Origin of the sequence: Serratia sp. OS31 (assembly GCF_014164835.1) — a bacterium.
GTDB classification, from domain to species: Bacteria; Pseudomonadota; Gammaproteobacteria; order Enterobacterales; family Enterobacteriaceae; genus Serratia; species Serratia liquefaciens_A.
In genome coordinates this window covers 1-55709 of sequence record NZ_JACJFQ010000030.1, presented here as the reverse complement: position 1 = coordinate 55709, position 55709 = coordinate 1, and the positions used below count along the sequence as shown (strand labels likewise).

Sequence of the window (55709 nt, the reverse complement as noted above, 5' to 3'; positions counted from 1 at the left end):
TGCTGTTTCTGGTGGGGTCACCCTGGTGGGGCAGGCAGTCTGAAATTCGCGGCTGCAAGTTCGTGGTAACCATGGCGTTAGCAGGGTATTTGTTCAGTTTTGCTTTACTGGCGCTGGCGGTTTGGGGGCTGGCGGCTGGCTGGCTTTCATCGACGCTGGGGTTGGGCGGCCTGATTGTGGCACGCGTTATCTACGGGCTGACGGTGTCCGGTATGGTGCCTGCCAGCCAGACCTGGGCGCTACAGCGTGCAGGCTATGAACAGCGTATGTCAGCGCTGGCGACCATCAGTTCCGGGCTGAGCTGCGGGCGACTGTTGGGACCGCTGTGCGCCGCGCTGGCGTTGTCGATTCATCCGATGGCGCCGCTGTGGTTGATGGCGCTTGCGCCATTGATCGCCCTATTGGTGGTGTGCCGCCAGCATAACGATCCGCCGCTGCAGCCGGTTGCCCATCAGCAAAACCGACTTCGCCTCAATATGGTGCCTTACCTGCTGTGCGCTCTGCTGCTGGCCGCATCGGTCAGCTTGATGCAATTGGGATTGGCACCGCATTTGACCGGTTTATTCAGTCATTCCGCCACCACCGTCAGTCATCACGTGGCGGTGTTGCTGAGCGTGGCGGCGGCCTGTACGCTGTTGGCTCAGTTTCTGGTGGTGCGCCCGCAGCGCTTTAGCGCGCCGCAGCTGCTGCTGATTGCCGCCGTGCTGATGATGGTGGGACTGGGCCTGATGTGTGCTCAGCCTTTGGCGCTGTTCTATGTCGGTTGCGCACTGGCCTCTTTTGGCGCGGCCATGGCGACGCCGGGCTATCAACTGATGTTGAACGATAAATTGTCAACCGGCAAAGGGTCGGGGGCCATTGCTACCAGCCATACGCTGGGTTACGGTCTGAGCGCATTGATGGTGCCGGTGGTGGCCAAATTTTATGGTGAGTCGCAGCTGATCGCCGCGGCTCTGATGATGGCGGTTCTGCTGGGGGGCATCAGCAGCTGGCTGTGGCGCCAGCACCGCATCAGCGTAAATTCTGCAGGAGAGTAAAAGAATGTCCGGTGCATCAAGCTACAGAATTTTTGATATCACACTGAAAGTCAAAGAAAATGTGTCTCCCTCCTTGCTGCGCTGCGTTTTCGAGGGACCGGACGTCCATCGCATGAAGCTGGAAGCGCCGGATCAGCGCATCAAACTGTTGTTCCCGGCCCAAGAGGGGCAGATCCTGCGTCTGGAAAACAGCGACGACTGGTATCGCGACTATATGGCGATACCGAAAGAGCAACGCCCGGTGATGCGCACCTATACGCTGCGGGCGCTGCGTGCTGAACAGAATCAAATGGACGTCGAGTTTGTGCTGCATGGCGTGAACGGCCCGGCCTCGGCGTGGGCGACCCATGCCAAACCGGGGGATGTTATTCAAACCGTTGCCCCCAATGCCGATTTTGACGGTGACAGCGGTGGTTACGAGTGGGTGCCCCCGAGCGAGCTGCAGCAGGCCCTGTTGATCGCCGACGAGACAGCGGTACCGGCGGCGGTAGGCATTCTGGAACAGCTGGCGCAGCGGGCCAATCCACCGCAGGTACAGGCTTTCTTCGAGGTTCCTGTGGCAGGCGACTGCCTGAACATGGATCGCTTCCCGTTTGCCGAGGTGTATTGGTTGCCGCGCGACGTCGGGCATCAGCAGATGCACGGCACGATGCTGGTGGAGTCGGTGCGCCAACGGGTGAATATTCCTGAATCGGCGCGGACGCAAGCGCAATCGCTGGCGGAAAACAGTTTGGGCGGCGATCTGCTGTGGGAACGAGCCGAAGGGGCGAAAAGCTTCTACGCCTGGGTTGCGGCAGAGTCTTCCGCGGTGAAGGCGTTGCGCCGTTACCTGATTGGCGAACGCGATCTCGATCGCTCCACCGTGAACTTTATGGCGTACTGGTGTTGAGGGGCCCCGTCAATAACTGACTTCACTTTGATGGCGTACCGCCAGCTGTACAGCGGTGCTGCCATCAAAGTGATACAGGGCAATATAGCCGCTGTTGCCGAAATCGATCGGCCATTCCCTAAACTCAATTTCCATATCTTCAACGGGCCGACCGGCCTGAGGATGATGGGCCAGGATATTGACGCTGCTACGAATGGATGCGATGGCCTTTTGCGCAGCCTGGCGATCTTTGGCCGCCAGAAATCGGTACAAGCGCTGAATATCGAGCAGTGCGGCAGGCGTCCATATCAGTTGTGGCACTCCGGTATCTCCGTATCATCACCTTTTTCCAGGTTAGCGAGCCAATGATCAGCCTCGTCTTGGGTCAGATGTTTACCATTGGTCTGATACGTTTCCCAGGCTTGTAGTGCGTCTTTGCGCAGCGCTTCGCGCTTTTCTTCTCGCTCGACGTATTCACGGATCGCCTCACGCATAATCCAGTGCGCACTTCGCTGACGCGTGGTCGCGATTTGTTGCACCCGTTGCTTGAGCTCATCATCAATTTTTATCGATGTAGCCGTAGTCATAAGTAGCCTCAGTTAGCTAAAGGTAATACCTCTGACGACTATAAGGCCCAATATGCCAGGCTGTCCATTTTTTGTGCGTCCGGTTTGCCTTAAGCCATCAAACTCACATGCGCGGCGACGATACGCCAGCCGCAGGGGAGTTTGACCCAGGTTTGCATCTGGCGGCCAACGCTTTCGCTGCCGGGGCGGCGGAATTCGGTACTGGCGACGGCCATATCGTCACCGTAGGTGGTGATAACGGTGTTCTCCAATAGGCGATCCAACCCTTTGGAAGGACGTTGTTGGCGGAAATCACGGATCTGATCGATGCCGTACAAATTCTCCGTCGCGCCGTAACGGACGGTGCGACCATCATGCCAAAACAACTCATCCAGCACTTCAATATCATTGCCGATCAGCGCCTGTTCGTAACGGTAAAAGGCGGCGTTCACCTCAGCCAGCACCGCCGGACGATCGATATACTCACTTTTCATCATTTAGTCCTGTTTTCCCGGTAAAACACATCTCGCCACGCCTCGTTGTTCCAGAGCGTAAGCGGCTCGCAGTGCCAGATCCTCCCGCCAGGGCGGGGCAATCAGTTGCAGGCCTATCGGCAGGCCAGAGGCGGTTCTCAGCGGCACCGTCACTACCGGCAGGCCGAGGAAAGAGACAGGCTGCGTCAGCATGCCCATACTGGCGCGGATCGGCAGATCAGTGCCGTTGATATGCATGGTTTCCTGGCCGATCGGCGTGGCGCTACAGGGCGTTGCCGGGGCGATGAGGATGTCCCAGCGTTCGAACAACGGCAGCACCTGTTGCTGAAAATGGGTACGAAAGCGCTGCGCCTGTACATACCAGGCGGAGGGCAGCATGGCGCCGGCCAGCAGGCGTTCACGCGACAGCGGTTCAAAGCGGTTCGGCTGGCTGCGCAACAGCGGCAGATATTGATTGCCCCCCTCGGCGGCGCTGATGATAAACGCCGCCGAGCGGGCCAGTTCGGCCTGCGGAAATTCAACTTCAGCCACGGCCTCCAATGCCTGCGCGACCTGCCTTACGGCGGTTTTAGCGTCATCGTTGCACCACTGCTGAAAATACCCGCCCAGCACCGCGCAACGCAGGCCTTGTTGGCCACGGGGCAACAGCGATTCGGTTTGCGTGACCGGTTTATCCGCCTGAAAACGGTCTTCGATATCCGTGCCCTGCATCACGTCATACACCGCCGCCAGATCGCGTACCCTACGGGCAAAGGGGCCGAGATGATCCAGACTGGCGACGAATGGCTGACTACCGCTGCGTGACAGACGGCCAAAGGTTGGCTTCAGCCCAAAGACTCCGCACAGCGACGCGGGTACGCGTATGGACCCATTGGTGTCGCTGCCGAGGGAAAATGTCACCAGCCCGGCAGCGACCGCCGCCGCTGAACCGCCTGAGGATCCACCGGCAATACGCGTAGTATCGTGCGGGTTACGCGTCGCGCCGTAGTGGCTGTTTTCGGTGGTAAAACCGTACGCATAGGCGTCCATATTCAGCATGCCGGACAGCAAGGCGCCTTGGCCGGCCAGTCTGCCAATCGCCCAGGCGTCCCGTTTGGCCGGCGGGTTATCGCTGAACAGGCTGGCTCCTGCCAGCGTAATTTCACCGGTGACGTCGAACAGGTTTTTTACCGCGTAAGGGATCGCCGCCAGGCTCGGCAATGGAAGACCTTTGGCGCGCGCGCGATCGAGGTGATCGGCTTCGCTCAACATGCGTTCGCGCGTGATGTGGGTATAGGCGTTCAGCGCCGGCTCCAGTGCGTCAATATTCTCTAACGTTTGTTGGGCAATCTCACGTGCAGAAATCGCACCTTGCTTCAGGGCCGCGCGGATCTCGGCGATCGATAGAGCACTTAACGAATTCATGCGCGATACACTCCTGCGATCTCCAGGCGTGGATCGAGCGGAAAGGCCATCAAGGGTTCCGCCAGTGCAGCGATGCGATTGAACTGGATCAGCAGTTCCTGACGGCGCGCGTCATCCATTTCCAGCGCCAGTATCGCTTCCATTTGGCGGATATAGGCCGCCCAGTCGACGGCAGGTTGGTTTTTCATTTTACTTCTCCCCAATAAGAGTGGCGGCTAGAAGCCGGCGGCACTGCCGTTGCTGCGGGGATCGAAAGCCCCTTCAAGCATGCCGTTAGTATGGCGAACAATGGCACCGGCATGGCCGACCGCTTCGCTAAAGTCCGGTAACAACTCCACGTCGTGGCCCCGTTGGCGCAGGTAGTCGACGGTTTCCGCGTTAAAGCGACCTTCCAGCTTCAGTGAGTCAGAGCTTTCACCCCAGGTGCGGCCCAGCAGCCAGCGCGGCGCACTGATCGCTTGCTGCAGCGGCAGGCCCTGCACCACATGGCGAACAAACACCGCCGCCTGGGTTTGCGGCTGGCCGTCGCCGCCCATGGAGCCATACACCAACGTGCGCCCGTCATACAGGCGAGCCGCTGCGGGGTTCAGGGTGTGGAAAGGCTGTTTGCCCGGTGCCAGTGCCAGCAGATGGGCGGCATCGAGGCTGAAGGACGCACCGCGGTTTTGCCACAGGATGCCACTTTGCGGCAATACCACGCCGCTGCCGAATTCGTGGTAAATGCTTTGGATAAAGGACACCGCCAGACCGCTGCTGTCCATCACGCCCATCCAGACGGTATCACCAGGCCCCTTGCCTTTGCCCCAGGCGGCGGCATGCTCATGATCGATACGCTGTGCCAGCGCATCCAGGCGTTCGGTCGTCAGGAGTGCCTGCGGATCCTGCGTCATTTGGCGTGGATCGGTGATGAATTGGTCACGCAGACCGAAAGCCAGCTTGGTGGCCTCGACGATGCCATGCACCACTGCGCCTTCGCTTTTGCTGGCCAGGGGCAGGCGATCGGTCAAACCGAGGATCGCCAGCGACACCAGGCCCTGAGTGGGTGGGGTGAGATTGAAGACCTCGCCTTTCTGGTGCTCAAGTCGCAACGGCGTGCGCCGCCGTGGCCGATAATCCGCCAGATCTTGTGCGGTGAGCGGCATGCCCAGCCGGGCCATGTCGGTCGCGATGCTTTGTGCCAGTGGGCCGCGATAGAAGCTGTCCAATCCGTCTTCGGCCAGGGCAATCAGGGTATCCGCTAACTGTGGCTGGCAGAAACGCTGTCCGGCAAGGGGGATTTCCCCCTGCGGCAAATAAGTGCGGGCAAAATGTTCCACATCCGCCAGTTCATGATATTTGCTGCGTGTGGCGGCCTCCTGCGAGGCGGTGACCGGAATGCCGTCCGCCGCATAGCGAATGGCATCGGCCAGCAGGCGCGGTAGCGGCAGCTGTTCGCCGCCCAGCTCGCCGGAATAGTCTAGCGCTTCGCGCCAGCCGCCTACGGTGCCGGCAACGGTCAGCGCCGCTCTGGGGCCGCGATGTGGGATGTGGCTTTCGCCCGCATAAAAATCCAGCGTGGCCAGGGAACCGGCGGCACCGCTGGCGTCGATCGCCACCGGATCGCCCTGTGGCGGCACAATCAGCCAGAAGCCGTCACCGCCCAGGCCATTCATGTGCGGATAAACCACGGCGATAGTCGCGGCGGCGGCGACCATGGCTTCGATGGCGTTCCCCCCTTCACGCAAAACCGCCAGCGCGCTTTCGCTGGCGAGGTGGTGAGGCGTGACGGCCATGCCCAATGGCGCGGTATTGCTGTTAATCATTTCTTGGCCCTTGTTTGAGGTCAGCTTCTGTCTCAAAGACAAGCAAGAGGCGTTCCATGTTTTCTTCAATGGTAATAAACGCTTGCCTGCGGGTAGATTGGCCGTGCTATGTTCCGCTGAAACAAAGGTTACAAGCAGGAGCAGCAATGAAGCAGATCGATGAACGCCTGCGCGGGGAATATTCGCAGCTTACGCCGCAGGAACAGCGGGTAGCCGACTTCATTTTCGATCACTTTGACGACCTGATCAGCTACAACAGCGCCGAGTTGGCGCGCCTGAGCGGCGTATCCAAAGCCACCGTCAGCCGCCTGTTCAAACGCCTGGGCTACCCAAGCTACCGTGCAATGCGTGACGAACTGCGTACCCTGCGCCAAAGCGGTATGCCGCTGACCGATAATCGTGACGCGGTGCAGGGCAACACCCTGCTGGCGCGGCATTACAAGCAGGAAATGGCCAACCTTACCCAGTGGGTGAACCATATTGACGCCGTTCAGTTCAATGCGGTGATCGCCGCCCTGGTGCAGGCTCGGCGCGTGGTACTGATGGGGTTTCGCAACAGTTATCCGATCGCTATGCACCTGCGCCAGCAATTGATGCAGGTACGTGAGCAGGTATTATTGATGCCGCAGCCCGGGCAAACGCTGGCGGAAGAGCTGGTCGATTTGGACCACGGAGACGTGGCCGTAGTTGTGGCTTTTCGCCGTCGGCCGCGCCAGCTGCGGGCCTTGTTGACGCAGTTGCAGATCCAGCAGGTACCGACGCTGCTGGTGTGCGAGCCGCAGGCGCAGTCGCTGATCCCACTGGCGAACTGGCACCTGGCGGCGCCGCTGGATAGCGTTTCGGCCTTTGACAGTTATTCTGCGGCCATGAGCCTGGCCAATCTGCTCAGCAATGCGCTGCTGCATGAGACGCTGGCGCAAGGGCGTCAAAGGATCCATCAGATCGCCGATCTGTATGGCGACCTGGATGAGCTGGAGCAGCGTTGATTTCCGCGCCATTTTGGTGCTTTCGCACTTTGATGGTGCGCATTTTTCTCCGTGATATCCCTTCTCCCTGCCACAGACATGGCAGGGGAGTTTCCTCTCTGGCCCCCTAAGTTAAAGACAGCAAAGGCTAACCTTGCTGCCGCTACCGATTGGCACATTAGTTGCAGAGTGATAATCAAAGAATCTTTTGTTTCATCATTTCACCATCGGGGATAGTCTATGAACTTCAAGAAAATCGGGGTAGCGGCGTTAGGGGCGGTGCTGTTGATGGCGCAGGCCACGTCAGTGATGGCGGATCAACTGCAAGAAATCCAGCAGCGCGGCGTGTTGAGGGTGGCAGTTCCTCAAGACTTCCCGCCGTTTGGCTCGGTAGGTACCGATCTGCAGCCGCAGGGTTACGACATCGATATGGCGCAGTATCTGGCTGACAAGATGAAACTTAAGTTGCAGCTGGTGCCGGTCACCAGCGCCAATCGTGTTCCCTATCTGCAGACCAACAAAGTGGATCTGGTGATTTCCAGCCTGGGCAAAAATCCAGAGCGCGAAAAGGCTATCGCTTTCAGCCGCGCCTATGCGCCGTTCTTCCTGGGGGTGTTTGGCCCTAAAGACACCGCGTTGAGCGATGCCGCTCAATTGGAAGGCAAGACCGTTGGCGTGACGCGCGGGGCGGTGGAGGACATGGTGTTGAGCGACACTGCCCCGAAGGGCGCGCAGATCAAACGCTACGAAGACAACAACACCACGCTGTCGGCCTACCTGTCCGGTCAGGTGCAATACATTGCTACCGGCAATCTGGTGGTGAGCGCTCTGGCGCGACAGAACCCGACCAAAGCGCCGGTGGCCAAGTTCATGTTGAAGGATTCGCCGTGCTTCGTCGGCCTGCGCCTGGGCGAGCCGGCGCTGAAAGCCAAAGTGGATGAATTGATTGAACAAGCGCTGAAAGACAACACCCTGAATGGGCTGTCGGAAAAATGGCTGAAAGCGCCGTTGCCCGCCCATCTTGGCGCGTAACGGGAGCGCCTGATGACCTATCAGCTAAATTTTCCTGCGCTGTGGCCCTACCTGCCTGAGCTGTTGGCCGGTTTGCTGACCACCATTGAGTTGACGGCACTGGCCACCCTGATGGGCGTTGCGCTGGGGATTTTCGGGGCGGCGATCCGCAGCGGCAAAGCCAACCTGTTTAGCCGTACCTGGGGGATTTATGTCGAAGTGGTGCGTAACACGCCGTTTGTGGTGCAGCTGTTTTTCATCGTCTTTGGTCTGCCGAGCCTGGGGTGGAAGCTGACCGCCGGGCAGGCGGCTCTGCTGGCGATGGTGATTAATCTGGGTGCCTACAGCACCGAAATTATACGCGCCGGCATTCAGGTGACGCCGAAAGGGCAGTGGGAAGCCGGGCGGGTACTGGGTTTTAGCCGCAGTCAGACATTTTTGCGCATTGTATTGCCACCTTCACTGCAGCGCATTTACCCGGCGTTGGTCAGTCAGTGCATTATCGTCATGCTGGGCTCATCGGTGGTGTCGCAGGTGTCGTTCGAAGAATTGACCTTTGCCGCCAACCTGATCCAGTCGCGCACCTTCCTCAGTTTTGAGGTGTATTTAGTGACGGCGCTGTTTTACCTGCTGTTATCGATATTGATGCGCCAGCTGTTACTGGCCGCCGGCCGCCGCTTTTTAGGGAGCCAGAACTGATGCTGACTTTTACCGATTGGGACATTGTACGCAACCTGCTGCTGGCAGCGCGCTGGACGCTGTTGCTGTCGCTGACGGCGTTCTTTGGCGGCACACTGGTGACGCTGCCGCTGTTATTGCTGCGCCTGAGCAAGCGCCGGTGGGCGCTGCGTTTTGTCCGCTGTTATTCAGAGCTGTTTCAAGGCACGCCACTGCTGATGCAGCTGTTTCTGGCCTTCTTTGGGCTGGCGCTGTTCGGCATTGATGTCAGCCCCTGGGCCGCTGCGGCACTGGCGCTGACGCTGTTTACCAGCGCTTTTCTGGTGGATATCTGGTCTGGCAGCATCGCTGCCTTGCCCAAAGGCCAATGGGAAGCGTCGCGCTGTCTTGGGCTGAGCTTTGGCCAGACCCTGGTACGGGTGGTGGTGCCGCAGGCGGTTCGCATTGCCATTGCGCCGACCGTCGGTTTTTCAGTTCAGGTGATCAAGGGCACCGCGTTGGCGTCGATCATTGGTTTTGTCGAGCTGACCAAGGCAGGCACCATGCTAAACAACGTCACTTATCAACCCTTTAAAGTGTTCGGCCTGGTCGCGCTGGGCTATTTCCTGATGTGTTACCCGCTGTCGCGTTACAGCCATTATCTGGAGAGGAAGTTCCATGCCGCTCATCACAATTAATCAGGTTCAGAAATATTACGGTCAGAACCACGTGCTGAAGGGCGTGGATCTGGATATCGATATGGGCCAGGTGATTTCGATTATCGGCCGTAGCGGGTCGGGCAAGAGCACCCTGTTGCGCTGCATCAACGGGCTCGAGGGGTACCAGGAAGGCAGCATCAAACTGGGTGGCATGACCATCACCGACCGTGATTCGCAGGCGCGTGAGATCAGTCGCTCCATTGGCATGGTGTTCCAGAACTTCAATCTATTTCCCCATATGACCGCGTTGGAAAACGTGATGTTGGCACCGCGTCGGGTATTGAAGAAAAGCCCGGCGGAATGCCGAGAACTGGCGGAAGAGATGTTGAACAAGGTTGGGCTGGGTGAGCGGATGCATTATTCCCCGGCTAACCTTTCCGGAGGGCAGCAGCAGCGGGTGGCGATTGCCCGGGCGCTGGCGATGAACCCTAAGGTGTTGCTGTGCGACGAGATCACCTCGGCGCTGGATCCTGAGCTGGTGGGCGAGGTGCTGAAAGTCCTGGAGCAGTTGGCCAAAGAGGGTATGACGCTGATTCTGGTGACCCATGAAATGAACTTTGCCCGTGAGGTCGGTGACCGGGTGGTGTTTATGCATCAGGGCAAAGTGTGGGAGCAAGGCGACAGCCGCACGCTGTTCGCCAATCCGCAAACGCAGGAATTGAAACAGTTTATTGCTTCAGTTCGCGGCCTGTCCGAGGCGTGATATGCCATGAGGCGCGTGCTGATTTCTGAGTTTACTGAGTTATTAAGCTGGTAAGGAATTAACATGTTAGATATTACCCAGTTCGATCAGATTAACCCACCTGCCCGTCTGCTGATGGGGCCAGGGCCGATCAACGCCGATCCGCGCGTGCTGCGTGCCATGTCTAGCCAGTTGATTGGGCAGTATGATCCGGCGATGACCGGCTACATGAATCAGGTTATGGAGCTGTATCGCGCGCTGTTTCGTACCGAAAACCGCTGGACGATGCTGATCGACGGCACCTCCCGTTCGGGCATCGAAGCGATGCTGGTCTCCTCCATCCGCCCCGGCGACAAAGTGCTGGTGCCGGTGTTTGGCCGTTTTGGCCATTTGCTGTGTGAAATTGCCCGCCGCTGTCGTGCCGAAGTGCACACCATCGAGGCACCGTGGGGGGAAGTGTTCAGTGCCGATCAGATTGAAGATGCGATCAAGAAGGTACGTCCGCGTCTGCTGTTGACGGTGCAGGGAGACACTTCAACCACCATGCTGCAGCCGCTGGATCAACTGGGGGATATCTGCCGCCGCCACGGCGTATTGTTCTATACCGATGCGACCGCGTCCTTTGCCGGTAACCCGCTGGAAACCGATGCCTGGGGGCTGGACGCGGTATCCGCAGGCCTGCAGAAATGTCTGGGTGGTCCGTCCGGCAGTTCGCCGGTTACCCTAAGCCCGCAGTTCGAAGAGATCGTCCGCCGTCGTAAGTGCGTGGAGCAGGGGATCCGTACTGCCGATCATGCCGACGGCGACGATGAGATGATCTACTCCAACTATTTTGATCTCGGCATGATCATGGATTACTGGGGCCCCGAGCGTCTGAATCACCACACCGAAGCCACCAGCATGTTGTTCGCCGCGCGCGAATGTGCACGGGTGATCCTGGAAGAGGGGCTGGATAACACCATCGCTCGCCACAAGCTGCATGGTGCGGCGATGCTGGCCGGCATTCAGGGCATGGGGCTTGAGGTGTTCGGCGATCTCGAAAACCGCATGAACAACGTGCTGGGGGTGGTGATCCCGCCGCAGGTGCATGGCGAACAGGTGCGTCAGATGATGCTCAACGATTTCGCCATTGAGATCGGCACTTCGTTCGGTCCGTTGCAGGGCAAGATTTGGCGCATCGGCACCATGGGTTACAACGCGCGTAAAGACTGTGTGCTGCAAACCCTGACCGCGCTGGAAGCAGTGCTGAACCGTCTGGGCTTCGCCAGCAAGCAGGGGGAAGCGCTGCAGGCAGCCTGGAACACCTACGACGACGGGAGCCGGTGATGGCGGTGCGGTTAACCGCCCAGGAGGCGGAACAGGCGGCCGCACGGGTGATGGCTCGTTGCGATGCGCTGGCGGCGATCAGCGCCACGCCGGGCCAACTTACGCGGGTTTATCTGTCGCCGGAGCATCGGTGCGCCAACGAGTTGGTGGGCGATTGGATGCGCAGTGTCGGTATGCGGGTCTGGCAGGACGCCGTTGGCAATGTTTGTGGCCGCTATGAAGGTCAAACGCCAGATGCACCCGCGCTGCTGCTCGGTTCGCATTTGGATACGGTGCGTAATGCGGGCCGTTATGATGGCATGCTCGGCGTCTTGACCGCGCTGGAGGTGGTGGCGCATTTGCATCAGCAGCGGCGGCGCCTGCCGGTGGCGGTCGAAGTGATTGGCTTTGCCGATGAAGAAGGGACGCGCTTTAGCGTCGCCCTGCTGGGCAGCCGAGGCATTACCGGCCAGTGGCCGGCCGACTGGTTGGATCGCACCGATGCCGAGGGTATCAGCGTGGCGCAGGCGTTGCGCGAGTTTGGCCTGGATCCGGCGGCGGTGGTTGAGGCGCGGCGAGCGCCAGGTGATATCTGCGCTTATCTGGAATTGCACATTGAACAGGGGCCCTGCCTGGAAGCCGCCGGTCTGGCTCTGGGCGTGGTGACGGCGATTAACGGCGCGCGTCGACTCCATTGCACCTTTAGCGGCGAGGCGGGCCATGCAGGCACGGTGCCGATGGGGCAACGCAAAGACGCCTTGGCGGCCGCGGCGGAGTGGATGGTGGCGGTTGAAGCGATAACCCGCACCCGCGATGAACATTTGGTGGCGACTGTCGGCTGTATCGAAAGCCTTCCGGGGGCGGTCAACGTCATTCCCGGTGAGGTGAAACTGTCGCTGGACGTTCGCGGTCCGCAAGATGGCCCGCTGGCAGCGTTGCTTGCACAACTGTTGGAGCGGGCGCAGGAAATTTGTGCTCGTCGCGGATTAGGGTTTGCCAGCGAGGAGTTTTATCGCATAAATGCAACGGAATGTGATGCAAATTTGCAGCAACGTTGGCAGCAGAGCGTGGAGGCGGTGCAGGGTCGCAGCATGGTTTTGCCCAGCGGTGCCGGGCATGACGCGATTGCCGTGGCGGTGTGCTGGCCGGTGGGTATGCTGTTTGTCCGTTGCGATCGCGGAATCAGCCATCATCCGGCCGAAGCCGTAAGCCAGGCCGATGTGGCGCTGGCTATTCAGGCCTACTGCCAGACGGTGGCCAGTTGGGAGAACATAGATGAATCTGCAGCAGTTTAATCAGTTGCCCGTGGCGGAAGCCGAGCGTTTGCTGCTGCCCTGCGTGAACATTGCAACCTGGATAGCCTCCGTGATTGCGGCCCGGCCGTTCAGCAGCAGCGATGCCGCGTTGGCGGTGGCCTGGCAGGCGGCGCAGCGTTGGCGACCTGAAGAGGTCAGCCAGGCATTGGCGCAGCACCCGCGCATTGGCGAACGTGCCGCAGGTCAGGGGCAAGAGGCGCAGTTCTCCAAGCGTGAACAGTCGGCGGTCAATGCCCGGGATCCGGAATTGGCTCAGGCGCTGCTGGTGGGTAACCGGCGTTATGAACAGCAGTTTGGTCAGGTGTTTTTGATCCGTGCCGCCGGTCGAGATGGGCGAGCCATTCTGAGTGAGCTGGAACGACGCTTGAACAACGACGTGGAGCAGGAGCGGCAGGAAACCGCCGAACAGCTGCGCGAAATCGTGATGCTGCGTTTTAAGGAGTTACTGAGCGATGAGTAATATTAGCACCCATATTTTGGATACATCTCTGGGTAAACCGGCGGCAAAGGTGCGAGTCTGGCTGGAGCGGGAACAGCAGGGGCAATGGCGGGCGATAGCCGAAGGCACCACCGATGCCGATGGCCGCGCCCGTGAGCTAACGCCGGATGAGCTGCCCGCGGGGCATTACCGCCTGCATGCCGACGTGGGCGGTTACTTTACCGCAGACAATCGTGAAACGTTATACGCCACGGCGATCATCGATTTTGTCATCAAGGATGCGGCGCAGCATTACCATTTACCGCTGCTCATCAGCCCGTATTCCTATTCAACCTATCGGGGCAGCTAAACGCCCTTAGCGGTTAACCCGCATTGACGAGGTATCTATGGCTCTGTCTCAGGATAAGGGCGCGGCTTCGTGCTGCCCGGAAGATGAACAACTGCCGCTGGTAAAAACCTTCGCCTACGGCCTGCAGCATATTCTGACCATGTATGGCGGCATCATAGCGCCGCCATTGATCATAGGTTCTGCCGCAGAGTTAGACGCCGCGCAAATTGGCCTGCTGGTGACGGCAGCGCTGTTTGTCAGCGGTTTGGCGACGTTATTGCAAACGCTTGGTGCGCCGGGTTTCGGCTCTCGTTTGCCGTTGGTGCAGGGCGTTTCCTTTGCGGGAGTCGCGACCATGGTGACCATAGTCACTGGCGACGGCGGGTTGCCTGCGGTGTTTGGTGCGGTGATCGCGGCGTCGTTGATTGGGTTACTGATCGCGCCGTTTTTCTCGCAGATCATTCGCTATTTCCCGCCGGTGGTGACCGGCACCGTGGTGACGGTGATTGGGCTGTCGCTGATGCCGGTGGCGGTACGCTGGGCGATGGGGGGCAACGCCAAGGCCGCAGATTGGGGATCAACCGGAAATATTGGCCTGGCGGCTTTCACACTTGCGGTTATTTTGTTGCTGAACAAGGTGGGTTCCCCGGCGTTAAAACGGTTATCGGTGCTGCTGGCGATGGCGGTCGGCTGTGTGGCGGCCGCGTGGGTGGGTAAGCTGAGCTTCGCTGCCGTAGACCACGGGCCTTGGCTGGCATTCCCCGCGCCTTTTGCCTACGGTTGGCCAACCTTCGAACTGAGCGCAGTGCTATCCATGCTGTTGATCGTACTGGTATTACTCACGGAAACCACCGCCGGGCTGATGGCCGTCGGCGAAATTGTCGGTTCGCCGGTGAATGCGCGCCGTATCGCCAACGGGTTGCGTGCCGATATGTTGTCCAGCGCCTTGTCACCGGTATTCAACTCGTTTCCGCAAAGCTCGTTTGCCCAGAATATCGGGCTGGTGGCGATCACCGGCGTGAAGAGCCGCTTTGTGGTCAGCGCCGGCGGGGCGATTCTGGTGCTGCTGGGGCTGTTGCCGGTCCTGGGGCGACTGGTGGCCTGCATTCCGCTGCCGGTCTTGGGCGGCGCGGGTGTGGTGCTGTTCGGCTCGGTGGCCGCCAGCGGCATCCGCACTCTGGCTAAGGTTGAGTATAAGGACAACATGAATCTGGTGGTGGTAGCAACGGCGATTGCCTTCGGCATGATCCCTATCGTGATGCCGACCTTTTACGATCAGTTTCCGAACTGGGTGCGTACTTTGCTGCATTCAGGCATCAGTGCCTCGTGCCTGGTGGCGCTGTTGCTGAACCTGTTGTTTAACCGCATTGGGGGGACAGAAGAAAAAGCGGCGGAAGAAGAGCTTTCCTGAAGCAACGGGCGCGGTGTACCGGTACCGCGCCCGAAATGCTTAATCGTGGCGCAGGAAACTGTCGGCATCCCGCCAGGCCGGGAAGGCACTGCGATAGCTTTGCAGGGTTTCCAGCGACAGTTCCGCGTCAAGCCTTGCGGCAATGCCGGGTTCCGCCTGCGCCAGCGTTTCGCCCTGCGGGCTGAGGATCAGGCTGTCACCGCTGTAGTTCAGACCGTTGCCGTCTTCGCCGACGCGGTTGCAGCCGGCCACATAGACCTGATTCTCAATGGCCCGTGCCGCCAGCAGCGTTTGCCAGTGTTTGCTGCGCGGTGCCGGCCAATTGGCGACGTACAGCGCCAGATCGTAATCCTGCTGGTAGCGAGACCAGACAGGAAAACGCAGGTCGTAACAGATTTGCGGCAGGATGCGCCAGCCGCGCCATTCGAAGATTTCACGCCGTTTGCCTGCCTGATAGTACAGGTGTTCACCCGCCATGCGGAACAGGTGGCGCTTATCGTAGGCATGCACCCGGCCGTTGGGCTCCACCAGCAGGAAACGGTTAACCGCGCCCTCGGCGGTTTTCAGCGCCACACTGCCGCCAACCAGCGCGTTGTTTTTGTTCGCCCAACCGTGCAGCCAGTCAATCACCTGCTGTTCCGGCAGCGCACTCTCCCCGGCATCCATGGCAAAACCGGTAGTAAACATCTCCGGCAATACGATCAGATCGCGGCCGCTTAAGGGGGCCAGCAAGGCGTCAAAATGTTGCAGATTGGCTTGGCCATCTCGCCACACCAGGGGTTGCTGCAACAGGGTAATTTTTAAAGTCGACATAACCGCTCCGCAGCTGCATCCAGCGTGGCATCCTGTTTAGCGAAGCACAGCCGGATCAATTTATGAGGGAAAGGATCGGCACAGAAGACCGACAGCGGGATCGCCGCCACGCCTACGTGCTCGGTTAACCAATGACAGAATGCCACGTCGTCCAGATCCGAGACCGCGCTGTAATCCGCCAGTAAGAAGTATGTCCCTTCGCAGGGTAAAATTTCCAGTCGGCTACTGGACAGCGCCTGCACGAAACGGTCGCGCTTGGCGCGGTAAAACGCTGAGAGCTGCTGCCAGTGTTCCGGCTCGCTGCGCAGCATATCGGCCAGCGCCAACTGTGCCGGGGTGTTAACCGAGAAGGTCAGGTACTGATGTACCTTGCGCACTTCCGCACTCAGCGCTGCCGGCGCGACGCAATAACCCACTTTCCAGCCGGTCATGTGGAAGGTTTTACCGAAAGATGACACCGCAATGGCGCGTTGGCGCAGCTGCGGGTGGGCCAGCACGCTGGCATGCCCCCCTTTGGCGAAACAAATGTGCTCGTAGACTTCATCGCTGAGCACATAGATTTCACGATCGCTGATAGCATGCCACAGCTGCTGCATATCTTCGGCCTGCCAGGCGGTGGCGGAAGGGTTGTGCGGCGTATTGAGGATCACCAGGCGGGTGCGGGGCGACAATAATTCTTCGAACTGTCGCCAATCGACGCTAAAGGCCGGTGGCTGCAACGCAATGCGTTTCAGCGTACCGCCGGACAAGGTGACCGCCGGCGCATAGCTGTCATAGCTGGGATCGAAGCAAATCACTTCATCACCGGGACGCACCAGCGCGCTGATGGCGGCGAACAGCGCTTCGGTAGCCCCCGCCGTGACGGTAACCTCGGTGGTCGCATCCGGCAGCCAGCCATACAGCGCCGCCGTTTTCTCGGCGATGGCTTCGCGCAGGGGCGCGACGCCGGTCATCGGTGCATATTGGTTTGCGCCCTGGCTGACATGCCAGGTCAGACGCTCTTTCAGGTAGTCCGGGCCATCGAAATCGGGGAAGCCTTGCGACAGGTTGATCGCCTGATGCTGCGCTGCCAGCGCGCTCATCTGAGAGAAAATGGTGGTGCCCAGAGCGGGCAGTTTGCTTTCGGGAATCAATGCTGAAGTGCTCATAGCAGGCTAATACTCCTGGCGCTTATGTTGCCGTCAATATAACACGATGTTAGTATTTGGCAATCAAGACGCTTAGATGGCTAAATGAAGAAAAAATCTAATCATTAATCAAATCATTCTAAGCTTCACCTGCTGAACGACCTTACTGACCGGGAAACGATAATGACCGAAAATCCGCAACTTACAGCGCTGTTGTCTGCCTGTCACTGGGTTGGCGAAAAGGGCTGGTGCCCGGCGACCGGCGGCAACATGTCGCTGCGTCTTGATGACCGGCACTGTCTGGTGACCGAGTCCGGCAAGGATAAAGGCAGCCTGAGCGAATCGGATTTCCTGCTGGTGGAAACGGCTACCAACCATGTGCCGAGCGGCCGCACGCCCTCGGCGGAAACCGGCCTGCATACCCTGATTTACCGGCTGTATCCGCAGATTGGCGCGGTGTTGCATACGCATTCGGTGAATGCGACAGTGTTGTCACGCGTTGAATCCAGTGAGCGTTTGGTGTTGCAGGGTTATGAGATGCAAAAATCTCTCGCCGGGCAGAGCTCTCATCTGGATACCGTAACGATCCCCATTTTCGACAACGATCAGGACATCCCGCGCTTGGCCGCGCGCGTCGCGGCCTATGCCGAAGTGACGCCATTGCAGTACGGTTTTCTGGTGCGGGGTCACGGCCTGTATTGCTGGGGCCGCCAGGTTGCGGAGGCTCGCCGTCACCTTGAAGGGCTGGAATTCCTGTTCCAGTGCGAACTGCAACGCCGTTTACTGGAGGCAAAATGATCCGCGCCATCATCACTGACATTGAAGGTACCACCAGCGATATCCGCTTTGTTCATCAGGTGCTGTTTCCCTATGCGCGTGAACGTTTGGCCCCGTTTATCCGTCAGCACCAGGCAGAGGCTGAGGTGGCTGCGCCGCTGGCTGCCCTGCGACATGAGATTGACCAACCGCAGGCGGATATTGAGCAGCTTATTGCCGCGCTCTACCGTTTTATGGACGAAGATCGCAAATCCACCGCGCTGAAGGCACTGCAAGGCATCATCTGGCGCAGCGGCTACCACAACGGTGATTTCCGCGGGCATTTATACCCTGAAGTGGCCGGGCAACTGAGCGCCTGGCAGCAGCAGGGACTGAAGCTATACGTTTACTCTTCCGGCTCGGTGGAAGCGCAGAAACTGCTGTTCGGCAACAGTGATGCCGGCGATCTGCAGCCATTGTTCAGCGGGTATTTCGATACCCACGTCGGGGCCAAGCGTGAAACCGCCTCGTACCGCAATATTGCCAATGAAATCGGTATCGCCGCCGACGAGCTGCTGTTCCTTTCCGATATTCACCAAGAGCTGGACGCCGCGCGAGCCGCCGGTTGGCACACCTGTCAGCTGATCCGCGACGAGGCCGATGCGCAGAGCCGGCACCCGCAGGTTAACCGTTTTGATCATATCGATTTAGGGGAGTTTGCCTCATGAGTGGATTGACGATTTTCAGCGATAAAGAGCCGCAGCAGCCGCTATGGCAAAGCCGCGATGCCGAAGCTATTCAGCAGCAACTGGCACAAATCGGCGTGCGTTTTGAACGCTGGCGGGCCGATCGTGAACTGGGCGACAACCCGGAGCCGGCGGCGGTGATTGCCGCCTACCAGCATGAAATTGACCGTCTGGTGGCGGAAAAAGGCTACCAGAGTTGGGATGTGATCAGCATGCGTCCGGACAACGCCCAGCGCGAAGTGCTGCGCGAGAAGTTTCTTTCCGAACACACCCATGGTGAAGATGAAGTGCGGTTCTTTGTCGAAGGCGCGGGGCTGTTTTGTCTGCATCTGAACGGCAAGATCTACCAGATCCTGTGCGAGAAGAACGATCTGATTTCCGTGCCGGCAGACACTCGCCATTGGTTTGACATGGGATCGGCGCCGAATTTCACGGCGATCCGCGTGTTCGATAACCCGGAAGGCTGGGTGGCACATTTCACCGGCGATAACATCGCCGATGCTTATCCGCGTCTCAACTGATAGTGCGCGGGCGTTAGCCTAACGCCCGCTGGAAAATCCCATCATTGACCTGCTGTGGCGAAATCACGCCGCTGTCAAATACCCAACCGCTGATAAGCTTCGCCGGCGTGACGTCAAACGCCGGGTTGTAAACCGGCGCACCGGTTGGTGCCCATTGGCATGAGCCAAAACTGCCCGACACGCCGGTCACCTCAGTTGCGGCGCGCTGCTCGATAGGGATGGCTGCGCCGTTCGGACAGTGGGGATCGTGCGTTGTATGCGGGGCGGCGACGTAGAATGGGATGTTGTGGTAGTGCGCCAGGACCGCCAGGCTGTAGGTGCCAACTTTATTGGCGACGTCACCGTTGGCGGCGATGCGATCGGCACCCACCCAGACGGCGTCGATCTGGCCCTGCGCCATCAGGCTGGCGGCCATAGCGTCGCAAATCAACCGATAAGGAATACCCAACTCGCCCAGCTCCCAGGCGGTCAAACGGCCACCCTGCAGCAGCGGTCGTGTTTCATCCACCCACACCTGTTGCACTTTTCCCTGCTGATGGGCGCGCAACAGCACGCCGATGGCGGTACCGATGCCGGCGGTGGCTAACCCACCGGTGTTGCAATGGGTCAACAGACGACTGCCGGGTTTGACCAGTTCGGCCCCGTGGTCGGCAATGCGATCGCACAATTTGCGGTCTTCTTCCACTAACCGCAAGGCTTCTTCCACCATTGCCGGCACCCAGTGCGGTTGCGCCAGCGCGAGCTTCATGCGGTCCAGATTGTTCATCAGATTGACCGCCGTCGGCCTTGAAGCACGCAGAGTGATCAGCGCTTGCTCAAGCTGTTCACGCGGTAGCCCACGTTCTGCCAACAGGGCCAACAGCAGGCTGGCGGACAGGCCGATCAGCGGTGCACCCCGCACCCGCAAGCTGTGAATATGATCAACCAGCTCCTCTACGCTGTCGCAGGTTCGCCACTGTTTTTCCTGCGGCAAAGCCTGCTGATCGAGGATCCAAAGTCGGTTGTCACTCAGGGTCAAACTGGTGGTGTTAAGCGCTTGCATCGGCGGTTAATTCCTTGTTGCGTAGTTATTGCATCTGGAAAGCTATTCTGCCAACATGACTTCCAGATGTATAGACGTCCAAATGCTTTTACGTCTAAAAAATAATAATCGTTGTGTCAGAGAGACAGGAAAAAGGGGTTGGGAATGTCGCAATATCGTACGTTTACTGCTGCCGATGCCGTTGAGTATGCTCGCCAATACGGGCAGTTAGCCGATCCGCAGGCGCTGGTGAGCGCTGACGAGATTGGTGACGGCAATCTGAACCTGGTGTTCAAGATCCGCGATCGCGAGGGCGTGAGCAGGGTGATCGTTAAACAGGCGCTGCCGTACGTACGCTGCGTGGGCGAATCCTGGCCGCTGACCCTGGATCGGGCGCGAATTGAAGCGGAAACCCTGTTGATCCACGGCGGTTTTTGCCCAAGGCATACGGTAAAAGTATTGCATCACGATCCCGAGCTGGCGGTGATGGTGCAGGAAGATCTTTCCGACCACCATATCTGGCGCAGTGAATTGCTCAAGGGCCACTATTACCCTCTGGCGGCCGGGCAACTGGCAGAGTATTTGGCACAGACCCTGTTTCATACCTCCGATTTTTATCAGACGGCACAGGCGAAAAAAGCCGAAGTCAGCCGCTTCACCAACCCAGAACTGTGTCAGATCACCGAAGATCTTTTCTTTACCGATCCCTATATCGATCATGAGCGTAATCAGTTTGATCCTGCGCTGTTGCCCCAGGTGCTAGAGCTGCGTGACGATTCAGCGTTGAAGCTGGCGGTGGCAGGACTGAAACACCGCTTTTTGAGCAAGGCGGAAGCGTTGCTGCACGGCGACATCCACAGCGGCTCAATCTTTGTTGCGGAAGGCAAGTTGAAGGCGATAGACGCCGAGTTTGGTTTCTATGGCCCGATCGGGTTTGACGTCGGCAGCGCCTTGGGCAATCTGTTGCTGAACTACTGCGGCCTGCCGGGGCTGTTAGGGCCGCGTGACGCCGCCGCCGGGCGAGAACAACGCCTGCAGGATGTGCGCGAACTCTGGCTGATTTTTGCCGATCGCTTCCTGGCGCTGTGTCACCAATACACTCGTGAGCTGGCGCTGGCGGTGCCGGGTTACGCCGAGCAGTTCCTGCAGCAGGTGTGGGCGGATGCAGTAGGTTACTGTGGCAGCGAACTGATTCGCCGCACTATTGGTCTGGCACACGTTGCCGATCTGGACAGTATTAACGATGCCGATATGCGAGCAGAATGCCAGCGCCACGCATTGAGTCTGGGCCGCGCGCTGATCGTTAATGCGTCGCAGATCGAACATATCGATGCGCTGCTGGCGCGGATCCGCCAAAATGGCTAGCAACCTGACGGATACGGTGAGGAAGGGTGCTCATGGATCTGTCGTAACAACCAACAGGCGGGAGCAATGCCCCCGCCGTTGGGTTGCCTTACCGTTCGGGTTCGTAAGCCAAAATGGCTGCAACCTCCGTGTCCCCCAGTTTGATGCGCAATTCACACAGTGAACCGCGAGTGATCCACATCAACGCGACAAGCGTTATGCAGATAATCATCAGCCTAAGAACGACCCGTTCCTGCTGCATTTTTGACCTCCTTATCCTTGCCTTCCGGCGGGTAAGAGGCTAACCTGACGTTGTTGAGACGTTCAGAGTGGCCTCGGGTTGATGTATCGACTCGGGGCCTTTCTCTTTCTATCCTCGACTAAATTGAAGCTCCGGACAGAAAGATCCAGAGCACCCACCGGCAGTCTATCTGATTATTCCCAGGGTTAAATTAGCCGTTCTGTTAACGTTGCGAACGGCTGCGCATTTCTCAGTGGAAATAAAAAAGGGGCGATGATTATCGCCCCTGGGTATATGTGTTTATTGCCGTTACGCGGCTTCGGTATGCTTCTGGCGCTTATCCTGCTTTAGCGGCTTTTCCGGCTTGCTGGCCGCCAGCGCATCCGGCTCGAAATCATCCACGTTGATGGAACGCAGACGGCTCTCTTCGGCTTTCACCAGGATCTTCGCTTCATCGGCGCTGATTTTGCCTTCTTCCAGCGCCCGCTGTGCCAAACGATCCAGTCGGGTGAATGGCAGGTTTTTACCACTCTCCTTGCACAGACGCAGATGAATGGGCTCAGCGGCAATCACGTCCGCCAATGCGGCTTCCAACAGGCCTACCGGGTTATGCTCGCTCGGCGTCAGATACTGACCGCGCCCCAGACGGCTGCGGGTGGCAGACGGCTGTTGGAGGATCTTGGCCAATTGGTGATCCAGACGGTCAGAAGGTGCAGTATGCACGCGGCCGAACGGGAAGATCAAGAAGCGCATCGCACCGGCGATAAAGCGGTTCGGGAAGTTGCGCAGCAGATCGTCCAACGCTTGTTCCGCCTGGTGCAGACTGTCCTGCACGCCCCAGTGAACCAGCGGTAAATCTTCTTTCTGGCGGCCTTCGTCTTCAAAACGCTTCAGCGTAGCGGAAGCCAGGTACATTTGGCTGAGAATATCCCCCAGACGCGCTGAGATACGCTCGCGGCGCTTCAGGCTGCCGCCCAGCACCCCCATGGAAACGTCCGACAGCAGCGCCAGGTTAGCGCTCAGGCGGTTCAACTGCTGATAATAACGGCGAGTCGCGTCTTTGGTTGGTGTGCCACTGGTACGGCCGTTGGTCAGGCCCAGCCAGAAGCTGCGCACCTTGTTGCTGCCCACGTGGCCCAGATGGCCGAACAGCGATTTATCGAAGGCGTTCAGGTCGTTATTTTGCGCTGCCGCCATTTCATCCAGTACATAAGGATGGCAACGGATAGCGCCCTGACCGAAGATCATCATGGTGCGGGTCAGGATATTCGCGCCTTCCACCGTGATGGCGATAGGCGCACCCTGATAGGCACGGGCCAGGAAGTTGGATTTGCCCAGCATGATGCCTTTACCGCCGGCAATATCCATTGCATCGATGATTGCCTGCTGGCCTCTGTGGGTACAGTGGTATTTCACGATGGCCGACAGCACCGCCGGTTTCTCGCCCAGCATCAGGCCGCTGGTGATAAGCGTAGCCGCGGCATCCATCACATAGGTGTTACCGGCGATACGTGCCAGTGGCTCTTCGATGCCTTCCATCTTGCCGATCGAGATTTTGAACTGACGGCGGATATGGGCGTAAGCGCCAATGCCCAACGCCATGGATTTCACGCTACCGGTGGAGTTTGAAGGCAGGGTGATGCCGCGGCCTACCGATAGGCATTCAACCAGCATACGCCAGCCCTGACCGGCCATTTTTGGTCCGCCAATGATGTAATCGATAGGCACGAACACGTCGTTGCCGCGGGTAGGGCCGTTTTGGAACGGCACGTTCAGCGGGAAGTGACGGTTACCGATTTCAACGCCTGGAGTGCTGGTTGGGATCAGCGCACAGGTGATGCCCGGCGATTCGTTATTGCCCAGCAGGTGGTTCGGGTCATAAAGTTTGAACGCCAGGCCCAGCACGGTCGCCACCGGTGCCAGCGTGATGTAGCGCTTGTTCCAGGTCAGGCGCATGCCCAACACCTGTTCGCCTTGCCACTCACCCATGCAGACGGTACCGACGTCCGGAATAGCGCCGGCATCGGAACCCGCTTCCGGGCTGGTCAGGGCGAAGCAAGGGATCTCGTCGCCGCGCGCCAGGCCCGGCAGATAATGATTTTTCTGCTCGTCAGTCCCGTAATGCTGCAGCAGTTCGCCCGGGCCGAGGGAGTTCGGTACGCCGACGGTGATCGCCAGGATACCGGAAACGCCAGCCAGTTTTTGCAGCACGCGCGCCTGAGCATAAGGAGAAAAGTCCAGGCCGCCGTACTCTTTCTTGATGATCATCGCGAAGAAGCGGTGTTCTTTCAGGTATGCCCACAGTTCCGGCGGCAAATCGGCCAGTTCGTGGGTGATCTGGAAGTCGTTGGCCATGCGGCAAGCTTCTTCCACCGGGCCGTCAATAAACGCCTGCTCTTCGGCGGTCAGCTGCGGTTTCGGGTAATTATGCAGCTTGTTCCAGTCCGGCGTCCCGCGGAACAGATCGCCTTCCCACCAGGTGGTACCGGCTTCGATCGCTTCCTTTTCGGTGGTGGACATCGGGGGCATCACCTTGCGGAACGCACGCAGCGCCGGTGCAGACAGCATCGAACGGCGCAGTGACGTGATGTTCAGCGGCAGCAGAATAATCGCCAGCGGCAGCAGCATCCAGAAGGTCCAAAGACCGATGGCGCCCATGGCCGCGGTGTATGCCAGAAGGATAAGGCTACTGAGGGTGAGGTTCACTCGGTGATAGAACACCACACCAATGAGTGCCAGTAAAACAACAATACTAAGAACCATCATAAGAAGCTCCAAAGTGGCAAGAGGTCTGACCTGTTGTGTGTATGTAATAGGTTTTAGTACAAGCCCATATTTTTATCAATGCATTTACAGTTTAATTACAACTTAAGTCACAATCTGACCGCACCAATCATCAAAAACTTCAGCGGCACCTCAACGAAGGCGCTGTTTGACTCAGAGTGCTTCTCGGTTTTTCCCCGATCCGGTACACTGCGGGGCGGAAGATTGACGATAACAAGAGGTTCCTCATGTACCACGACCTTATTCGCAGTGAACTGAACGAAGCGGCCGATACCCTGGCGAAATTTATCAATGACGATGCCAATATCGACGCCATTCAACGCGCGGCAGTGCTGCTGGCCGACTCCTTCAAAGCTGGCGGGAAAGTCATTTCCTGCGGTAACGGTGGTTCCCACTGTGACGCCATGCACTTTGCCGAAGAGCTGACCGGCCGCTACCGTGAAAACCGTCCGGGTTATCCGGCGATTGCCATTTCCGATGTCAGCCACCTGTCTTGCGTCAGCAACGACTTCGGCTACGAGTATGTGTTTTCGCGCTATGTGGAAGCGGTAGGCCGCGAAGGCGACGTACTGCTGGGCATTTCCACCTCAGGTAACTCCGGCAATATCATTAAAGCTATTGAAGCGGCACGTGCCAAAGGGATGAAAGTGATCACCCTGACCGGTAAAGACGGCGGCAAAATGGCCGGCTCCGCAGACGTGGAAATTCGCGTACCGCACTTCGGTTACGCCGACCGTATTCAGGAAATTCATATCAAAGCGATCCACATCTTGATTCAGCTGATCGAAAAAGAGATGGTTAAGGCTTAACGGCTTTAGGGGGCGTACAGCCCCCGCTAATATTGCATTGGGGGGCGGGTGCCGCGCTCCAATAGACGGCGTCAGGGTGGTTAAGGAGTGGCAAGCGATGTGTGAACTGCTCGGGATGAGCGCAAACGTACCGACCGATATTTGCTTTAGCTTTACCGGGCTGGTTCAGCGCGGTGGCCGTACCGGGCCACATAAAGATGGTTGGGGCATTACCTTCTATGAAGGGAACGGTTGCCGCACGTTTAAAGATCCCCAGCCGAGTTTCGACTCGCCGATCGCCCGTCTGGTGCAAGAATATCCAATTAAGTCCTGCGCGGTGGTGTCGCATATCCGCCAGGCCAATCGCGGTGAAGTGGCGCTGGAAAATACCCACCCCTTTACCCGTGAGCTGTGGGGCCGTAACTGGACCTACGCGCACAATGGCCAATTGAAAGGCTATCGCCAGTTGGAAACCGGCAACTTCCGCCCGGTCGGCCAGACCGACAGCGAATATGCTTTCTGCTGGTTGCTGCACCAGCTTTCCCTGAAGTACCCACGGACTCCGAGCCGTTGGCCGCCAGTATTCCGCTATATCGCGCTGTTGGCAGATCAACTGCGCCAGAAAGGGGTCTTCAACATGCTGCTGTCGGACGGGCGCTTTGTGATGGCGTACTGTTCCACCAATTTGTATTGGATCACGCGTCGCGCGCCATTTGGCAAAGCTACGCTGCTCGATCAGGACGTGGAAATTGATTTCCAGCAGCAGACCACACCCAATGATGTGGTCACGGTGATTGCCACCCAACCGCTGACGGCGAATGAAACCTGGCACAAGATTGCACCAGGTGAATTCGCGTTATTTCACTTCGGTGAGCGGCTTGGACTGGGCGAAGGGATTGGTGCTGACGGCGGGAGCCGAGGTTGACGCATACTGCGTCATCTGGCTGCTGCTCATCAACGGTTGGCCCAGCACGTACTGACCGTTGGATACCCCTACCATTGGAGGTTGATGGTTTTTGACGAAATAGTCATAACCCGGCTTCAACTGGCGCCAAAAGGCGATGTAGTTAGACGAGCTGTGCCGCTTGAGGTTCTGCTCGGTCATGCGGAAAGGATAGATACTGATATCAATCCGGCTCTGACCATAAGCGAACGCAGCTTCGACATAACGGTAAATCTCATCCATATAGGTGTTGGTCATTGCGTAACACCCAATTGATTTACATTCACCGTGGATCATCAGATAAGCGCCAGAATACCCCTGGGATTTATCGTAATCATTAGGGAAGCCGATATTTATTGCCCGATAATACTTACTGTCGGGTTTTAGATGGCGCGAGTCGACGCTATAAAAGCCTTCCGGACTTTTAAAGTCACCTTCACGGCGTTTTGGGCCGAGGCCGCCGGAGAAATTGCAGATGGGGAAAGAGTTCACCAGGCGGAATTCGTTGCCCATTTTGGCATACAACTCCAGCGTGCGTTCCTCTTTGAATATCTGAATATAAACCGGTGAACCCACTAATTGCTGCTTAACGACCGGTGCCTCGGGAACCTGCTCGCTGGCGCTGCAGGCCGTGATCATCGGCATAGAAAAAAGCATCGCAAACAACAACGCGATTTTGCTCATTATTATTCCTGCTTATATTTATCTGCTGGCTCAATGTAGACATGGCCAACATGCCACTGATTATTGTTTTACGGTGTTAAAACACCGTCAGATTACCAGCGTGTTCTTTTTTAGCAATATGCGATGTGTATAAAAAAACTACAAACTTCGATAAAAGTGAATCGACAGGCAGATTTTAACGATTGGTGGTGTAAAACAGCGGAAATTTAATTGCGTTTGCTTGACTCAGGTCACTGCCCAGCGCAGAAAAATGTTGTGAAAAATGTTAATATCCCGGCTCGAATTAATCTGCTGTTACGTCCGCAGAATGGGGTGTTGAGCTTACCTCTCGGTGGCATTGAATCTCCCCTGCGGCAACAAAGTATTAACAGCGTTTTTAGCGCGCAAAAAATGGATCCAGGAGTTAATCAACGGAATGTTCGCGACCCCATTTTGCCCGTGCGAAAGATTTCATGTTGAGCGTGATGCCGTTGCGCTTAACCCAGAGGCTGCTGATGCAGTCTCATCATCCAGGCATCGTCAGCACCAGCCTCTGGGGCCGGTAAGACGTGTGAAACTAACCAACATCGTATAAATCTTATGATTAAAATCAGAAAAGGGTTAGATCTGCCCATTGCCGGAACCCCGGTTCAGGCAATTCATGACGGCCCAATCATTCAGCATGTCGCCCTGCTTGGGGAAGAATACGTCGGAATGCGCCCGTCCATGCTGGTGCAGGAAGGCGATAGCGTTAAAAAAGGCCAGGCGCTGTTCGAAGATAAAAAGACCCCTGGGGTATTCTTCACTGCGCCAGCCAGCGGCCGCATCGTAGCCATCAACCGTGGTGAACGGCGCGTCTTGCAGTCGGTGGTGATCGCCATCGAAAATGGCGGTGACGAACAGCTGGAGTTTGCCCATTACCCGATGGCGGAACTGGCCATGTTGCCGCGCGAGCAGGTCGAAAGCGAACTGATCGCCAGCGGCCTGTGGACCGCGCTGCGCACCCGCCCCTTCAGCAAAACCCCGGCACCGGGGACAACGCCGCGTGCGATCTTCGTTACCGCCATGGACAGCCAACCGCTGGCTGCCGATCCGTTGGTGATCATTACCGAACAACTGGCGGCATTCAACGCCGGGTTGTCGGTATTGGCACGTTTGACCGACGGTAAAGTCCACGTCTGTCACGCTCCAGGTGCGAACCTGGGCAAGCAGCCGGATGCGCAGGTAACCTATAACGAGTTCGTCGGCCCGCATCCTGCCGGGTTGGTGGGCACCCATATCCACTTCCTCGAACCGGTCAGTTTGAAAAAAACCGTCTGGCATATCGGTTATCAGGACGTGATCGCTATAGGGACGTTGTTCACTACCGGCAAGCTCGATACCGATCGGGTGGTGGCGCTGGCCGGCCCACAGGTGGAACAGCCGCAGCTGCTGCGTACCCGCCTGGGCGCCAGCCTCGATGAACTGACCGCCGGCCGTCTTAAAGCCGGTGAAAACCGGGTGATTTCCGGCTCGGTGCTGAGCGGTACCCACGTCGCCGGCCCGAACGCCTATCTTGGTCGTTTCCACTCGCAGGTTTCCGTGCTGGAAGAAGGGCGCGATAAACAGCTGTTCGGTTGGATCGCGCCGTCGCCGGATAAATTCTCCATCACCCGCACCACGCTGGGCCATTTCCTGAAAAACAAGCTGTTCGCCTTCTCGACCACCACCCACGGTGGCGAACGCGCCATGGTACCGATTGGCAACTATGAGCGGGTGATGCCGCTGGACATCCTGCCGACGCTGCTGCTGCGTGACCTGCTGGCGGGCGACAGCGACAGTGCACAGGCGCTGGGCTGTCTGGAACTGGATGAAGAAGATCTGGCGCTTTGCACCTTCGTTTGCCCCGGCAAGTATGAATACGCTCCGGTGCTGCGCGACGTGCTGACCAAGATTGAGCAGGAAGGATAACCGATGGGCCTGAAGAACTTTTTTGACAAGATCGAGCATCACTTCACTCCTGGCGGCAAGCTGGAAAAGTGGTACCCGCTGTTTGAAGCCACGACGACGGTGTTTTACACCCCGGGTCTGGTGACTCGCGGCGCTTCGCACGTGCGCGACGCCATCGATCTGAAACGCATGATGATCCTGGTATGGCTGGCCGTTTTCCCGGCGATGTTCTGGGGCATGTACAACGTTGGCCAGCAGGCCATTCCGGCGCTGCACCATCTTTACAGCGGCGATCAGCTGCAACAGGTATTGGCGGGCGACTGGCACTACCGGCTGGCGCAATGGTTGGGGGCTTCTCTGACGGCGGATGCAGGCTGGGTCAGCAAAATGGTGCTGGGTGCCTGCTATTTCCTGCCGATATACGCCGTGGTGTTTCTGGTTGGCGGATTTTGGGAAGTGCTGTTCGCTATCATTCGCAAGCACGAGATTAACGAAGGCTTCTTCGTCACCTCGATCCTGTTTGCGCTGATTGTGCCGCCCACGCTGCCGCTGTGGCAGGCCGCGCTGGGGATCAGCTTCGGCGTGGTGGTAGCGAAAGAAATTTTCGGCGGCACCGGGCGCAACTTCCTTAACCCGGCATTGGCGGGGCGCGCTTTCCTGTTCTTCGCATACCCGGCGCAGATTTCCGGTGACCTGGTGTGGACCTCTGCCGACGGTTTCTCCGGCGCGACGCCGCTGGCGCAATGGAGCGCGGGTGGGGCGCATAGCCTGAGCAACGTCGCTACCGGTCAGTCAATCAGCTGGATGGACGCGTTCCTCGGCAACATTCCCGGTTCCGTCGGTGAAGTTTCCACGCTGATGATCCTGCTTGGCGGGGCGATAATCCTGTTCGGCCGTGTGGCATCCTGGCGCATCGTCGCCGGCGTGATGCTGGGCATGATGGCCACTGCCTTCCTGTTTAATTCCATCGGTTCTACCACCAACCCGCTGTTCGCCATGCCGTGGTACTGGCACCTGGTGTTAGGTGGCTTCGCCTTCGGCATGATCTTTATGGCCACCGATCCGGTTTCCGCCTCGTTCACCAATAAGGGGAAATGGTGGTACGGCATCCTGATTGGCGTGATGTGCGTGCTGATCCGGGTGGTCAACCCGGCCTATCCGGAAGGCATGATGCTGGCGATCCTGTTCGCCAACCTGTTCGCGCCGCTGTTCGATTACCTGGTGGTGCAGGCCAACATCAAGCGGAGAAAAGCCCGTGGCGAATGAATCTAAAAACGACAGCATCGGTAAAACGCTGCTGGTGGTACTGCTGTTGTGTCTGGTGTGTTCTGTGGTAGTGGCGGGTTCCGCCGTCGGCCTGAAGTCCAAACAGCAGGAACAAAAGCTGCTCGACAAGCAGCGCAATATCCTCGATGTGGCCGGCCTGTTGCAACCGAAAATGGAGGGCGAGCAGGTCAAAACGCTGTTCACCCAACGCATCGAACCCCGGTTACTGGATTTAAACAGCGGTGAGTTTGTTACCGGCAAGGCGGCGGCGTTTGACCTGGCTGCGGCATTGCGTGACGACAGCAAAAGCGCGGCGTTGCCGGCGGCTGACGATCCGGCGGGTATCAAACGCCGCAGTAACCAGGCGGAAATCTATCTGGTACGTGACAACAGTGGCGCGGTGAACAAAATCGTGTTGCCGGTTTACGGTACGGGCCTGTGGTCAATGATGTACGCTTTTGTTGCGCTGGATAATGACGGTAACACGGTGAAAGGCATTACGTACTACCAGCAAGGGGAAACTCCGGGTCTGGGAGGGGAAGTAGAGAATGCCAGCTGGCGTCAGCAGTGGATCGGTAAAAAGCTGTTTGACGATAACGGGCAACCGGCGATCCGCGTAGTGAAAGGCGGAGCGCGTCAGGGAGATGAACACGGGGTGGACGGCTTGTCCGGTGCCACGCTGACCTCCAACGGCGTGCAGCATACTTTTGACTTCTGGTTGGGCGAGCACGGCTTTGGCCCGTTCCTGAAAAAAGTTCGTGAAGGAGCGCTGAAAAATGGCTGATTCCAAAGAGATTAAACGGGTCCTTTTAGGGCCTCTGTTCGACAACAACCCGATCGCCCTGCAGGTGTTGGGCGTCTGCTCCGCGCTGGCGGTGACCACCAAGCTGGAAACGGCGGTGGTGATGACCATCGCGGTGACGCTGGTCACGGCGTTCTCCAGCTTCTTTATTTCGTTGATCCGTCACCATATTCCGAACAGCGTGCGCATCATCGTCCAGATGGCGATTATCGCCTCGCTGGTGATCGTGGTCGATCAGCTGTTGCGTGCCTATGCGTTCGAGATTTCCAAGCAGCTGTCGGTGTTCGTTGGCCTGATCATCACCAACTGTATCGTGATGGGGCGCGCCGAAGCTTATGCCATGAAGTCACCGCCCATCGAGAGTTTCATGGACGGTATCGGCAATGGGCTGGGGTACGGGGTGATCCTGGTGCTGGTTGGCTTCCTGCGTGAGCTGTTCGGTTCTGGCAAGCTGTTTGGCATTCCGGTGCTGGAAACGGTACAGAACGGCGGTTGGTATCAGCCAAACGGCTTGTTCCTGCTGGCGCCGAGCGCGTTCTTTATCATCGGCCTGCTGATTTGGGCGCTCCGCACCCTGAAACCAGCGCAGATCGAAAAGGAGTAATGGCCGATGGAACATTATATCAGCCTGTTTGTACGCGCAGTGTTCGTAGAGAACATGGCGTTGGCGTTCTTCCTGGGGATGTGTACCTTCCTGGCGGTCTCGAAGAAGGTCTCGACCGCCTTTGGTTTGGGGATTGCGGTTACCCTGGTGCTCGGCATTTCGGTGCCGGTGAACAACCTGGTCTACAACCTGATCCTGCGTGATGGCGCACTGGTGGAAGGCGTTGATCTGAGCTTCCTCAACTTCATCACCTTTATCGGCGTGATTGCTGCGCTGGTGCAGATTCTGGAGATGATCCTCGATCGCTTCTTCCCGTCGCTGTACAACGCACTCGGCATTTTCCTGCCGTTGATCACCGTGAACTGCGCCATCTTCGGCGGCGTGTCCTTCATGGTGCAACGTGACTACAACTTCGCCGAATCGGTGGTGTACGGCTTCGGTTCCGGCACCGGTTGGATGTTGGCGATAGTCGCGATGGCGGGGATCCGCGAAAAACTCAAGTATGCCAATGTCCCCGCAGGGTTGCGCGGCCTGGGCATTACCTTTATCACCACCGGGCTGATGGCGTTGGGCTTTATGTCCTTCTCCGGTGTTCAGTTGTAAAGGCGGGAAGAATTTATGGAAATTATTTTAGGCGTCGCGATGTTTACCGCCATCGTTATGGTGCTGGTACTGCTGATCCTGTTCGCTAAATCTAAGCTGGTGAACACCGGTGACATAGCGGTGGAAGTGAACGGCGATTTGGACAAAAGCTTCACCGCTCCGGCGGGCGACAAGCTGCTGAATATGCTCTCCAGCCAGGGGATCTTCGTGTCGTCCGCCTGTGGCGGCGGCGGTTCCTGCGGGCAATGTCGGGTGGTGATCAAAGAGGGCGGCGGCGATATCCTGCCGACTGAACTGTCGCACATCAACAAGCGTGAAGCGAAAGAGGGTTGCCGCCTGGCCTGTCAGGTGAACGTGAAGCAAAACCTGAAAATCGAGCTGCCGGAAGAAATCTTTGGCGTGAAGAAGTGGGAGTGCGAAGTTATCTCCAACGATAACAAAGCCACCTTTATCAAAGAGCTGAAGCTGAAAATTCCTGACGGTGAGGACGTGCCGTTCCGTGCCGGTGGGTTTATCCAGATCGAAGCGCCGGCGCACGACATCAGCTATGCCGATTTTGACGTGCCGGAGGAGTACCGCGGCGACTGGGACAAATTCAACCTGTTCCGCTATCGCTCAGTGGTGAATGACACCACGGTACGCGCCTATTCCATGGCGAACTATCCGGATGAAAAGGGCATTATCATGCTCAACGTGCGTATCGCTACGCCACCGCCGCGCGATCCTGACGTGCCGCCGGGCATTATGTCTTCCTATATCTGGTCGTTGAAGGCCGGTGACAAGGTGACCATCTCCGGACCGTTCGGCGAGTTCTTCGCCAAGGACACCGACGCTGAAATGATCTTTATCGGCGGTGGTGCCGGCATGGCGCCGATGCGTTCACACATCTTTGACCAGCTTAATCGCCTGAAGTCCAAGCGCAAAATCACCTTCTGGTACGGTGCGCGTTCGCTGCGTGAGATGTTCTACGAGGACGATTTCAACCGGTTGCAGGAAGAGAATGAAAACTTTACCTGGCACGTGGCGCTTTCCGACCCGCAGCCAGAGGATAACTGGACGGGTTACACCGGCTTTATCCATAATGTTCTGCTGGAAAACTATCTGCGGAACCACCCGGCACCGGAAGACTGCGAATTCTACATGTGCGGTCCGCCAATGATGAACGCCGCGGTGATCAAGATGCTGAAAGATCTGGGCGTCGAAGACGAAAACATCATGCTGGATGACTTTGGTGGCTAAATGCGCGTAGGGGCAATGAAGGGCTGGATGACGACGGTGGTGGTGAGCGCCACCCTGTTATTGACCGGTTGCGGGCCGGAGCAGGTGAATCTCGAGGGTAAAACCATGGGGACCTCCTATTCGATCCGCTACGTCACCGGTGACGACACGCCGTCCGCCGCCAAGATACAGGCGGAGATCGACAAGCGGCTGGAGTTGGTGAATGACCAAATGTCCACCTACCGGCCGGGATCGGAACTGAGCCGCTTCAACGCCAGTCGCACAGTGGATAAACCCTTCCCGGTGTCGGCGGCCACGGCCGAGGTGGTGCTGGAGGCGCTGCGTATCAACCGCGTTACCGACGGCGCGCTGGACGTGACCGTCGGGCCGCTGGTTAACCTGTGGGGCTTCGGGCCGGAAGGGCGGCCGGACAAGGTGCCGAGCGCCGCCGTACTGGAACAGCGCCGCGCCTGGACCGGTATCGATAAGCTGTCGGTACAGGGCAACGCGTTGGTCAAACGCATTCCGGAGCTGTATGTCGATCTGTCCTCGATCGCCAAGGGGTACGGGGTGGATGTGATTGCCCAGTACCTGCAGTCGCAGCAGGTGAAAAACTATATGGTCGATATTGGCGGCGAGGTGCGCACTCGCGGCCACAACGGTGAGAAAAAACCATGGCGCATCGCCATTGAGCGGCCGACCGCCGGCATGGAGCAGAAAGCGCAATTGGTGATCCAGCCCGGTGAGATGTCGATAGCCACCTCGGGAGATTACCGTAACTATTTCGAACAGGACGGCGTGCGTTATTCGCATACCATAGATCCGATCACCGGCCGCCCGATCCATCACCATCTGGTGTCGGTCACGGTGTTGAGCCCAACCTGTATGGCTGCAGACGGTTTGTCGACCGGATTAAACGTACTGGGGCCGGAACGCGGCATGGCATTGGCGAACCTGATGGGGATCCCGGTGTTCATGATTGTGAAAACCGCCGCCGGTTTTGAAGAACGCTACTCTGAGGCGTTTAAACCCTATTTGAACAAGCACTCGTGAGGTCGCTATGTTGACGGTATTTGTCGCCACCTTCGTGTTGTTTCTGCTGATTGTCGGCGGCATGTCCCTGGGCTACGTGTTTAAACGTAAAAGCCTGCAGGGCAGCTGCGGCGGCATTACGGCGCTGGGGATGGATAAGGTCTGCGACTGTCCGGAACCTTGCGATGCGCGTAAAAAACGCCTGGAGAAAGAGGCGTTGCGCCAGCAGCAGTTGGAAAAGCACCGGATTATCTGACTACAAGGGGCGCATGCAGCGCCCCTTGTAGTCAGATGACAAACACCCGAAAAGCGTGGTTTTCGGATGTTTGGGGTAAATCAGAAGACATAATTCTTTGTTTTTATTGGAGCCAGAGCAGGACTTTTAACTACAAAGGATTTTGTCAGCCATCTGAGGGGCGCATGCAGCGCCCCTTTTTCTATCGGTTATTTGGCCTGGCGAAAGTTTTTCGCGTCGGCCGGTGAGTTGACCATCACCCCGTCGACCCCAAGCGCCAGCGCCTGCTGGTAGTCTGCCGGGGTGTTGATACCAAACAGAACGATGTGCGCCGGCCCTTGCGAACGGAAGCAGTCGATCGATTCTTTATCCCAGGTCAGAAACGCCTTGGAGCGCCCCTCGCCCAGGGTAAATTTCTCCACCACTTCCACTTCCCGCTTCAGTTCAAGCCCGTACCAGCGTGGCTTCTGGTTATCCGGCTTCAGTTCGCACAGGTGCGACAGGCTGATATTCGCCAGCAGATCGCGGGTTTCATCGCGGGTTTCAAAACGCTTGATAGCCGGCGGTAACGCCTGCAAATATTTGGCATCGGTGGAGTAAACGCGAGTGCGGTTCAGGCTGTCGGTTTTCTCCAGCGTTGCCAGCAAGGTTTTACCGAACTGGGCCGGATCGGCATCCGGTGACTTGATGTCCAGATAGAAATTGACCTTGGGGAAGTCGTTGAGTATTTCATCCAGCCGAGGAATGCCAATGCCTTTCCCCCGGAATGGATGCGTTTCCCCTTTGGCGAATGACCAGCCGGCGTCAACTTTTGCCAGTTGTTCGGCGGTGTAAGCAGAGACCAAACCCTGTTGGTTGGTCAGCGCCTTCAGATCTGAAGGGCGGTACAGCACGATAACGCCGTCTTTGGATTCCTGCAGGGTGATCCAAATGGCGTCGGCATCGTTTTTCAGTGCGGTTTCAATCGCGACGCGGGTATTTTCCGGTGCGTCGGCAGTGCCGCCGCGGTGCGCAATAATGGCAGGGGCTGCGCTCGCGGCAAGGGAGATCAGGGATAATGCTGAAGCGAATAAATAGACCGAGAATGTTTTCATGTAGGGCACCTTCCTGTGCGTAAGGTTTATTGTTATCAGTAATTGAGGCGATTAATTTGCCACAGCGTACTATTCAAAAATTACGCTTTTTTAACAAGTCGAAGATAATTGGGTGAAACCCTGTTTTCTCCGAGCTGATCCGAGTTTTGCCGAGGCTTGAGCTTTCCATTATTGGCTGTATACTTATACAGTGTTATTGGAGGGGCGATGCGTAAAATCATTCATGTCGATATGGACTGCTTCTTCGCGGCGGTAGAAATGCGCGACGATCCCAGCCTGCGCGATATTCCGTTGGCGATTGGCGGTAGCGCCGACCGGCGTGGGGTGATCAGCACCGCCAACTATCCTGCGCGTCGCTATGGCGTACACAGTGCCATGTCGACAGCGATGGCGCTCAAGCTTTGCCCGCACCTTAAGCTGCTGCCCGGTCGAATGGCGGCATACAAGGAAGCCTCGCTGCATATCCGTGAAATTTTTGCCCGCTACACCCCGCTGATAGAACCGCTGTCTCTGGATGAAGCCTATCTGGACGTAACCGACTGCAGCCAGTGCAACGGATCGGCGACGCTGATCGCCGAGCAAATCCGTCAGGCTATAGCCGATGAACTGAACCTCACCGCGTCTGCCGGTATCGCGCCCATCAAATTCCTCGCCAAAATCGCCTCGGAGCTGAATAAGCCGAACGGCCAATACGTCATTACCCCGGCGCAGGTTCCCGCGTTTTTACAGCAACTGCCGCTGAGTAAAATCCCGGGCGTGGGAAAAGTGACCGCCAAACGGCTGGAAGAAGTGGGGTTGATCACCTGCGCCGATGTGCAGCAGTACGATTTGGCAGCGTTGTTAAAGCGCTTTGGCAAGTTTGGCCGCGTCCTTTGGGAACGCTGTCAGGGCATCGATCTGCGTGAGGTTTCGCCTGAGCGGCTGCGCAAGTCGGTGGGGGTAGAACGCACGCTGGCGGAGGACATTCATGCCTGGGAAGAGTGCGAAGCGCTGATCGTCGAAAAACTATACCCGGAACTGGAAATGCGCTTGCGTAAGGTAAAACCGGATCTGCATATCGCCCGCCAAGGCGTGAAGCTGAAGTTTCAGGATTTCCAGCAAACAACGCAGGAACACGTTTGGCCGGTGCTGAACAAAGACGATTTGATCAACGTAGCGCGTCAGGCATGGAGCGAGCGGCGTGAAGGACGAGGGGTGCGGCTGGTAGGTTTGCACGTGACGCTGCTGGATCCGCAGTTGGAGCGCCAGCTGTTGCTGCCGTGGGAATAATAAGGGCGCAATCTACAATTGCGCCCTTATCTGAACTGCTCGGTCATTTCTGGGGTTCAGCGTGCCGAACCCGGCAGATTACGCGCGCTCTGGGATAGCCTTCAGCAGCGCCGTCAGCAGCTTCCAGTACAGACCCACGCTTTCGATATGCACCTGCTCATCCGGCGAATGTGGCCCGGTGATGGTTGGCCCAATCGACACCATATCCATATTCGGATAAGGCTTTTTAAACAGGCCGCATTCCAGCCCGGCGTGGATCACCATAATGTTCGGCGTCTTGTTGAACAGGTCCTGATAGATCTCGCGTACCAAATGCATGACCGGTGAGTCAGCGTCCGGCTGCCAGCCAGGGTAGCCGCCTTTCGGTGCCACTTTGGCGTTGGCCAACTGGCCCAGCGCGGTCAGCATGCCGACCACGTAATCTTTACCGCTGTCGATCAACGAGCGGATCAGACAGATGATTTCCGCTTCGCTGTCGCTGGTGGTCACTACGCCCACGTTCAGTGAGGTTTCCACCACGCCTTTCACCGCGTCGCTCATGCGGATCACACCGTTTGGCGTACCGTTGAGCAGCGCCAGGAAACGTTGCTGGCTGTCTGCGGTCATCGCCTGAGACGTGCTGGTGGTTGGCTCCAGCAGAACGGTAATGTTCTTCTCTTTAGCGGACAGCTCATTTTGCAGGGTGGCCAGGAACGCCTGGCTCAGTGCTTTGAGCTCATCGGCCTTAGCCGCCGGTACGGCAACCACGGCAGAAGCTTCACGCGGGATGGCGTTGCGCAGGGTGCCGCCGTTCAGGTCCAGCACGCGCAGGTTCAACGCCGCGGCATTATCAAACAGGAAGCGCGCCAGCAGCTTGTTGGCGTTGCCCAGACCGACGTGAATATCCGCGCCGGAGTGGCCGCCTTTCAGGCCCTTGAGCGTCAGTTTCAGAGTCTGGTAACCGGCCGGTACGGCTTCACGCTGCAGCGGCAGGGTGGTGATAAAATCAATCCCGCCGGCGCAACCCATGTAGATCTCGCCTTCTTCTTCGGAGTCGGTGTTGATCAGGATATCCGCCTGCAGCCAGTTAGCCTGCAGCCCGAACGCACCGTCCATGCCGGCTTCTTCGGTCATGGTCAGCAGCACTTCCAGCGGCCCGTGCTCGACGCTGTCGTCTGCCAGTACCGCCAGCGCGGAGGCCATGCCGATGCCGTTGTCGGCGCCCAGCGTGGTGCCGCGCGCTTTGATCCACTCGCCGTCGATATACGGCTGGATTGGATCCTTGGTGAAGTCGTGCACGGTGTCGTTATTCTTCTGCGGCACCATGTCCAGGTGCGCCTGCAGGGCAACCGGCTTGCGGTTTTCCATGCCTTTGGTGGCCGGCTTGCGCAGCAGGATGTTGCCTACCTGGTCACGCTCAGCGTGCAGGTTTTTCTCTTTGGCCCATTCGAGGATGTGTTGCGCCAGCGCTTCTTCATGATAAGAAGGGTGCGGAATAGAGCAGATTTTGGCAAAAATATCCCACAGCGGCTGTGGCGAAAGTTGAGACAATTCAGACACAATAAGTCTCCTGTAACGGCATTCTCGGCATAGCGGGAATGCCGCTCGGTTAGGGTTAGGGGCATCTGTGCGGCTTTGGCACGATCTCCAGAGAATATCACTTTCTACCGGGCGGTGCCCGTCCCGAATTGTGCTGTTTAAGCGCTTGATCACACTAGTTTGCTGCGCCGCAGTTCATTTTTTCAGCATCAATCACCAGAGGAAATACTTATGATTTCCACGGTACAACTGGTATTCGGCGCGTCCAGTCTCTATAATCTCGCGCAACCTTTTTTCCCCTGATTACTGAATAAGCCACACCCTGGCTGGCTGGGACACCATTCTATGAGCGAAAAATACGTTGTTACCTGGGACATGCTGCAAATGCAAGCGCGCAAACTGGCTCACCGCCTGCTGCCCGTAGACCAATGGACAGGCATTATTGCCGTAAGCCGCGGCGGCCTGGTGCCGGCAGCCTTACTGGCGCGTGAACTGGGTATTCGCCATGTGGATACCGTATGCATTTCCAGCTATGACCATGACAACCAACGCGAAATGAAAGTGCTCAAGCGCGCTGAAGGCGACGGTGAAGGCTTTATCGTCATCGACGATCTGGTGGATACCGGCGGTACTGCGAAAGCCATCCGCGAGATGTACCCGAAAGCGCATTTCGTCACCATCTTCGCCAAGCCGGCAGGTCGCCCACTGGTGGACGATTATGTGGTTGATATTCCACAGGATACCTGGATCGAGCAGCCATGGGACATGGCGGTGACCTTCGTGCCACCGATCGGCGGTCGTTAAGTTCGACAGGCTGTTCCATTAAAACGCCCGGTTTCGCCGGGCGTTTGCGTTATTTTGGTTTATCGCCCCAGAGTTAGGTACACTACCTCCAGTTGATTAGGCTGTTTGCGGCCTATAGCCAGATTTACGGAGGCTGTTGTTACCATGGCACAAGCCAACCTTTCTGAAATTCTGTTCAAACCCTCATTTAAACATCCTGAGACCTCGACGCTGGTGATGCGCGCGCGCAACAAAGTCAGCGCCGATCTGCATTCCACGCTGGAAGGCAACACCGTCAGCAACTGGTATCGCATGCTTAACCCGCTGTTGTGGGCCTGGCGCGGCGTTGATCCGATCGAAATCAACGAAGTGCTGGCGCGCATCGCGGTCGCCGATGTGGAGCACACCAACGACAAATGGCTGGATACCGTGGTCGGTTACCGTAACGGCAACTGGATTTACGAATGGGTACACCAGGGCATGCGCTGGCAACAGAGCGCGTTGGAACAGCAGGATCCTTTGATCGGCGGCCAGCATTGGCTCAACGCCGCCAATTTTTACAGCATCGCCGGCTACCCGCACCTGAAAGGGGACGAACTGGCCGAGCAGGCCGAGGCGCTCTCCTGCCGGGCTTACGAAGAAGCCGCGCTGTTGCTGCCTTATCAGTTGAAAGAGCTGGAGTTCCGCATTGAAGGCGGCAGCAGCATCAATGGCTTCCTGCACCTGCCGGAAAAAGGCGAGGCCCCGTTCCCGACGGTGTTGATGTGCGGCAGCCTGGATACGCTGCAAACTGACTATCACCGTCTGTTCCGCGATTATCTGGCACCGCACGGCATCGCCATGCTGACCATCGATATGCCTTCCATCGGCTCCTCATACAAGTGGAAGCTGACGCAAGATTCCAGCTTCCTGCATCAGCAGGTGCTGATCCAGCTGGCCTCGGTGCCATGGGTCGATCATCAGCGCGTTACCGCGTTTGGCTTCCGTTTTGGTGCCAACGTGGCGGTGCGTCTGGCCTATCTGGAGCCACAGCGGCTGCGGGGCGTGGCTTGTCTGGGGCCGGTGGTGCATCGCCTGCTGTGCGACAGCAAAACGCAACAGCACGTGCCAGACATGTACATGGACGTGCTGGCCAGCCGGATGGGGATGGCCAATGCGTCGGATAACGTGCTGAAGGTAGAACTGAACAGCTATTCGCTGAAAACTCAAGGGTTGCTGGGCCGCCGTTGCCCGACGCCAATGCTGGCCGGTTACTGGGATCAGGATCCGCTCAGCCCGAAAGAAGAAGCGCAGTTGATCGCTTCATCCTCGTTGGACGGCAAACTGATCGCCATACCGCGCGCGCCTGTTTACAGCAGTTTCCACAAGGCATTGCTGCAAATGACCCACTGGATGAAAGATAAAATGCGTTAATTAGTTGCTAAATTTTAACAATTTGTTAAAAAGAGTGGTCTACATTGAGGAGGTTAAAGAATGACGTTACCGAGTGGTCACCCTAAAAGCCGACTAATGAAACGTTTCGCCAGCTTGGGGCCGTACCTGCGTGAAGGGCAGTGTGAGAACGACCGTTTTTTCTTTGATTGTTTAGCCGTGTGCGTCAATGTTAAGCCTGCCCCAGAGAAGCGTGAGTTCTGGGGTTGGTGGATCGAACTGCATGCCGAAGATACGCGTTTCACCTACGCCTATCAGTTTGGCTTGTTTGATAAAGATGGGCACTGGACGCCGGAAAAGATTAAGGATGCTGAAGTGAAAACCAAGTTGGAAACCACCCTGCGTGATTTCCACCGTCGTCTGGGCGAGTTGCTGACCACCATGGAACTGACGCTTGAACCGGCCGAGAATTTCAAAGAAAAACTGATTAAACTTTCCGCCTGACCCCGTTAGACCACAAGTATTCTGCTGATTTCGCGTTGTGCCTGTTGGCATAACGCGTCTCTCCTGTTACAAAGTCCTTTGCATTATTCTTCTCATCTTACACGGCAGAAATACTATGAACGGCAGCCAGACACTGGTTGTGAAATTGGGCACCAGCGTGTTGACCGGCGGATCGCTGCGTCTTAACCGTGCTCATATTGTCGAACTGGTACGCCAGTGCGCACAACAGCATGCAGCGGGTCACCGCATCGTTATCGTCACCTCCGGCGCAATTGCCGCCGGGCGCGAACATTTGGGTTACCCCGAACTCCCCGCCACCATCGCCTCCAAGCAGCTGCTGGCGGCGGTCGGGCAGAGCCGGCTGATCCAACTGTGGGAGCAACTGTTCTCCATTTACGGCATCCACGTCGGGCAGATGTTGCTGACGCGCGCCGATCTGGAAGACCGCGAACGCTTCCTCAACGCGCGTGACACCATGACCGCGCTGCTGGACAACCGTATCGTGCCGGTAATCAATGAGAACGACGCGGTAGCGACCGCAGAAATCAAGGTGGGCGACAACGACAACCTGTCGGCGCTGGCGGCGATCCTGGCCGGGGCAGACAAATTGCTGTTGCTGACCGATCAGCAAGGCTTGTACACCGCCGACCCACGCAATAACCCGCAGGCGGAACTTATCCGCGAAGTGCACGGCATCGACGATGCGCTGCGCGCCATTGCCGGTGACAGCGTTTCCGGCCTGGGCACCGGCGGCATGGGCACCAAACTGCAAGCTGCCGACGTGGCTTGTCGCGCCGGCATCGACGTGATTATCGCTGCCGGCAGCAAGCCGGGCGTGGTGGGGGACGTTATTGAGGGCAAACCGGTGGGCACACGTTTCCACGCGCTGGAAACCCCGTTGGAAAACCGCAAGCGCTGGATCTTCGGCGCACCGCCAGCCGGTGAGATCACCGTCGACGACGGCGCGGTCGATGCGATTATGGCGCGCGGCAGTTCACTGTTGCCGAAGGGCATTCGCGAAGTGAAAGGTGATTTCTCCCGCGGTGAAGTGATCCGCATCCGCAATCTGGCGGGGCGCGATTTGGCCCACGGCGTCAGCCGCTATAACAGCGACGCGATGCGCATGATTGCCGGCCATCACTCGCAGGAAATCAGCGAAATTCTCGGTTATGAATACGGCCCGGTGGCAGTGCACCGCGACGATATGATAGTCAGTTAAGGAGTGAGCATGCTAGAGCAAATGGGGAAAGCCGCCAAACAGGCTTCCTGGCAACTGGCGGTGCTGAGCACGGCGAAGAAAAACCAGGTGTTGTCGGTTATCGCCGACCGGCTGGAAGCCGAAAGCGAAGTGATTTTACAGGCTAATGAACAGGACATGGCGCAGGCACGCGCCAGCGGGATGACCGAAGCGCTGCTCGATCGCCTGCTACTGACTCCGGCGCGACTGGCGGCGATCGCCAACGATGTGCGCCAGGTATGTCGTTTAAACGACCCGGTTGGCCACGTGTTGGACGGTAGCCTGCTGGACAGCGGGCTGAAACTGGAACGCCGTCGCGTGCCGTTGGGCGTGATTGGCGTGATTTATGAAGCACGGCCTAACGTCACCATCGACGTTGCCAGCCTGTGCCTGAAAACCGGCAACGCGGTGATCCTTCGCGGCGGTAAAGAAACTCACCACACCAATCAGGCGACGGTGAAGGTGATCCAGCAGGCGCTGGAACAGTGCGGCCTGCCGGCGGCGGCGGTGCAGGCTATCGACAGCCCGGATCGCGCGTTGGTGAATGAACTGCTGCGCCTGGATCGCTACGTCGATATGCTGATCCCTCGCGGTGGCGCGGGGCTGCACAAGCTGTGTCGTGAACAGTCGACCATCCCGGTGATCACTGGCGGTATCGGCGTTTGCCACACCTACGTTGATGACAGCGTTGATTTCGACAAGGCGCTGACGGTGATAGAAAACGCCAAAATTCAGCGCCCAAGTGCCTGTAACTCGCTGGAAACGCTGCTGGTGAACCGCAGCATCGCCGCAGAGTTCCTGCCGGCGCTGAGTGCCAGAATGGCGGCGGTGGGGGTTACCCTGCACGCGGCGGAGAATGCCATGCCGCTGCTGCAAGACGGCCCGGCAACGGTGGTGGCGGTGGCGGCAGAAGATTATGACGACGAATGGCTGTCGTTGGATCTGAACGTGGTGCTGGTGGACGATATCGATCAGGCCATCGACCATATCCGCACCCACGGCACCAGCCACTCCGACGCGATCCTCACCCGCTCGTTGAGCAGCGCCGAGCACTTTGTGCGCGCGGTGGACTCCAGCGCGGTATATGTGAATGCCAGCACCCGCTTCACCGACGGCGGCCAGTTCGGCCTGGGCGCAGAAGTGGCGGTCAGCACCCAGAAACTGCACGCCCGCGGCCCAATGGGCCTGGACGCACTGACCACCTATAAGTGGATCGGCTACGGCGACGATTTGGTTCGCAGTTAACTTTCAGTACGGCGTTGATATTTACTGTAGGGGCGCAGCATGCTGCGCCCTTTTTGCATGCTGGTTCATACCGGAAATTGGCATCGTTGCAGGCCTCAGCGAAACCTACTCTGACAGTCGGCTTGGTGCCAGAAGCAGACCTTTCTAAAGCAATTGTGTGTCAACAAAGTGGGCGCAGGTCACGGGCTTATTTCATCGCAGGGATGTTATGGTAAATTGCTTGTCGGTTTGAGTGCAGTCTAACCAAACAACCAGGGAAAGGAGAGTAATCGGGATGACGATTTTAGTGACGATACAGGCTCAGCTCATTGTTGGAGAAGCGCAGGTGATAAAAAGCCTGGCTCCTGAGGGTATGCTGGCTGCCATATTTGAAGACGATGGCCATACCGGGTATTTCTACGCGCTCGATGAGTCCGTTGAAGGAAACCCGATTCAGGATGCAGTGTATATCTACAATGTCGAGGATATTTCAGACGGCCACATTCCTTCTGACGTTAAAATCGGCTGGTCAGAAGACAGTCAGAAGTGCGTGCTCCTTATCAACGGATATCCGCATGGAGCGTTCGATTTCGTGGGGAAAAATGGGTACTGCAGAAGTGGATTTCCTCCCCCGATAAACAAGGTATGGTCTTTGTCCGGCCATGAGTGGAGCGATTCGGTGGATGACTTTTTCCGGTGAGTTACGGTGGGCTTAACGCCTGCCGTTATTATCTATCCATATTGAAAATGTCACTCTGAAGGGGGCGGACGATTTCCTGGACTTTCAGGAGATAAACTATGTATTCAGAATGTCCGCTCTACGCTCATAGCGGCCCAATATTAAAGGTTTTCCATATAATAGAACGCTTTCATCAGTTCTTCTTCGGTTTGTGGTGATACCAAACTTGCCCCAGAATCTTCCTCAACTTTTATCAAAAGCTCACTGCGGGTAATTCCTAACCTGTTTGCCACATGGTTAGCACAGCTTCGTGCGTGAGAAGCTCTGTGTGCCAAGGGCCTTGCCATATCCAAAACTCTTGTCCTCGATGATGAATGAGACATTAGTTCCTCCTTAAACAGATACACCTGGATAACTCGTTCTTCGCTGCCAAAGCTTTCTGGGGGGCGTTCAACTATAAGACAGGGAATGCACCGGACCGGTGACACTCTTCAATAGCTATGGAGTGCCTAATTTGCTCATCGCGCCCGGATATGTACTGATAAGCGAATTCGTAATGCGAAGGTCGTAGGTTCGATTACAAAGAAGGAAATCGCTCGCCAATCCGCTCAATGACCGCTCCAGCATCCACCCCAAGCAGCCGAGTAATAACAGCAAACTCAACCACATCCAGCTTGCGCTCGCCGTTTTCAACCTTGGCGATAAACGACTGCGGGCGTCCCAGCGCTTCGGCCAGTTTGGCCTGCGTGATGCCTTTTTCTATACGAGCATCCTTAAGTATTTTTATAACTAATTGATACTCGGTTGAATAAACTGAAGTCATGGCGTTTTCCGCGAGTGATATCCCAAAATCGAATATCTGCCATTATCTACAAACGGGATGGTTAAGCAATTATTTAATCCGGCGAACGTTATCGTCTAATTAAGTAAGGGGGCCAGGGTAGTAAGAACCACTTGAGCCCCCATTATTACCCATCTATATTCCCGTTATTTCTTAACCATAAGATGACTGCGTTCTTCTTTACTCATCGCCTTGTTTGAGCTGGAAATAACGCAGTTATATTCTTTGCCTTCATTAATAATCATAAAGGTGCTGACGGGGTTTTTAAAATCTTTGCCGATGGTGAAGTAAACATAATCCTTAGGCAACACATTGGGCTTGAAGGCGCCAAATGCATAAACCCCTTCCATACCGAGTGCTGATAAATCAACCGTAAGCTCCAGCGGCTGCGTGGCCATCGGCGATGGCAGCATGGATTTAGCCGACATCATCATCGAACTGGTATTGACGGTGTATTCGCTGGTGACTTTCATCCCGACATACTTGGAGGTTGGCCTCGAAAGTTCTTTCATACAGGCGGCATCGTGTTGGGGCGCGGGGCTGCCGTTTTGTTGCACGGCGTGTACGTGTTCCAATGTCACCTGCACTTTGCCAGTCACCGGTTGTTTAGTGTCTGCCGCGTGAGCCATGCCGACCATCGTGATGGAAGCAATTGTAGGTAAAATAACGCCAGTCATTATTTTCATTACTATTCTCCTGACTTTTAAGTTTGGAAAAGTCGCATTAACTTTTCCGTGTGTGTAGCCGATGGAATTTAATTAATGAAATCATGGGTAGCACTATGCGGCCCTGTGCCGTCATCGGGCATGGCATAGTGGACTTTAAAACAACTGGCGTTTTTAAGATCAATGCAATGAATGGATAAGGGTTTTTGCTTTCGGAACTCTGTCAGCCCATGGGCTTATATTTTGTATGAATAACCTTAGTCAAGATCCGGGATAGATACAACTCGCCGTATATAAATTTTTTTAACCCTTTGGCACCTGGAAATTAATAAGCCAATGGACTATTTCCATTGACTTATATTTATATGCTTATTATTACACTTTTTGGGATATCACTTAGGGCTAACGCCGATTCAACCAAGGCAGCATACGCACCAGCGCATTGTCTTTAACGATATAGTGATGGAACAGCGCGGCGGCGGCATGTAGCCCGATCAGCCAATAGCCGAAAGCCGCCAGCGTCTTGTGCCAGCCGATAATCGTTCGCGCCTGCGGCCGGTCGGCAATCTCGGCGAACGGCATTGGCAAACCGAATAAAAACCACTCTTTCCCCCCCAGATAGCGGGAATAGACGCCCAGAATCGGTAACGTCAGCAGCAGCAGGTAAATCAGGCTGTGCACCAGATGCGCCGCGCCGGTTTGCCATTTTGCCGGTTTCGGCTCGATAGCGGGGCTGGTGTGGCGCCAGCGCAGAAACAAGCGGGCGAGCATCAGAACAAATACCGTCACTCCGCAGCTGAAGTGGGTCACCACCAGCACGTACCACACTGGGGTGCCCGGTATGGCAAGCCCTCTCAGCTCAATCGTCGTGCAGGTCACGACCAGCAGGATCGCCACCAGCCAGTGCAGACGGATCTGCATCGGCATATAAGAGTTCTGCACCGGGTTACCTTTTGATGTTAAATCACAGTGTTGATGAGAGTAACCAAATGTTACAGGAGAGGAAAGCGCCGGATGAGAATTTCATCCGGCGGATTGCCGGTACGGCACCCAACGCGGGTGCCACACTTTCACTCAGTTGATCTTGGCCTTGGCAAAGTCGCTGCCGTTAACGTCAACCACATAGCCGCTGACGTTGCTGCGGGTGGCGTAGAACACCTTGCCGTTAGCCAGCGGCAGCAGCGGAGCCTGTTGGGCAAAAATCACCTGTGCCTGCTGATAAAGCTTGGCGCGTTCGGCCGGGACGCTAACCTGAATCGCCTGCTGGATCAGTTTGTCGTAGCTGCTGTCGCACCAGCGGGCCGCGTTGGCACCGGTTTGCACACCGGCGCAGTTGAGCAGGGTAGCGAAGTTGTCCGGGTCGCCGTTATCCGACATCCAGCCATACAGCGCGCTCTGCTGTTCCCCTTTGCGCAGCCCGGCCAGGTACTGGCCCCACTCCCAGGTGACGATTTTGGCTTTCACGCCCACTTTCGCCCAGTCGTTTTGGATCATCTGGGCGATGCGGCGTGAATTCGGGTTGTAAGGGCGGGCTACCGGCATCGACCAGATGTCGGTCTCAAACCCTTTCTCCAGCCCGGCCTGCTTGAGCAGTTCACGCGCTTTTTCCGGGTTGTAAGCGTATTCGGGCAGTTTGTCGTTATAGCCCAGCATGCCCGGCGGCAGTATCGAATAGGCCGGCGTGCCGCTGTCTTTGAATACCGCCGCAACGATGGCCTTTTTGTCCACCGCATAGCTCAGCGCCTGGCGTACCAACACGTTGTCGAACGGCTTCTTCTGGGTATTGAAGGCCAGATAGCCGACGTTCAGGCCGTCGATATTGTGCAACTGCAGGTTTTTATCGCTCTTGATGGCGTCAAACTGCTCCGCCAGCGGGGCAGGGATGATCTGACACTCGTTGGTTTTCAGCTTGGCCAGCCGGGTTTCCGGGTTTGGCGTAATGGAGAAAATCAGGTGTTTGCTGGCCACTTCGCCCTGCCAGTAATGCGGGTTGGCGATGTAACGGATCAGCGAGTCCTGCTTGTACTGCTGCAGCGCAAACGGACCGGTGCCGATCGGCCAGTTATCGACATATTCCGGAGTGCCTTTTTTCAGCATGGCATCGGCATATTCGGCGGAAAGGATCGAGGCGAAGTCCATCGTCCAGTCGGCGAGGAAAGCGGCGTTAGGCTGGCTCAACGTAAAGCGCACGTGGTCGTTATCCACCGCCTCCACTTTGGTGATCAGCTTGTCCAGCCCGGTGTCGGTGAAGTACTCGTAGTTGCCGCCGGACACCTTGTGATACGGATGGTTGGGGTCCTTTTGACGCATCACGGTGAACACCACGTCCTCGGCGTTGAAGTCGCGCGTCGGAGTGAAGTATTTGTTGCTGTTGAACTTCACGCCCTTGCGCAGCGTAAAGGTGTAGGTTTTGCCATCCGGGCTGATGGTCCACTCGGTCGCCAGTGAGGGCGCCGGGGTTTTATCGCTTTCACGCAGCGTCAGCAGGCGGTTGTACAGCACCTGCGAGGTGGCGATAAAGGTGGTGCCGGAGCTGGAAAGCTGCGGGTTGAAAGATTCGGGCGAGGCTACGGTGCAGTAGACCAGGGTATCCGTGGCGGCCAGTGCGCTGCCCGCCGTCAACAGGCCGGTTCCTGCCAACAACAGACCCGCAGTGCTTTGTTTTAAACGCATAAAATGGATGGCTCCCTCAGGTTGATTGAGGACACTGCCGCCGCTGTGGCATTCAGGCAGCCCTCAATTTAAATATAAGTGATTGATCGCGAATATGGGAACTGGGGAATGACGATTGATCGGCGGCCGCAGACCGGCCGGGCGTCAAGATAGCCCATGAAATTGTATGCTTAGGTAAATAACCCCGCTTTTCCGGTTGTCTGACAAAAATGTTATCGACGGGTCACTTTGGGGTCAGCAACCCCCACTTAGAATCACCTCACCAGACAGAACCTGGTCTGGTCAATCCAATGAGGTGGTTATATGAAAGCGATTAAATATGTCATGGCGGCGTTTATCCTGGCGGTGGTGTCCACCAGCAGCTTTGCGGCCAACAGCGTCAGTTCCGAGCAGGGGCTGACTAAAATCGGCGTGGTCTCCGCCAGCGGAGCACTGACGCTCTCAGGTCTGGAAAAGCAATTGGCGAAGAAAGCCGATCAGGCCGGAGCCAGTTCATACCGCATTATTTCCGCCAGCGGAGGCAATAAACTGCACGGCGTGGCGGTAATTTACCAATAATGGCAGGTGCATGCCGTTAGAACGGGGCGGTACTTGCTTTTACCGCCCCAGAAGGTCCCTATTTTGTTGATTTTGAGCCCCCATAGTCCCGCCATTTAGCCCTCGATCACTCCTCAACCGCACTCTCCCCGTCAAGTAAGTTTGCAGCATGAACAGGTTGTTCTATATTCATGAAAATGATAATAAGTGTTATTATCATTTTCATTTGTAACCGAACCGAAACATCTTCAGTGCGTTGCCCTGGCCTTGGAAAAGGCGGCTACGCCATCTCGCTTTACGTGCGCCAGGGAGGTCAGGCACGCCAACCACAACACAATAATAAGGATCACGCCGGGCAGCCCATGGGCTGGTCATCCAGTCGTGTCCGCCATTTACCCCGTTTTTGGTCGTTATCGGCGGCAGCGGGGTTTTCGCTTCCGTTGTTTCAACATTTGTTTATGGCTTATCAAAGGTAGGTAACATGTCGGAAACTGTTTTGGCTACTGAATGGCTGCCGCTGACACCGGCGCAGTTAGACTTCTGGGACGAATTTACCTTGCACCCCGGGCAGCCCTTTTCCACCGTCGCTCACGTCACCGAACTACGCGGCGCGATAGATGAAGAGGCTCTGTGTCGGGCTATCACTCAGACCATGGCGGAAACGCAGGCGTTTGCATTGCGTTTTCGCGCCGGCACTGGCGAAAGTTTGCCGCTGCAGCGTTACGATCCCCAGGCAATACCGCAACTTAATCACCTTGATCTCCAGGCACAGCCTGATCCCTACCAGGCCGCGATGCGGCTGATGCAGGCTGATGTCGATCAACAACTGGATCTGCGCAGCCAGCCGGTGGCCGCGGTGTGGTTGATCAAGCTGGGGCCTTCGCGTTTTATTTGGTACCTGCGCGCTCACCATATTGTGATCGACGGTTTTGGCATGGCGTTAGTCGAACACCGTTGTGCCGCGCTGTATACGCATTTCCTCGACGACAGCGCGGCAGGGCATGCACTGGGCGAGTTTCATGCTTTTCAGCATCATGAACTGGCCTATCCGACTTCTGAACGCTGCGCTAAAGACCGGCATTTTTGGCAGCGGTATTTGCCGCCGTCGCAGACCTTGCCGACGGTGCGCAAAGGCGGCAGGGAATATGGCGTGAAATCTCTGAGTACCAGCACGGCGCTGCCGGAGGAAATATCGCAGCGGTTGCGTTGGCTGTCGGAACGTAGCGGTATCGGTTGGCCCGATCTGTTGCTGGCGCTGTCCGCCGCCTGGCTGTTCTTTACCTTGCCGCCGTTGCCGCATGATAAAGGCGATACGCGCACCATGTGGATGCCGGTAATGAACCGCCGCAGCAGCCTGGCGACCAATACGCCGGCGCTGGCGGTCAATACGCTGCCGTTTTTGGTGTCGCTGCGTGCGGAAGAGACGCTGGGCCATTTTCTGTCGGGCATGGCGAAGATGCTGCGTGAGCTGCGCAGTCACGCCGGTTACCGCCTGCGACACATTGCCACCGATCGTGGAGTGACGCCGGCCTCTCGTTTGTTCATTTCCCCGTTTATCAACGTCCAGCCTTTCGATCCTGCCGGTTTCAGCGGTTGCAGCTGTGCGCGGCGTGTTCTGGCAGGCGGCTCTGGTGACGGCGCTAACCTGACCTTCCGCGGGCGCACCGATGCTGGCGATCTGCACCTGGATATCGATGTTTACGTGCAGCAGTTTCCCTGCGATGGAGTCGAAGACTACGGGCGTGACCTGCAGGCGTTTTTATTGCGTGCGTTGCGGGAAGAAGCGCTGGAGACGGCGCTCGGCGAACTGGTGGCGGTGCCCGCCTGATGGCGATCCGGTAGGGGTCGAACACGTTCGACCCGATTTACTCTTGGGTGATGTGATAGGGGGCTGCTTGCAGCCCCGTAAGTTTAAACCGCGTTAACGCGCCAGCAGCGCCGCCACTTCCCGCGCATTTTTGCAGGGGATTAACAGCGTTGGTGGCAGTTGGGTGCCAAAGGCCTGGTTAAGCTGTGCCGCCACCTGGCGAATGTGCGGCAGCTTCAACCCCATGCTGATAAAGGCCGTTTCTTCTCCCCATTCCGGGCGCGGCGTTGCGCCGATGGCCTGTAAATAGATGGTCAGGATCTTGCCGCTGTGCGCCGGTGGTGCGCTCGGCAGCGGCGCCGCACAGGCATTCAGTCCCGGCGCGGCACGATCGGCGCTGAAGGCTGCGCGGATGCGGTGACGGTCGGTCTTGCCGTTACCCGACAGCGGCAGCACCTCGGTATGAATAAAGCGTGTCGGGATATGGGTACAAGGCAGGTAGCCGGTCGAAAAAGCGCGGATCGCCGCCAGCGACAGCGGTTTGCCGTCGTGGGTGAGGTACATCGCCCCGAGCGTCGCTTCACCACTGTCACCGCCAGGGTAATCCACCACCACGATATCGAGAATAGCTTCGTGCCCGCGCAGCACATCTTCAATTTCCGGCAGCGAAACGCGCACGCCACGGATTTTCACGTAGCCGTTCACCCGGCTGGCGAACAGGATATTGCCGTCCGGGCGATAGTACCCCTGATCGCCGGTACGGAAGGCTCGCAGCGGTTGTCCGTCGGGCCCATCCAGCGTAACGAAATCATGTTGTTTTAAATCGCCGTCTTCCAGATACCCCAGCGCCAGATTCACCCCGGTGGTGTGGATGCGGCCAACCACGCCGGTCGGGCAGTGGGTGCCGTCTTCATGGCAGATAAAGTATTGGTTAGCCGGCAGCGGTTGACCATAGGGCACGGTGCCGGTGTCCTGCGGCGCTATCGGGTGCCAGATGCTCCAGATGGTGGTTTCGGTCGGGCCACCGAGCGAGAACAGGCTGATGTCCGGACGCAGGCCGCGCAATTGTTGTACCGTCGCCGGTTTGATGTAATCGCCCCCCTGAGCCACCAGGCGCAGCGAACGCAGGCTGTCGTCGGTTTTACAGGTAAGCAGCATTTCCAGAATGGCGGGGACCGAACACCACAGGCTGACGCCATGGCGCTCAACCAACTGGTTCCAACTGATGGCGTCCTTTTCCTGGTGTGGTGCCGGTAACACCAGCGTGGCACCGGCGCTGAGCGAGCCGAACAGATCAAACATCGACATATCGTGGTGCGGCGGCGTGACCGAAATCATCACGTCGTCGGCGGTGACCGCCCAGCGCTGTAGGGTCTGGCCGATAACGTTGGCGGTGGCGCGGTTATTGAGCACCACGCATTTAGGTTTGCCGGTGGTGCCGGAGGTATACAGATAATAACTGGCTTCGGTGCTGGCGCTACGCTCGGTCAGCGTCTGGCTGTCCGGCAGTGCGGCGGTACCTGCCGTCGAGTCGAGCAGCGCCTCTGGCGTCACTGCGTGCGGCGTATCCAGCTCCCCGTTGTGGACCACCAGATCCGGCCGACAGTTGGTCAGCAGATAGGCGGTGCGTTCCGGTGGCGAGTTGATGTCGATCGGCACCCAGATAATGCCCAACAGCGCACAGGCGAGGGAGATGGTCACATGCTCCGGGCTGCGCGCCAGATACAAGGCCAGCACGCTGCCTGGCTTCAGGTCACGCTGTTGCAGGTTTGCCATCACTGCGCTAACCCGTTGGCCCAATTCCGGGTACGTCAGGCTTAGTTGGTCGCAGATTAACGCGGGGCGTGGTTGCGGATCGTTAAACAACCGGTCTGCCAGCTGCGTCAGGTAAGGGTAAGCGCTGAATGCCGTTTCGCTGTAGTTATGCCGGTAATGTTGGTAATCGATAAATTGTGCGGGGGGAATTTCCACATCGCCGTCCCGACACATCAACATCACCCGACGTTGCAATGCGTCCAGCATCGCCTGCACCTGCTCGCCATCCAATGCCTGCTCGGCGTAGTCGACGCACAACAGCAGGTTCTTGTCGGCGTCCTGCGTCAGGCGGATATCGATCGCTACCTGTGGCGTTTGGGTCACGCCGTCATGGTAGCGCACCGGCGCGTTGGCAGGCAGCGTCTCCCATCCCAGGCAGTTGGTGAGGATCACCGGCAGCGCCGGGGAACCCTGGCTGTGATTGAGTAACTGTCGTGCCAGATCAACGCCGGAAAATGCCAGATGGTCGAGCGCACCCAGCACGTCGTCCTGCAAGGCCTGGGCGCGGCTGATAAAGGTGCCCCCCAGGCGAGAATAGTGCACCGCCACAAAGGTAGAGGCGTTGCTGAGCGAACCATTTGCCGCAGGAAACGCCACCGGCACGCCGACGCAGAGTTCGCCGTCGGTGGTCCACTGTGCCAACGTATCGAGGATCAGTGCCGAAAGGCTGCTGTTGCGCAGCAGGGCATGGGCGGATCCCAGGCGTGAGAACTGTTTAAGTACTTCGCGCGGCAAAGTCAGGTTGGCACGGCGATAGCGAGAGGATTTGATATTGGCCAGTGGGGTGCGCCACGGCAGCGCCGACGGCGTGGTGACGTCTTGTAACTTGGTCTGCCAATAGGCGGCATCAATCTGACGCTGTTCCGCCGTGGCGGCAACTGGCGGGCTTGGCGGCGCGACAGGCGGCAGTGGGGCGTCGTCAAACAGTCGGGCGATGACGGTGGAGATGCCCTGGCCGTCGAGGATCAGCGCGTCGAAGCTGGTGAAAATCACGGTGTCATAGGGGCTGCCGGTGGCGTCCTGCGTCTCCGAGAGCTGAATGGCGGCAATGCGCCACAGGGGCTGCGCGGGATCGTGGCGCTGATGCGAATATTGCTCGCGCAGGTCAGCCAATTGGCGTTGCGCTGCCTGATGGTCGAGCGCACGCAGATCGTGCCGATCCAGATTCAGCGTGGCCTCTGCCCGCACGTGCTGAGTGAAACGCTGGGTATCGATGCAGGTGCGCAGCGCCGCATAGTGTTGCACCAGTTCGCTCAATCGGTTTTCCAGGCGGGCCAAATCCAGCCCCAGACCACGATATTCGCGAAAGTCATGCATCGCTACGCCGCCGAGCGGCCATTGTTCGCTGCGACCGAGCAGGTAAGCCTGCTGCAGTGCATTTAATGGTGTCTCCATGGTATTTCCCTATTGATTGTCACTAACCCACGAAATAGAAAGCAGGGCGCGTGAGGCCACGCGCCCGGAACCGATATCAGGCTTTGGGCGCCAGCACCTTCAGCAGCATTTGCACCCCCTCGTTGGCATTGGGGGCCAGCTCGCAGATCAACGCGGCAAGCGCTGCCGGGGTCGGGTTCGCCTTGACGTCCGCCGGCGTCAGCGCTAACGGCAGATATTTGTTCAGTACCGCTAACAGCGCCTGCAGAGCGTCCTGCGGTAGCTGCAGGGTGCGGATATCGTCATCGTCACCCAGCCTGGCACCCGGCGCGACCCGCGCCAGCAGCCGGTGCAGCAGTTGGCGAACCGGTATCTGGCGTGCCAGGCCCGCCGCGGAGCATTGGGCCAACCACTGCGAAAGTGGCTGATTAAAGCTGTTCGGCCGGTTGGCGGCCCGCTTCAGCAAGGCACCGTACGTGGCGAACAGCTGCGGCAGCAGCCGATCCGGGAAGGCGTCCAGACGGACGTCCCAGTTGATCAGAATGCCACCGTTGGCGTGTGCCACCTGGGCGTCCAGCGCCACCTGCGGCCCCTGGGAAATTACCCACTCCAGTGGGCCAAAAGTGCGGGTGACGTTGTCAGAAAACAACGCTTTGCCATGGATGCCAAACCCGGCGGTAAATACCACGGGGGAAGGCTGCATGCTGCCTTGCAGGCGCGACAGATCGCGCATCACGCTGACGCCGGGGTAGTCGGCGTTAGCGATCAATTCACCCAGCTGGGTCATCAGGCGGCGGCTGAAAGCCGGTAAGTTTTCAGCCGGGTTCAGCTCCACGCCAAGCAGCACCAGGTTAGAGAAGTCGCCGATGATCGGGGCGAGGCTGGCTTCATCCCGGTGGAACAGCGGCACATTGAGCCTGAAACGCGGCATGTTCCAGCCATGGCCGACGGTAACGGCAAACAGCGCCAGAAACAGGGATGAAAGCGTGATGCCGTGCGCCCTGGCGGCATCTTCCAGCGCTTTGGTTTCGCTTGCGCTCAGCTGCAGCGCCAGCCGATCGCTGCGGCAAATATCCGGTGTGCGTAACAGGTGCGGTGCCGGCGGCAGTTGAGGCAGGCGTTCGCGCCACCAAGCCTGAGCGCAGGAGCGACGTGCCTGCTGCGCGGTATCGGCATAGTGACGATCCAGATAGTCAAAGTAGGGCACGCCATGGTCGGCGGGGGATGCCGGACATTGGTGATAAAACCGCGCCAAATCCTCCATCAACACGCGAAAACCCATGGCATCGCCGGCGATCATATCCAGATCGACATGCAGCCTGCTGTGGCCGCCCGGCAGCAGGCTGAGGCTGATATCACAGGGGATACCTTGTTCCAGAGGCAGTTTTTGGCTGCTTTTTTGCTGCCGTTTGGCTGTGAGCAGGCGGCTCACTTCGGGAGTATCGGCCTGGCTGAAATCGTCCAGATACAGGCCATGCGCAGGGCCGCAGGGAGTGATGGTCTGCTGGCCATCGGCCGTGATGCGCAGGCGCAACATGGGGTGATGCAGGTAAAGGGCGGCAACGGCCTGTCTCAGTCGTTCGACATCCAGGTCGCAGCAGTTAAATTCCGCATACAGGTGGGCGGATACGCCCCCCAGCGGCGCTTCGGATTGCCGGCCTACCCAGTAGGCGGCCTGCATCGTGGTCAACGCTTTCATCGGGTTTCCATCAGTATTGAGAGACTGTAAGAATATATTGCAATGTTAATGGGAATGAAAATTATTACTATTTTTATTTGTTGATATAAAACGTAGGGATAATGCAAAAAAGTAAAAGGGCACTCGCTGAGAGTAAATATAAAATTAGATATAATTATGTTTTATATTCATTTTAAGTG

General features: G+C 57.5%; 56 protein-coding genes (1 of these 56 running past the window's edge). 35 read left to right on the top strand and 21 right to left on the bottom strand.

Going from position 1 to position 55709, the window contains the following annotated elements; genetic code table 11:
• On the top strand, positions 1-1037 hold the 3' portion of the coding sequence (locus H5P17_RS20935) for an MFS transporter (protein WP_182824986.1). The gene continues 187 nt to the left of window position 1, outside the view; only the last 1037 of its 1224 coding nucleotides appear in the window; the start codon falls outside the window, past its left edge; it ends in the stop codon at positions 1035-1037.
• Positions 1038-1041: 4 nt separating this feature from the next.
• On the top strand, positions 1042-1926 hold the full coding sequence (locus tag H5P17_RS20930) for a siderophore-interacting protein (protein WP_182824984.1): 885 nt from the start codon (positions 1042-1044) through the stop codon (positions 1924-1926).
• A gap of 9 nt (positions 1927-1935) precedes the next feature.
• Here the strand turns inward: H5P17_RS20930 and H5P17_RS20925 are convergent, their stop codons facing one another.
• From H5P17_RS20925 to H5P17_RS20900, 6 genes are all read right to left on the bottom strand, one after another.
• Entirely contained in the window at positions 1936-2226 is a 291-nt protein-coding gene (locus H5P17_RS20925; RefSeq protein WP_182824982.1) for a type II toxin-antitoxin system RelE/ParE family toxin, read from the bottom strand.
• Positions 2214-2492 (bottom strand): CopG family ribbon-helix-helix protein, encoded by a 279-nt coding sequence (locus H5P17_RS20920; protein ID WP_044548457.1) that lies wholly within the window; start codon positions 2490-2492, stop codon positions 2214-2216. Before H5P17_RS20920 ends, H5P17_RS20925 begins: the two co-directional genes overlap by 13 nt.
• Before the next feature lie 89 nt (positions 2493-2581).
• The gene (hpxZ, locus tag H5P17_RS20915; RefSeq protein ID WP_041415223.1) at positions 2582-2965 is read right to left on the bottom strand and encodes an oxalurate catabolism protein HpxZ; all 384 of its coding nucleotides are present in this window, start codon (positions 2963-2965) and stop codon (positions 2582-2584) included.
• Positions 2966-2968: 3 nt separating this feature from the next.
• Positions 2969-4369, bottom strand: a complete 1401-nt coding sequence (locus H5P17_RS20910; protein WP_182824980.1) for an AtzE family amidohydrolase — start codon at positions 4367-4369, stop codon at positions 2969-2971.
• Complete coding sequence (gene hpxX / locus H5P17_RS20905; RefSeq protein WP_182824978.1) at positions 4366-4557, bottom strand: oxalurate catabolism protein HpxX; 192 nt, start codon at positions 4555-4557, stop codon at positions 4366-4368. The genes H5P17_RS20910 and hpxX overlap by 4 nt, the downstream gene beginning before the upstream one ends.
• A gap of 27 nt (positions 4558-4584) precedes the next feature.
• Positions 4585-6171, bottom strand: coding sequence for a gamma-glutamyltransferase family protein (locus H5P17_RS20900; protein WP_182824976.1), 1587 nt, complete (start codon positions 6169-6171; stop codon positions 4585-4587).
• A 146-nt stretch (positions 6172-6317) separates the two neighbouring features.
• Here H5P17_RS20900 and H5P17_RS20895 point away from each other — a divergent pair, with 146 nt between their 5' ends.
• The 10 genes from H5P17_RS20895 (at position 6318) to H5P17_RS20850 (ending at position 15004) form a co-directional block, all read left to right on the top strand.
• Positions 6318-7157, top strand: coding sequence for a MurR/RpiR family transcriptional regulator (locus H5P17_RS20895; protein WP_182824974.1), 840 nt, complete (start codon positions 6318-6320; stop codon positions 7155-7157).
• Positions 7158-7376: 219 nt separating this feature from the next.
• Positions 7377-8168, top strand: a complete 792-nt coding sequence (locus H5P17_RS20890) for a transporter substrate-binding domain-containing protein (protein WP_044548462.1) — start codon at positions 7377-7379, stop codon at positions 8166-8168.
• A gap of 12 nt (positions 8169-8180) precedes the next feature.
• Positions 8181-8846 (top strand): amino acid ABC transporter permease, encoded by a 666-nt coding sequence (locus H5P17_RS20885; RefSeq protein ID WP_182824972.1) that lies wholly within the window; start codon positions 8181-8183, stop codon positions 8844-8846.
• The gene (locus H5P17_RS20880) at positions 8846-9502 is read left to right on the top strand and encodes an amino acid ABC transporter permease (protein WP_046374437.1); all 657 of its coding nucleotides are present in this window, start codon (positions 8846-8848) and stop codon (positions 9500-9502) included. Before H5P17_RS20885 ends, H5P17_RS20880 begins: the two co-directional genes overlap by 1 nt.
• On the top strand, positions 9483-10226 hold the full coding sequence (locus H5P17_RS20875; RefSeq protein ID WP_044548464.1) for an amino acid ABC transporter ATP-binding protein: 744 nt from the start codon (positions 9483-9485) through the stop codon (positions 10224-10226). The genes H5P17_RS20880 and H5P17_RS20875 overlap by 20 nt, the downstream gene beginning before the upstream one ends.
• 63 nt (positions 10227-10289) lie before the next feature.
• Positions 10290-11531 (top strand): alanine--glyoxylate aminotransferase family protein, encoded by a 1242-nt coding sequence (locus H5P17_RS20870; RefSeq protein ID WP_044548465.1) that lies wholly within the window; start codon positions 10290-10292, stop codon positions 11529-11531.
• Complete coding sequence (gene hpxK, locus H5P17_RS20865) at positions 11531-12805, top strand: allantoate amidohydrolase (RefSeq protein ID WP_182824970.1); 1275 nt, start codon at positions 11531-11533, stop codon at positions 12803-12805. Before H5P17_RS20870 ends, hpxK begins: the two co-directional genes overlap by 1 nt.
• A complete protein-coding gene (gene uraD / locus H5P17_RS20860; RefSeq protein WP_182824968.1) occupies positions 12786-13286 on the top strand; it encodes a 2-oxo-4-hydroxy-4-carboxy-5-ureidoimidazoline decarboxylase in 501 nt (166 codons plus the stop codon). The genes hpxK and uraD overlap by 20 nt, the downstream gene beginning before the upstream one ends.
• Entirely contained in the window at positions 13279-13614 is a 336-nt protein-coding gene (uraH, locus tag H5P17_RS20855) for a hydroxyisourate hydrolase (protein WP_046374433.1), read from the top strand. The genes uraD and uraH overlap by 8 nt, the downstream gene beginning before the upstream one ends.
• A 37-nt stretch (positions 13615-13651) precedes the next feature.
• Positions 13652-15004 carry a nucleobase:cation symporter-2 family protein gene (locus tag H5P17_RS20850; protein WP_182824966.1) on the top strand — a complete coding sequence of 451 codons (1353 nt, stop codon included), beginning with the start codon at positions 13652-13654 and terminating at the stop codon, positions 15002-15004.
• Positions 15005-15043: 39 nt separating this feature from the next.
• Here the strand turns inward: H5P17_RS20850 and H5P17_RS20845 are convergent, their stop codons facing one another.
• Positions 15044-15817, bottom strand: coding sequence for an amidohydrolase (locus H5P17_RS20845; protein WP_129941127.1), 774 nt, complete (start codon positions 15815-15817; stop codon positions 15044-15046).
• Positions 15805-16965: a pyridoxal phosphate-dependent aminotransferase gene (locus H5P17_RS20840; protein WP_182824965.1), complete on the bottom strand. Its 1161-nt coding sequence runs from the start codon at positions 16963-16965 to the stop codon at positions 15805-15807. The genes H5P17_RS20845 and H5P17_RS20840 overlap by 13 nt, the downstream gene beginning before the upstream one ends.
• Before the next feature lie 162 nt (positions 16966-17127).
• On the opposite strand from H5P17_RS20840, the gene H5P17_RS20835 reads away from it, so the two are divergent.
• Genes H5P17_RS20835 through H5P17_RS20825 form a run of 3 tightly spaced genes read left to right on the top strand, consistent with a single transcriptional unit; the run spans position 17128 to position 18967 of the window.
• Positions 17128-17742 (top strand): methylthioribulose 1-phosphate dehydratase, encoded by a 615-nt coding sequence (locus H5P17_RS20835; RefSeq protein ID WP_182824963.1) that lies wholly within the window; start codon positions 17128-17130, stop codon positions 17740-17742.
• Complete coding sequence (gene mtnC / locus H5P17_RS20830) at positions 17739-18428, top strand: acireductone synthase (RefSeq protein WP_182824961.1); 690 nt, start codon at positions 17739-17741, stop codon at positions 18426-18428. The genes H5P17_RS20835 and mtnC overlap by 4 nt, the downstream gene beginning before the upstream one ends.
• A complete protein-coding gene (locus H5P17_RS20825; protein ID WP_182824959.1) occupies positions 18425-18967 on the top strand; it encodes an acireductone dioxygenase in 543 nt (180 codons plus the stop codon). Before mtnC ends, H5P17_RS20825 begins: the two co-directional genes overlap by 4 nt.
• A gap of 13 nt (positions 18968-18980) precedes the next feature.
• Here H5P17_RS20825 and mtnA read toward each other — a convergent pair whose 3' ends face one another.
• Entirely contained in the window at positions 18981-20009 is a 1029-nt protein-coding gene (gene mtnA, locus H5P17_RS20820; RefSeq protein WP_182824957.1) for an S-methyl-5-thioribose-1-phosphate isomerase, read from the bottom strand.
• 144 nt (positions 20010-20153) lie between these two features.
• On the opposite strand from mtnA, the gene mtnK reads away from it, so the two are divergent.
• Entirely contained in the window at positions 20154-21353 is a 1200-nt protein-coding gene (gene mtnK / locus H5P17_RS20815; protein ID WP_182824955.1) for an S-methyl-5-thioribose kinase, read from the top strand.
• A gap of 88 nt (positions 21354-21441) precedes the next feature.
• Here the strand turns inward: mtnK and H5P17_RS20810 are convergent, their stop codons facing one another.
• Together H5P17_RS20810 and fadE are read right to left on the bottom strand one after the other, a co-directional pair.
• Entirely contained in the window at positions 21442-21594 is a 153-nt protein-coding gene (locus H5P17_RS20810; RefSeq protein WP_048759719.1) for a Hok/Gef family protein, read from the bottom strand.
• Positions 21595-21882: 288 nt separating this feature from the next.
• Positions 21883-24339 (bottom strand): acyl-CoA dehydrogenase FadE, encoded by a 2457-nt coding sequence (gene fadE, locus H5P17_RS20805; RefSeq protein ID WP_182824953.1) that lies wholly within the window; start codon positions 24337-24339, stop codon positions 21883-21885.
• A 245-nt stretch (positions 24340-24584) separates the two neighbouring features.
• Between fadE and lpcA the strand changes: the two genes are divergently transcribed.
• Both lpcA and H5P17_RS20795 read left to right on the top strand, forming a co-directional pair.
• A complete protein-coding gene (lpcA, locus tag H5P17_RS20800; RefSeq protein ID WP_004949058.1) occupies positions 24585-25166 on the top strand; it encodes a D-sedoheptulose 7-phosphate isomerase in 582 nt (193 codons plus the stop codon).
• A gap of 97 nt (positions 25167-25263) precedes the next feature.
• Positions 25264-26070, top strand: a complete 807-nt coding sequence (locus H5P17_RS20795) for a class II glutamine amidotransferase (protein WP_044548487.1) — start codon at positions 25264-25266, stop codon at positions 26068-26070.
• Here the strand turns inward: H5P17_RS20795 and dpaA are convergent.
• Positions 26002-26772: a peptidoglycan meso-diaminopimelic acid protein amidase gene (gene dpaA, locus H5P17_RS20790; protein WP_044548489.1), complete on the bottom strand. Its 771-nt coding sequence runs from the start codon at positions 26770-26772 to the stop codon at positions 26002-26004. The genes H5P17_RS20795 and dpaA overlap by 69 nt on opposite strands.
• Positions 26773-27351: 579 nt before the next feature.
• Here dpaA and H5P17_RS20785 point away from each other — a divergent pair.
• From H5P17_RS20785 to nqrM, 8 genes are read left to right on the top strand one after another with little or no spacing between them, the layout of a single operon-like run.
• A complete protein-coding gene (locus tag H5P17_RS20785; RefSeq protein WP_182824951.1) occupies positions 27352-28701 on the top strand; it encodes a Na(+)-translocating NADH-quinone reductase subunit A in 1350 nt (449 codons plus the stop codon).
• A 3-nt stretch (positions 28702-28704) separates the two neighbouring features.
• Positions 28705-29946: an NADH:ubiquinone reductase (Na(+)-transporting) subunit B gene (locus H5P17_RS20780; RefSeq protein WP_182824949.1), complete on the top strand. Its 1242-nt coding sequence runs from the start codon at positions 28705-28707 to the stop codon at positions 29944-29946.
• Positions 29936-30730 carry a Na(+)-translocating NADH-quinone reductase subunit C gene (locus tag H5P17_RS20775; protein ID WP_182824947.1) on the top strand — a complete coding sequence of 265 codons (795 nt, stop codon included), beginning with the start codon at positions 29936-29938 and terminating at the stop codon, positions 30728-30730. The genes H5P17_RS20780 and H5P17_RS20775 overlap by 11 nt, the downstream gene beginning before the upstream one ends.
• A complete protein-coding gene (locus H5P17_RS20770; protein ID WP_020825369.1) occupies positions 30723-31352 on the top strand; it encodes an NADH:ubiquinone reductase (Na(+)-transporting) subunit D in 630 nt (209 codons plus the stop codon). The genes H5P17_RS20775 and H5P17_RS20770 overlap by 8 nt, the downstream gene beginning before the upstream one ends.
• A gap of 6 nt (positions 31353-31358) precedes the next feature.
• Entirely contained in the window at positions 31359-31955 is a 597-nt protein-coding gene (nqrE, locus tag H5P17_RS20765; RefSeq protein ID WP_012005400.1) for an NADH:ubiquinone reductase (Na(+)-transporting) subunit E, read from the top strand.
• Positions 31956-31970: 15 nt separating this feature from the next.
• A complete protein-coding gene (gene nqrF, locus H5P17_RS20760) occupies positions 31971-33194 on the top strand; it encodes an NADH:ubiquinone reductase (Na(+)-transporting) subunit F (RefSeq protein ID WP_044548498.1) in 1224 nt (407 codons plus the stop codon).
• On the top strand, positions 33195-34226 hold the full coding sequence (locus H5P17_RS20755) for an FAD:protein FMN transferase (RefSeq protein ID WP_182824945.1): 1032 nt from the start codon (positions 33195-33197) through the stop codon (positions 34224-34226).
• A gap of 7 nt (positions 34227-34233) precedes the next feature.
• Positions 34234-34461 carry a (Na+)-NQR maturation NqrM gene (gene nqrM / locus H5P17_RS20750; protein WP_020825372.1) on the top strand — a complete coding sequence of 76 codons (228 nt, stop codon included), beginning with the start codon at positions 34234-34236 and terminating at the stop codon, positions 34459-34461.
• A 188-nt stretch (positions 34462-34649) separates the two neighbouring features.
• Here nqrM and H5P17_RS20745 read toward each other — a convergent pair whose 3' ends face one another.
• The gene (locus H5P17_RS20745; protein ID WP_044548506.1) at positions 34650-35534 is read right to left on the bottom strand and encodes a glycerophosphodiester phosphodiesterase family protein; all 885 of its coding nucleotides are present in this window, start codon (positions 35532-35534) and stop codon (positions 34650-34652) included.
• A gap of 207 nt (positions 35535-35741) precedes the next feature.
• Between H5P17_RS20745 and dinB the strand changes: the two genes are divergently transcribed.
• A complete protein-coding gene (dinB, locus tag H5P17_RS20740; RefSeq protein ID WP_044548508.1) occupies positions 35742-36803 on the top strand; it encodes a DNA polymerase IV in 1062 nt (353 codons plus the stop codon).
• A gap of 78 nt (positions 36804-36881) precedes the next feature.
• Here dinB and pepD read toward each other — a convergent pair whose 3' ends face one another.
• The gene (gene pepD, locus H5P17_RS20735; RefSeq protein WP_044548510.1) at positions 36882-38342 is read right to left on the bottom strand and encodes a beta-Ala-His dipeptidase; all 1461 of its coding nucleotides are present in this window, start codon (positions 38340-38342) and stop codon (positions 36882-36884) included.
• 324 nt (positions 38343-38666) lie between these two features.
• On the opposite strand from pepD, the gene gpt reads away from it, so the two are divergent.
• The 6 genes from gpt to H5P17_RS20705 all read left to right on the top strand — a co-directional run bounded on the left by gpt (position 38667) and on the right by H5P17_RS20705 (position 44140).
• Positions 38667-39125: a xanthine phosphoribosyltransferase gene (gpt, locus tag H5P17_RS20730; protein ID WP_044548512.1), complete on the top strand. Its 459-nt coding sequence runs from the start codon at positions 38667-38669 to the stop codon at positions 39123-39125.
• 144 nt (positions 39126-39269) lie between these two features.
• Complete coding sequence (gene frsA / locus H5P17_RS20725; RefSeq protein WP_044548514.1) at positions 39270-40517, top strand: esterase FrsA; 1248 nt, start codon at positions 39270-39272, stop codon at positions 40515-40517.
• Between the two features lie 60 nt (positions 40518-40577).
• A complete protein-coding gene (gene crl / locus H5P17_RS20720; RefSeq protein ID WP_041414255.1) occupies positions 40578-40979 on the top strand; it encodes a sigma factor-binding protein Crl in 402 nt (133 codons plus the stop codon).
• Between the two features lie 115 nt (positions 40980-41094).
• Positions 41095-42198 (top strand): glutamate 5-kinase, encoded by a 1104-nt coding sequence (gene proB, locus H5P17_RS20715; protein WP_182824943.1) that lies wholly within the window; start codon positions 41095-41097, stop codon positions 42196-42198.
• 9 nt (positions 42199-42207) lie between these two features.
• Entirely contained in the window at positions 42208-43461 is a 1254-nt protein-coding gene (gene proA / locus H5P17_RS20710) for a glutamate-5-semialdehyde dehydrogenase (protein WP_182824941.1), read from the top strand.
• A gap of 274 nt (positions 43462-43735) precedes the next feature.
• Positions 43736-44140 (top strand): DUF2251 domain-containing protein, encoded by a 405-nt coding sequence (locus H5P17_RS20705; RefSeq protein WP_044548517.1) that lies wholly within the window; start codon positions 43736-43738, stop codon positions 44138-44140.
• A gap of 140 nt (positions 44141-44280) precedes the next feature.
• Here the strand turns inward: H5P17_RS20705 and H5P17_RS20700 are convergent, their stop codons facing one another.
• The 5 genes from H5P17_RS20700 to H5P17_RS20680 form a co-directional block, all read right to left on the bottom strand.
• The gene (locus H5P17_RS20700) at positions 44281-44502 is read right to left on the bottom strand and encodes a hypothetical protein (protein ID WP_071827002.1); all 222 of its coding nucleotides are present in this window, start codon (positions 44500-44502) and stop codon (positions 44281-44283) included.
• A 194-nt stretch (positions 44503-44696) separates the two neighbouring features.
• Positions 44697-44942, bottom strand: a complete 246-nt coding sequence (locus H5P17_RS20695) for a helix-turn-helix domain-containing protein (protein WP_182824939.1) — start codon at positions 44940-44942, stop codon at positions 44697-44699.
• 164 nt (positions 44943-45106) lie between these two features.
• On the bottom strand, positions 45107-45646 hold the full coding sequence (locus H5P17_RS20690; protein ID WP_182824937.1) for a hypothetical protein: 540 nt from the start codon (positions 45644-45646) through the stop codon (positions 45107-45109).
• A 381-nt stretch (positions 45647-46027) separates the two neighbouring features.
• Entirely contained in the window at positions 46028-46552 is a 525-nt protein-coding gene (cybB, locus tag H5P17_RS20685) for a cytochrome b561 (RefSeq protein WP_182825002.1), read from the bottom strand.
• A 147-nt stretch (positions 46553-46699) separates the two neighbouring features.
• Positions 46700-48298: an ABC transporter substrate-binding protein gene (locus H5P17_RS20680; protein ID WP_122077405.1), complete on the bottom strand. Its 1599-nt coding sequence runs from the start codon at positions 48296-48298 to the stop codon at positions 46700-46702.
• Between the two features lie 303 nt (positions 48299-48601).
• Between H5P17_RS20680 and H5P17_RS20675 the strand changes: the two genes are divergently transcribed.
• Together H5P17_RS20675 and H5P17_RS20670 are read left to right on the top strand one after the other, a co-directional pair.
• Complete coding sequence (locus H5P17_RS20675; protein WP_044548526.1) at positions 48602-48856, top strand: YdgH/BhsA/McbA-like domain containing protein; 255 nt, start codon at positions 48602-48604, stop codon at positions 48854-48856.
• A 460-nt stretch (positions 48857-49316) separates the two neighbouring features.
• Complete coding sequence (locus tag H5P17_RS20670) at positions 49317-50663, top strand: condensation domain-containing protein (protein WP_182824935.1); 1347 nt, start codon at positions 49317-49319, stop codon at positions 50661-50663.
• Positions 50664-50756: 93 nt separating this feature from the next.
• Here the strand turns inward: H5P17_RS20670 and H5P17_RS20665 are convergent, their stop codons facing one another.
• Positions 50757-53852, bottom strand: coding sequence for an amino acid adenylation domain-containing protein (locus H5P17_RS20665; protein WP_182824933.1), 3096 nt, complete (start codon positions 53850-53852; stop codon positions 50757-50759).
• Between the two features lie 76 nt (positions 53853-53928).
• Entirely contained in the window at positions 53929-55530 is a 1602-nt protein-coding gene (locus H5P17_RS20660; RefSeq protein ID WP_182824931.1) for a condensation domain-containing protein, read from the bottom strand.
• Positions 55531-55709 lie beyond the last annotated feature (179 nt).

Excerpts from the sequence above, each read along its gene's own strand:
- H5P17_RS20930 (WP_182824984.1), top strand. The coding sequence starts at position 1,042 with ATGTCCGGTGCATCAAGCTACAGAATTTTTGATATCACACTGAAAGTC.
- H5P17_RS20920 (WP_044548457.1), bottom strand. The coding sequence starts at position 2,492 with ATGACTACGGCTACATCGATAAAAATTGATGATGAGCTCAAGCAACGG.
- hpxZ (WP_041415223.1), bottom strand. The coding sequence starts at position 2,965 with ATGAAAAGTGAGTATATCGATCGTCCGGCGGTGCTGGCTGAGGTGAAC.
- H5P17_RS20910 (WP_182824980.1), bottom strand. The coding sequence starts at position 4,369 with ATGAATTCGTTAAGTGCTCTATCGATCGCCGAGATCCGCGCGGCCCTG.
- hpxX (WP_182824978.1), bottom strand. The coding sequence starts at position 4,557 with ATGAAAAACCAACCTGCCGTCGACTGGGCGGCCTATATCCGCCAAATG.
- H5P17_RS20900 (WP_182824976.1), bottom strand. The coding sequence starts at position 6,171 with ATGATTAACAGCAATACCGCGCCATTGGGCATGGCCGTCACGCCTCAC.
- H5P17_RS20895 (WP_182824974.1), top strand. The coding sequence starts at position 6,318 with ATGAAGCAGATCGATGAACGCCTGCGCGGGGAATATTCGCAGCTTACG.
- H5P17_RS20890 (WP_044548462.1), top strand. The coding sequence starts at position 7,377 with ATGAACTTCAAGAAAATCGGGGTAGCGGCGTTAGGGGCGGTGCTGTTG.
- H5P17_RS20885 (WP_182824972.1), top strand. The coding sequence starts at position 8,181 with ATGACCTATCAGCTAAATTTTCCTGCGCTGTGGCCCTACCTGCCTGAG.
- H5P17_RS20880 (WP_046374437.1), top strand. The coding sequence starts at position 8,846 with ATGCTGACTTTTACCGATTGGGACATTGTACGCAACCTGCTGCTGGCA.
- H5P17_RS20875 (WP_044548464.1), top strand. The coding sequence starts at position 9,483 with ATGCCGCTCATCACAATTAATCAGGTTCAGAAATATTACGGTCAGAAC.
- H5P17_RS20870 (WP_044548465.1), top strand. The coding sequence starts at position 10,290 with ATGTTAGATATTACCCAGTTCGATCAGATTAACCCACCTGCCCGTCTG.
- hpxK (WP_182824970.1), top strand. The coding sequence starts at position 11,531 with ATGGCGGTGCGGTTAACCGCCCAGGAGGCGGAACAGGCGGCCGCACGG.
- uraD (WP_182824968.1), top strand. The coding sequence starts at position 12,786 with ATGAATCTGCAGCAGTTTAATCAGTTGCCCGTGGCGGAAGCCGAGCGT.
- uraH (WP_046374433.1), top strand. The coding sequence starts at position 13,279 with ATGAGTAATATTAGCACCCATATTTTGGATACATCTCTGGGTAAACCG.
- H5P17_RS20850 (WP_182824966.1), top strand. The coding sequence starts at position 13,652 with ATGGCTCTGTCTCAGGATAAGGGCGCGGCTTCGTGCTGCCCGGAAGAT.
- H5P17_RS20845 (WP_129941127.1), bottom strand. The coding sequence starts at position 15,817 with ATGTCGACTTTAAAAATTACCCTGTTGCAGCAACCCCTGGTGTGGCGA.
- H5P17_RS20840 (WP_182824965.1), bottom strand. The coding sequence starts at position 16,965 with ATGAGCACTTCAGCATTGATTCCCGAAAGCAAACTGCCCGCTCTGGGC.
- H5P17_RS20835 (WP_182824963.1), top strand. The coding sequence starts at position 17,128 with ATGACCGAAAATCCGCAACTTACAGCGCTGTTGTCTGCCTGTCACTGG.
- mtnC (WP_182824961.1), top strand. The coding sequence starts at position 17,739 with ATGATCCGCGCCATCATCACTGACATTGAAGGTACCACCAGCGATATC.
- H5P17_RS20825 (WP_182824959.1), top strand. The coding sequence starts at position 18,425 with ATGAGTGGATTGACGATTTTCAGCGATAAAGAGCCGCAGCAGCCGCTA.
- mtnA (WP_182824957.1), bottom strand. The coding sequence starts at position 20,009 with ATGCAAGCGCTTAACACCACCAGTTTGACCCTGAGTGACAACCGACTT.
- mtnK (WP_182824955.1), top strand. The coding sequence starts at position 20,154 with ATGTCGCAATATCGTACGTTTACTGCTGCCGATGCCGTTGAGTATGCT.
- H5P17_RS20810 (WP_048759719.1), bottom strand. The coding sequence starts at position 21,594 with ATGCAGCAGGAACGGGTCGTTCTTAGGCTGATGATTATCTGCATAACG.
- fadE (WP_182824953.1), bottom strand. The coding sequence starts at position 24,339 with ATGATGGTTCTTAGTATTGTTGTTTTACTGGCACTCATTGGTGTGGTG.
- lpcA (WP_004949058.1), top strand. The coding sequence starts at position 24,585 with ATGTACCACGACCTTATTCGCAGTGAACTGAACGAAGCGGCCGATACC.
- H5P17_RS20795 (WP_044548487.1), top strand. The coding sequence starts at position 25,264 with ATGTGTGAACTGCTCGGGATGAGCGCAAACGTACCGACCGATATTTGC.
- dpaA (WP_044548489.1), bottom strand. The coding sequence starts at position 26,772 with ATGAGCAAAATCGCGTTGTTGTTTGCGATGCTTTTTTCTATGCCGATG.
- H5P17_RS20785 (WP_182824951.1), top strand. The coding sequence starts at position 27,352 with ATGATTAAAATCAGAAAAGGGTTAGATCTGCCCATTGCCGGAACCCCG.
- H5P17_RS20780 (WP_182824949.1), top strand. The coding sequence starts at position 28,705 with ATGGGCCTGAAGAACTTTTTTGACAAGATCGAGCATCACTTCACTCCT.
- H5P17_RS20770 (WP_020825369.1), top strand. The coding sequence starts at position 30,723 with ATGGCTGATTCCAAAGAGATTAAACGGGTCCTTTTAGGGCCTCTGTTC.
- nqrE (WP_012005400.1), top strand. The coding sequence starts at position 31,359 with ATGGAACATTATATCAGCCTGTTTGTACGCGCAGTGTTCGTAGAGAAC.
- nqrF (WP_044548498.1), top strand. The coding sequence starts at position 31,971 with ATGGAAATTATTTTAGGCGTCGCGATGTTTACCGCCATCGTTATGGTG.
- H5P17_RS20755 (WP_182824945.1), top strand. The coding sequence starts at position 33,195 with ATGCGCGTAGGGGCAATGAAGGGCTGGATGACGACGGTGGTGGTGAGC.
- nqrM (WP_020825372.1), top strand. The coding sequence starts at position 34,234 with ATGTTGACGGTATTTGTCGCCACCTTCGTGTTGTTTCTGCTGATTGTC.
- H5P17_RS20745 (WP_044548506.1), bottom strand. The coding sequence starts at position 35,534 with ATGAAAACATTCTCGGTCTATTTATTCGCTTCAGCATTATCCCTGATC.
- dinB (WP_044548508.1), top strand. The coding sequence starts at position 35,742 with ATGCGTAAAATCATTCATGTCGATATGGACTGCTTCTTCGCGGCGGTA.
- gpt (WP_044548512.1), top strand. The coding sequence starts at position 38,667 with ATGAGCGAAAAATACGTTGTTACCTGGGACATGCTGCAAATGCAAGCG.
- frsA (WP_044548514.1), top strand. The coding sequence starts at position 39,270 with ATGGCACAAGCCAACCTTTCTGAAATTCTGTTCAAACCCTCATTTAAA.
- crl (WP_041414255.1), top strand. The coding sequence starts at position 40,578 with ATGACGTTACCGAGTGGTCACCCTAAAAGCCGACTAATGAAACGTTTC.
- proB (WP_182824943.1), top strand. The coding sequence starts at position 41,095 with ATGAACGGCAGCCAGACACTGGTTGTGAAATTGGGCACCAGCGTGTTG.
- proA (WP_182824941.1), top strand. The coding sequence starts at position 42,208 with ATGCTAGAGCAAATGGGGAAAGCCGCCAAACAGGCTTCCTGGCAACTG.
- H5P17_RS20705 (WP_044548517.1), top strand. The coding sequence starts at position 43,736 with ATGACGATTTTAGTGACGATACAGGCTCAGCTCATTGTTGGAGAAGCG.
- H5P17_RS20700 (WP_071827002.1), bottom strand. The coding sequence starts at position 44,502 with ATGTCTCATTCATCATCGAGGACAAGAGTTTTGGATATGGCAAGGCCC.
- H5P17_RS20695 (WP_182824939.1), bottom strand. The coding sequence starts at position 44,942 with ATGACTTCAGTTTATTCAACCGAGTATCAATTAGTTATAAAAATACTT.
- H5P17_RS20690 (WP_182824937.1), bottom strand. The coding sequence starts at position 45,646 with ATGAAAATAATGACTGGCGTTATTTTACCTACAATTGCTTCCATCACG.
- cybB (WP_182825002.1), bottom strand. The coding sequence starts at position 46,552 with ATGCCGATGCAGATCCGTCTGCACTGGCTGGTGGCGATCCTGCTGGTC.
- H5P17_RS20680 (WP_122077405.1), bottom strand. The coding sequence starts at position 48,298 with ATGCGTTTAAAACAAAGCACTGCGGGTCTGTTGTTGGCAGGAACCGGC.
- H5P17_RS20675 (WP_044548526.1), top strand. The coding sequence starts at position 48,602 with ATGAAAGCGATTAAATATGTCATGGCGGCGTTTATCCTGGCGGTGGTG.
- H5P17_RS20670 (WP_182824935.1), top strand. The coding sequence starts at position 49,317 with ATGTCGGAAACTGTTTTGGCTACTGAATGGCTGCCGCTGACACCGGCG.
- H5P17_RS20665 (WP_182824933.1), bottom strand. The coding sequence starts at position 53,852 with ATGGAGACACCATTAAATGCACTGCAGCAGGCTTACCTGCTCGGTCGC.
- H5P17_RS20660 (WP_182824931.1), bottom strand. The coding sequence starts at position 55,530 with ATGAAAGCGTTGACCACGATGCAGGCCGCCTACTGGGTAGGCCGGCAA.